General features: G+C 59.7%; 48 protein-coding genes and 1 pseudogene (1 of these 49 cut by a window edge). 23 read left to right on the forward strand and 26 right to left on the reverse strand.

Annotation, left to right across the window (positions count from 1 at the left end):
- The 4 genes from HDE75_RS26925 to HDE75_RS05685 all read right to left on the reverse strand — a co-directional run.
- On the reverse strand, positions 1 to 712 hold the 5' portion of the coding sequence (locus tag HDE75_RS26925; protein WP_183675834.1) for a hybrid sensor histidine kinase/response regulator. 428 nt of this gene lie to the left of the window's left edge; the window shows 712 of its 1,140 coding nt (coding positions 1–712); its start codon is at positions 710 to 712; its stop codon lies off the left edge, out of view.
- Between the two features lie 153 nt (positions 713 to 865).
- Positions 866 to 1,471 carry a chemotaxis protein CheB gene (locus tag HDE75_RS05675; RefSeq protein ID WP_183675833.1) on the reverse strand — a complete coding sequence of 202 codons (606 nt, stop codon included), beginning with the start codon at positions 1,469 to 1,471 and terminating at the stop codon, positions 866 to 868.
- A gap of 4 nt (positions 1,472 to 1,475) precedes the next feature.
- Complete coding sequence (locus HDE75_RS05680; RefSeq protein WP_183675832.1) at positions 1,476 to 2,297, reverse strand: CheR family methyltransferase; 822 nt, start codon at positions 2,295 to 2,297, stop codon at positions 1,476 to 1,478.
- A gap of 109 nt (positions 2,298 to 2,406) precedes the next feature.
- Complete coding sequence (locus HDE75_RS05685; protein ID WP_183675831.1) at positions 2,407 to 3,393, reverse strand: aldo/keto reductase; 987 nt, start codon at positions 3,391 to 3,393, stop codon at positions 2,407 to 2,409.
- A gap of 84 nt (positions 3,394 to 3,477) precedes the next feature.
- Between HDE75_RS05685 and HDE75_RS05690 the strand changes: the two genes are divergently transcribed.
- Together HDE75_RS05690 and HDE75_RS05695 are read left to right on the forward strand one after the other, a co-directional pair.
- Positions 3,478 to 4,362, forward strand: a complete 885-nt coding sequence (locus HDE75_RS05690) for a LysR family transcriptional regulator (protein WP_183675830.1) — start codon at positions 3,478 to 3,480, stop codon at positions 4,360 to 4,362.
- Positions 4,363 to 4,423: 61 nt separating this feature from the next.
- Positions 4,424 to 4,930 (forward strand): GAF domain-containing protein, encoded by a 507-nt coding sequence (locus HDE75_RS05695; RefSeq protein WP_311735072.1) that lies wholly within the window; start codon positions 4,424 to 4,426, stop codon positions 4,928 to 4,930.
- A gap of 4 nt (positions 4,931 to 4,934) precedes the next feature.
- Here the strand turns inward: HDE75_RS05695 and HDE75_RS05700 are convergent, their stop codons facing one another.
- Positions 4,935 to 5,531 carry an O-methyltransferase gene (locus tag HDE75_RS05700; RefSeq protein ID WP_183675829.1) on the reverse strand — a complete coding sequence of 199 codons (597 nt, stop codon included), beginning with the start codon at positions 5,529 to 5,531 and terminating at the stop codon, positions 4,935 to 4,937.
- Positions 5,532 to 5,569: 38 nt separating this feature from the next.
- Entirely contained in the window at positions 5,570 to 6,448 is an 879-nt protein-coding gene (locus tag HDE75_RS05705) for a DMT family transporter (protein WP_183675828.1), read from the reverse strand.
- Positions 6,449 to 6,539: 91 nt separating this feature from the next.
- On the opposite strand from HDE75_RS05705, the gene HDE75_RS05710 reads away from it, so the two are divergent.
- On the forward strand, positions 6,540 to 7,358 hold the full coding sequence (locus HDE75_RS05710; RefSeq protein ID WP_183675827.1) for an AraC family transcriptional regulator: 819 nt from the start codon (positions 6,540 to 6,542) through the stop codon (positions 7,356 to 7,358).
- A 55-nt stretch (positions 7,359 to 7,413) separates the two neighbouring features.
- Entirely contained in the window at positions 7,414 to 9,864 is a 2,451-nt protein-coding gene (locus tag HDE75_RS05715; protein WP_183675826.1) for an SEL1-like repeat protein, read from the forward strand.
- A 1-nt stretch (position 9,865) separates the two neighbouring features.
- On the opposite strand, the gene HDE75_RS05720 is transcribed toward HDE75_RS05715, so the two are convergent.
- The 3 genes from HDE75_RS05720 to HDE75_RS05730 form a co-directional block, all read right to left on the reverse strand.
- On the reverse strand, positions 9,866 to 10,516 hold the full coding sequence (locus tag HDE75_RS05720; RefSeq protein ID WP_183675825.1) for an FABP family protein: 651 nt from the start codon (positions 10,514 to 10,516) through the stop codon (positions 9,866 to 9,868).
- A gap of 84 nt (positions 10,517 to 10,600) precedes the next feature.
- Positions 10,601 to 11,404 carry a type I methionyl aminopeptidase gene (map, locus tag HDE75_RS05725; protein ID WP_183675824.1) on the reverse strand — a complete coding sequence of 268 codons (804 nt, stop codon included), beginning with the start codon at positions 11,402 to 11,404 and terminating at the stop codon, positions 10,601 to 10,603.
- A 17-nt stretch (positions 11,405 to 11,421) separates the two neighbouring features.
- The gene (locus tag HDE75_RS05730) at positions 11,422 to 12,027 is read right to left on the reverse strand and encodes a TetR/AcrR family transcriptional regulator (protein WP_183675823.1); all 606 of its coding nucleotides are present in this window, start codon (positions 12,025 to 12,027) and stop codon (positions 11,422 to 11,424) included.
- A gap of 91 nt (positions 12,028 to 12,118) precedes the next feature.
- On the opposite strand from HDE75_RS05730, the gene HDE75_RS05735 reads away from it, so the two are divergent.
- Positions 12,119 to 13,666 (forward strand): AMP nucleosidase, encoded by a 1,548-nt coding sequence (locus HDE75_RS05735; RefSeq protein WP_183675822.1) that lies wholly within the window; start codon positions 12,119 to 12,121, stop codon positions 13,664 to 13,666.
- Positions 13,667 to 13,716: 50 nt separating this feature from the next.
- On the opposite strand, the pseudogene HDE75_RS05740 reads toward HDE75_RS05735, so the two are convergent.
- Positions 13,717 to 14,689: pseudogene (locus tag HDE75_RS05740) on the reverse strand (IS1595 family transposase).
- A 508-nt stretch (positions 14,690 to 15,197) separates the two neighbouring features.
- Between HDE75_RS05740 and HDE75_RS05745 the strand changes: the two are divergent.
- Positions 15,198 to 17,696: a TonB-dependent receptor gene (locus tag HDE75_RS05745; protein ID WP_183675821.1), complete on the forward strand. Its 2,499-nt coding sequence runs from the start codon at positions 15,198 to 15,200 to the stop codon at positions 17,694 to 17,696.
- A gap of 116 nt (positions 17,697 to 17,812) precedes the next feature.
- Here the strand turns inward: HDE75_RS05745 and HDE75_RS05750 are convergent, their stop codons facing one another.
- Both HDE75_RS05750 and HDE75_RS05755 read right to left on the reverse strand, forming a co-directional pair.
- Complete coding sequence (locus tag HDE75_RS05750) at positions 17,813 to 18,667, reverse strand: MBL fold metallo-hydrolase (protein ID WP_183675820.1); 855 nt, start codon at positions 18,665 to 18,667, stop codon at positions 17,813 to 17,815.
- Positions 18,668 to 18,778: 111 nt separating this feature from the next.
- Positions 18,779 to 19,324 (reverse strand): sugar ABC transporter, encoded by a 546-nt coding sequence (locus HDE75_RS05755; protein ID WP_183675819.1) that lies wholly within the window; start codon positions 19,322 to 19,324, stop codon positions 18,779 to 18,781.
- A gap of 161 nt (positions 19,325 to 19,485) precedes the next feature.
- On the opposite strand from HDE75_RS05755, the gene HDE75_RS05760 reads away from it, so the two are divergent.
- A complete protein-coding gene (locus HDE75_RS05760) occupies positions 19,486 to 20,376 on the forward strand; it encodes a LysR substrate-binding domain-containing protein (protein WP_183675818.1) in 891 nt (296 codons plus the stop codon).
- A 7-nt stretch (positions 20,377 to 20,383) separates the two neighbouring features.
- Here HDE75_RS05760 and HDE75_RS05765 read toward each other — a convergent pair whose 3' ends face one another.
- Both HDE75_RS05765 and HDE75_RS05770 read right to left on the reverse strand, forming a co-directional pair.
- A complete protein-coding gene (locus HDE75_RS05765; RefSeq protein WP_183675817.1) occupies positions 20,384 to 20,854 on the reverse strand; it encodes a cyanophycin metabolism-associated DUF1854 family protein in 471 nt (156 codons plus the stop codon).
- Between the two features lie 2 nt (positions 20,855 to 20,856).
- Positions 20,857 to 23,139: a cyanophycin metabolism-associated ABC transporter gene (locus HDE75_RS05770; protein ID WP_183675816.1), complete on the reverse strand. Its 2,283-nt coding sequence runs from the start codon at positions 23,137 to 23,139 to the stop codon at positions 20,857 to 20,859.
- A 465-nt stretch (positions 23,140 to 23,604) separates the two neighbouring features.
- Between HDE75_RS05770 and HDE75_RS05775 the strand changes: the two genes are divergently transcribed.
- From HDE75_RS05775 to HDE75_RS05790, 4 genes are all read left to right on the forward strand, one after another.
- Positions 23,605 to 25,782, forward strand: coding sequence for a cyanophycin synthetase (locus HDE75_RS05775; RefSeq protein ID WP_183675815.1), 2,178 nt, complete (start codon positions 23,605 to 23,607; stop codon positions 25,780 to 25,782).
- A gap of 71 nt (positions 25,783 to 25,853) precedes the next feature.
- The gene (gene cphA / locus HDE75_RS05780; RefSeq protein WP_183675814.1) at positions 25,854 to 28,424 is read left to right on the forward strand and encodes a cyanophycin synthetase; all 2,571 of its coding nucleotides are present in this window, start codon (positions 25,854 to 25,856) and stop codon (positions 28,422 to 28,424) included.
- A gap of 154 nt (positions 28,425 to 28,578) precedes the next feature.
- Positions 28,579 to 28,857 carry a hypothetical protein gene (locus tag HDE75_RS05785; protein ID WP_183675813.1) on the forward strand — a complete coding sequence of 93 codons (279 nt, stop codon included), beginning with the start codon at positions 28,579 to 28,581 and terminating at the stop codon, positions 28,855 to 28,857.
- A 58-nt stretch (positions 28,858 to 28,915) separates the two neighbouring features.
- Positions 28,916 to 30,238 carry an aspartate aminotransferase family protein gene (locus HDE75_RS05790; protein ID WP_183675812.1) on the forward strand — a complete coding sequence of 441 codons (1,323 nt, stop codon included), beginning with the start codon at positions 28,916 to 28,918 and terminating at the stop codon, positions 30,236 to 30,238.
- Between the two features lie 10 nt (positions 30,239 to 30,248).
- On the opposite strand, the gene HDE75_RS05795 is transcribed toward HDE75_RS05790, so the two are convergent.
- The 5 genes from HDE75_RS05795 to HDE75_RS05815 all read right to left on the reverse strand — a co-directional run bounded on the left by HDE75_RS05795 (position 30,249) and on the right by HDE75_RS05815 (position 35,901).
- A complete protein-coding gene (locus HDE75_RS05795) occupies positions 30,249 to 30,512 on the reverse strand; it encodes a PAAR domain-containing protein (RefSeq protein WP_183675811.1) in 264 nt (87 codons plus the stop codon).
- A 21-nt stretch (positions 30,513 to 30,533) separates the two neighbouring features.
- A complete protein-coding gene (locus tag HDE75_RS05800) occupies positions 30,534 to 31,418 on the reverse strand; it encodes a hypothetical protein (RefSeq protein ID WP_183675810.1) in 885 nt (294 codons plus the stop codon).
- A 486-nt stretch (positions 31,419 to 31,904) separates the two neighbouring features.
- Positions 31,905 to 32,216 carry a hypothetical protein gene (locus HDE75_RS05805; RefSeq protein WP_183675809.1) on the reverse strand — a complete coding sequence of 104 codons (312 nt, stop codon included), beginning with the start codon at positions 32,214 to 32,216 and terminating at the stop codon, positions 31,905 to 31,907.
- A gap of 21 nt (positions 32,217 to 32,237) precedes the next feature.
- On the reverse strand, positions 32,238 to 34,151 hold the full coding sequence (locus HDE75_RS05810; protein ID WP_183675808.1) for a T6SS effector phospholipase Tle3 domain-containing protein: 1,914 nt from the start codon (positions 34,149 to 34,151) through the stop codon (positions 32,238 to 32,240).
- 16 nt (positions 34,152 to 34,167) lie between these two features.
- Positions 34,168 to 35,901: a DUF2345 domain-containing protein gene (locus HDE75_RS05815; RefSeq protein WP_311735073.1), complete on the reverse strand. Its 1,734-nt coding sequence runs from the start codon at positions 35,899 to 35,901 to the stop codon at positions 34,168 to 34,170.
- Positions 35,902 to 35,961: 60 nt separating this feature from the next.
- On the opposite strand from HDE75_RS05815, the gene HDE75_RS05820 reads away from it, so the two are divergent.
- The 3 genes from HDE75_RS05820 to HDE75_RS05830 all read left to right on the forward strand — a co-directional run bounded on the left by HDE75_RS05820 (position 35,962) and on the right by HDE75_RS05830 (position 40,443).
- Positions 35,962 to 38,400 (forward strand): serine/threonine-protein kinase, encoded by a 2,439-nt coding sequence (locus tag HDE75_RS05820; RefSeq protein ID WP_183675807.1) that lies wholly within the window; start codon positions 35,962 to 35,964, stop codon positions 38,398 to 38,400.
- Entirely contained in the window at positions 38,397 to 38,954 is a 558-nt protein-coding gene (locus HDE75_RS05825; protein WP_183675806.1) for a hypothetical protein, read from the forward strand. Before HDE75_RS05820 ends, HDE75_RS05825 begins: the two co-directional genes overlap by 4 nt.
- A 472-nt stretch (positions 38,955 to 39,426) precedes the next feature.
- Positions 39,427 to 40,443, forward strand: coding sequence for a glycoside hydrolase family protein (locus HDE75_RS05830; RefSeq protein ID WP_183675805.1), 1,017 nt, complete (start codon positions 39,427 to 39,429; stop codon positions 40,441 to 40,443).
- A 49-nt stretch (positions 40,444 to 40,492) separates the two neighbouring features.
- Here the strand turns inward: HDE75_RS05830 and HDE75_RS05835 are convergent, their stop codons facing one another.
- Both HDE75_RS05835 and HDE75_RS05840 read right to left on the reverse strand, forming a co-directional pair.
- Positions 40,493 to 41,026: a superoxide dismutase family protein gene (locus HDE75_RS05835; protein WP_183675804.1), complete on the reverse strand. Its 534-nt coding sequence runs from the start codon at positions 41,024 to 41,026 to the stop codon at positions 40,493 to 40,495.
- 93 nt (positions 41,027 to 41,119) lie between these two features.
- Positions 41,120 to 42,040, reverse strand: a complete 921-nt coding sequence (locus HDE75_RS05840; protein WP_311735074.1) for a LysR family transcriptional regulator — start codon at positions 42,038 to 42,040, stop codon at positions 41,120 to 41,122.
- 98 nt (positions 42,041 to 42,138) lie between these two features.
- Here HDE75_RS05840 and HDE75_RS05845 point away from each other — a divergent pair, with 98 nt between their 5' ends.
- On the forward strand, positions 42,139 to 42,981 hold the full coding sequence (locus HDE75_RS05845) for an SDR family oxidoreductase (protein WP_183675803.1): 843 nt from the start codon (positions 42,139 to 42,141) through the stop codon (positions 42,979 to 42,981).
- Positions 42,982 to 42,995: 14 nt separating this feature from the next.
- On the opposite strand, the gene HDE75_RS05850 is transcribed toward HDE75_RS05845, so the two are convergent.
- Positions 42,996 to 43,346: a CzcE family metal-binding protein gene (locus tag HDE75_RS05850; protein WP_183675802.1), complete on the reverse strand. Its 351-nt coding sequence runs from the start codon at positions 43,344 to 43,346 to the stop codon at positions 42,996 to 42,998.
- 233 nt (positions 43,347 to 43,579) lie between these two features.
- Between HDE75_RS05850 and HDE75_RS05855 the strand changes: the two genes are divergently transcribed.
- The 3 genes from HDE75_RS05855 (at position 43,580) to HDE75_RS05865 (ending at position 45,579) form a co-directional block, all read left to right on the forward strand.
- Entirely contained in the window at positions 43,580 to 44,650 is a 1,071-nt protein-coding gene (locus tag HDE75_RS05855; RefSeq protein WP_183675801.1) for a catalase family peroxidase, read from the forward strand.
- On the forward strand, positions 44,647 to 45,195 hold the full coding sequence (locus HDE75_RS05860; protein WP_183675800.1) for a cytochrome b: 549 nt from the start codon (positions 44,647 to 44,649) through the stop codon (positions 45,193 to 45,195). Before HDE75_RS05855 ends, HDE75_RS05860 begins: the two co-directional genes overlap by 4 nt.
- 126 nt (positions 45,196 to 45,321) lie before the next feature.
- Entirely contained in the window at positions 45,322 to 45,579 is a 258-nt protein-coding gene (locus HDE75_RS05865) for a hypothetical protein (protein WP_183675799.1), read from the forward strand.
- A 66-nt stretch (positions 45,580 to 45,645) separates the two neighbouring features.
- On the opposite strand, the gene HDE75_RS05870 is transcribed toward HDE75_RS05865, so the two are convergent.
- From HDE75_RS05870 to HDE75_RS05880, 3 genes are all read right to left on the reverse strand, one after another.
- On the reverse strand, positions 45,646 to 48,096 hold the full coding sequence (locus tag HDE75_RS05870) for a TonB-dependent receptor (RefSeq protein WP_183675798.1): 2,451 nt from the start codon (positions 48,094 to 48,096) through the stop codon (positions 45,646 to 45,648).
- Between the two features lie 67 nt (positions 48,097 to 48,163).
- On the reverse strand, positions 48,164 to 49,144 hold the full coding sequence (locus HDE75_RS05875; RefSeq protein WP_183675797.1) for a FecR domain-containing protein: 981 nt from the start codon (positions 49,142 to 49,144) through the stop codon (positions 48,164 to 48,166).
- A gap of 16 nt (positions 49,145 to 49,160) precedes the next feature.
- Positions 49,161 to 49,664 (reverse strand): sigma-70 family RNA polymerase sigma factor, encoded by a 504-nt coding sequence (locus tag HDE75_RS05880; RefSeq protein ID WP_183675796.1) that lies wholly within the window; start codon positions 49,662 to 49,664, stop codon positions 49,161 to 49,163.
- A gap of 333 nt (positions 49,665 to 49,997) precedes the next feature.
- Here HDE75_RS05880 and HDE75_RS05885 point away from each other — a divergent pair, with 333 nt between their 5' ends.
- From HDE75_RS05885 to HDE75_RS05895, 3 genes are all read left to right on the forward strand, one after another.
- Positions 49,998 to 51,158, forward strand: a complete 1,161-nt coding sequence (locus HDE75_RS05885) for a Fic family protein (RefSeq protein WP_183675795.1) — start codon at positions 49,998 to 50,000, stop codon at positions 51,156 to 51,158.
- Between the two features lie 194 nt (positions 51,159 to 51,352).
- Positions 51,353 to 54,025: a DNA mismatch repair protein MutS gene (gene mutS, locus HDE75_RS05890; RefSeq protein WP_183675794.1), complete on the forward strand. Its 2,673-nt coding sequence runs from the start codon at positions 51,353 to 51,355 to the stop codon at positions 54,023 to 54,025.
- On the forward strand, positions 54,022 to 55,044 hold the full coding sequence (locus HDE75_RS05895; protein ID WP_260173708.1) for a hypothetical protein: 1,023 nt from the start codon (positions 54,022 to 54,024) through the stop codon (positions 55,042 to 55,044). Before mutS ends, HDE75_RS05895 begins: the two co-directional genes overlap by 4 nt.
- Positions 55,045 to 55,149: 105 nt before the next feature.
- On the opposite strand, the gene HDE75_RS05900 is transcribed toward HDE75_RS05895, so the two are convergent.
- A complete protein-coding gene (locus HDE75_RS05900; protein ID WP_183675793.1) occupies positions 55,150 to 55,698 on the reverse strand; it encodes an FKBP-type peptidyl-prolyl cis-trans isomerase in 549 nt (182 codons plus the stop codon).
- A gap of 93 nt (positions 55,699 to 55,791) precedes the next feature.
- On the opposite strand from HDE75_RS05900, the gene HDE75_RS05905 reads away from it, so the two are divergent.
- Both HDE75_RS05905 and HDE75_RS27030 read left to right on the forward strand, forming a co-directional pair.
- Entirely contained in the window at positions 55,792 to 56,913 is a 1,122-nt protein-coding gene (locus tag HDE75_RS05905) for a cupin domain-containing protein (protein ID WP_183675792.1), read from the forward strand.
- 354 nt (positions 56,914 to 57,267) lie between these two features.
- Complete coding sequence (locus HDE75_RS27030) at positions 57,268 to 57,519, forward strand: hypothetical protein (protein ID WP_409254902.1); 252 nt, start codon at positions 57,268 to 57,270, stop codon at positions 57,517 to 57,519.
- Positions 57,520 to 57,671: the final 152 nt, after the last annotated feature.

Here is a 57,671-nt window from a genome sequence, read left to right on the forward strand (position 1 = left end):
CGCTGCGGCCAGGCGTATCGAATTCATCGACGATGGCTTGCGCCAGCGCCAGGTAATCGTGGGTAGCGCTGCGCAACTCCATCGTGCCCGAGCGTATCCTGGCCAGGTCCAACAACTGGTCGACCATGCGTCCCATGCGCCTGGCGCTGCTCTCGATGCGCTGCGCCGTGACGATCACCTTGGGATGGTCGCTCATCATCGGCAACACCATGGCGCCATTCATCACCACCGACAAGGGCGTGCGCAGGTCGTGTCCCAGCACGGCCGTGAACAATTCATTGAGGTGCAAGGCATGCTTGAGTTCGTCGAGCTGGGCAGACAACGCCCGTTTCTGCTGGTACAGCTGGACCAGTACCTGCACCTTGCTTTGCAGCGCCTTGACGTCGATCGGCTTGAACAGGAAATCAACAGCGCCCGCTTCATAACCACGGAAACTGTAGGACGGTTCGCGCGTGGCTGTGAGGAAAATCAGGGGAATGGTGCGCGTGCGCTCGCTGCCACGTATCAACTCGGCCAGTTCAAAACCATCCATTTGCGGCATTTGCACGTCGATCAGCGCCAGCGCGACGTCGTGGGTCAGCAACATTTCCAGGGCCTCGGCGCCGGAGGCAGCTTTCAGGATAACAATGCCTGGCTGCGCGAGCACGGCTTCAGCAGCGATCAGGTTTTGCGCAACGTCATCAACGACGAGGATATGGATAGGTGCGGTCACGGCTCAGTCTTCGGTATCGCAGAGGTTGCCCGGCTCGGGCTGCGATCGTCCATGTTAGGTTAACTATAAAAATTTTAACTTTATATCACTGTTGCACGGATATCTTACACGTACTGGGCTTTTGCCATCCGGACAGCCGTGCGGCCGCAGCCGTCAGTCACCGAGCAGGGCCAGGCTGGCAGCCATCTGCCGCAAGTCCAGCACGCGGTCGGCGCCGGCCCGCTGCAAGGCGGCGGCAGGCATGCTGCTGGCCACCGCATCGGCAGGATCTTGCACCCAGGCACTGCCGCCCAGATTGCGCACGCGCACCAGGCCCGCCGCCCCATCGGCCGACGCGCCCGTGAGGATAATGGCCAGCATGTCGTGGTGATAGGCGTAGGCGGCTGATTCGAGCAGCACATCAATGGACGGGCGCGAAAAATTCACCGCCTCATCGAGCGACAGCGAAAAGTGCAATTCAGGCTCAATCTGCAAATGATAATCGGGACCTGCAAAATACACGGTGCCGCCAAGCACTTCTTCCTTGTCCTGCGCCTCCTGCAAGGGCAACAGACAATGTTCCGCATACAGTTGCGGCAAGCGGCTGGAGCGGCCAGGCGCCAGATGCAGCACCACTACCACGGCCGCCCGGCAACTGGCTGGCAAAGCACGCAGCAAGACACCCAACGCTTCGACACCGCCAGCCGAAGCGCCGATGGCGATCAGGCGCAAACCCCTGGGGGGCGCGGCGATCGTGGTGGAAGGTAAGGTGGCGGGCATAGCATCATGCCCGCTGAAAGATTTTTTCAGCGGGCGCCAGTTCGCGGAAGCTGGCCGCATGGCGGCTGAAATGCAGGCTTTCCTTCATGCCCAGGCCCAGGAAGCCCCGGTTGACCAGCGCTTCATGGAACAAGCCCAGCGCGCGGTCTTGCAAGTCCTTGTTAAAGTAAATCATGACATTGCGGCAGGAAACCATATGCACCTCGGAAAAGACGCTATCCGTTGCCAGGCTGTGGTCGGCAAACACAAACTGACGCCGCAAACGCCGGTCGAAAATGGCGCCCTTGTAGGCAGCGGTGTAATAGTCCGACAAGGAACGCTTGCCGCCCGCTTGCCGGTAATTCTCGCTGAACTGGGCGATGCGGTCGATGGCGTAAATACCGGCCTCGGCAGCGGCAAGCGCTTCGACATTAATATCGGTCGCGTAAATCATGCTGCGCTCCAGCAAGCCCTCTTCTTCCAGCAAAATCGCCAGCGACCAGACTTCTTCGCCGCTGCTGCAACCGGCCACCCACAGCTTGATCGAAGGATAGGTATGCAGCACCGGCACCACCTTTTCGCGCAGCATGCGGAAATAGGCGGGATCGCGGAACATTTCACTGACCTGTACCGTAAAAAACTGCAGCATCTGCGCGAACACGGCCGGTTCGTGCAAGATGCGGTCCTGCAATTGCGACACCGTGGCGCAGCCAAAGCGTTCCATCGCCTGGCGCATGCGCCGGCGCAGCGACGCCACCGAATAATCGCGGAAATCATGCTGATAACGCAGCAAGATTCCCTCCAGCAACAGTTTCAGCTCTATATCGAAAACATCATCGTCTTGCAATTGAAAGCACACTCCCAGATCTGCTTCCGGCAGCACGCCGGGCGAGCTTCGATGCTAGCAGAAACATACCTTTAGTTTTGTACGCTAGCGTACGGAGGCAGTTACTTTTTCAGACATCCACGCCCTTCATGCCCTCGTCCGTATAGCGCGCACCCGCCGCGATGCCTGGCGGAAAGGCGGCACCGATCAGCGCCAGCTCGGCTGTGCTGAGCGTCACTTGCAGGGCGCCCAGGTTATCTTGCAGGTAGGCAATGCGCTTGGTGCCAGGGATGGCGATGATATTCTCGCCTTGCGCCAGCAGCCAGGCTAGCGCCAGCTGCGCCGGCGTGCAATGCTTGCTGATGGCCAGTTGCCGCAGCATCTCGACGATGGCCAGGTTGTATTGCAGGTTGTCAGGCGCAAAGCGGGGATTCATCTGGCGGAAATCGCCCTCATCGAGACTGGCCGTGGCGCCGATGGCGCCCGTCAGGAAACCGCGCCCCAGCGGACTGTAAGCCACAAAACTGGCGCCCACCTGGCGGCAGGCGTCCAGCACGCCCTGTTCCGGCTCGCGCGACCACAGCGAATACTCGCTTTGCACGGCCGCCACCGGGTGGATGGTGGCGGCGCGCAGCAAGGTGGTGGCGCTGACTTCGCACAGGCCAACGGCGCGAATTTTGCCTTCCTGCACCAGTTGCGCCAATGCCCCCATCGATTCTTCCAGCGGCGTCTCCAGGTTCAGGCGGTGCAAATAATACAGGTCGATGGTTTCCACACCAAGGCGCACCAACGATGCCTCGCATGCCTGGCGAATATACGCGGGGGAATTGTCGATACGGCGCGCATAGGCGCCCGGCTCGCGCGCCAGGCCGCACTTGGTGGCGACCAGCGCTTGCTGGCGCCGGCCGCGCAAGAAGCGCCCCAGCAATTGTTCGTTATGTCCGAAGCCATAGGCGTCGGCAGTGTCGAACAGGGTCACGCCGGCGTCCAGCGCCGCTTCCAAAGTCGCGAGCGATTGCGCCTCGTCGGTGGCGCCGTAAAACTCGGACATGCCCATGCAGCCCAGGCCCAGCGCCGAACTGCGCAGACCGCTATTACCGATAATGCGTTGTTGCATATGATGCTCCGTAACAGGTAAAAGCCGCAGTGTAGGCAGCACCGTCCCTGCACGGAATGACTGTTTTCGTGATACCTTTCCGGTATGAGGACACTGGATACCCATGCACTAACCCTGTTCTGCGCCGTCGCCCGCTGCCTGAACTTCCGCCAGGCGGCGGAGCAACTGCACATGACGCAGCCGCCGCTGTCGCGCGCCATCAAGGCCCTGGAAGACCGGCTGGGCACGCGATTGTTCGAACGCGACACGCAAGGCGTGGCCTTGACCGAGGCGGGACGCACTTTATTGCCACAGGCACTGCATATTTTGCAATTACTGGAGCAGGCTGAACAATCGTTGCAGCGCGACACGGCCCCCGTGCGCTTGCGCCTGGGCTTGACCAGTTCGGTCGAAGCGGGCTTGTTCCGGCCCCTGCTGGCTGCCTTGAGCCCATCATTGCAAGCAATCAGCCTGGAATTGACGGCCGCGCCGTCGCCGCGCCTGATTGCCAGCGTGCGCAAGGGCCAGCTTGATGCAGCCCTGATCGCCCTGCCCAGCGCCACATTTGAATTGACCGTGTTGCCGCTGGCCAGCGATCCCATGATGCTGGCCATGCCGGCTGGCCATGTTTTGGCGCGCAAGCGCAAGGTGGCGCTGGCCGACATCGTCCACGAACCTGTGTACTGGTTTGAACGCTCGCGCCAGCCTGCGTTTTTTGATCACTGCCAGCAAGTGTTCCAGCGCCATGGTTTTGCGCCCGCTTTCATACGCGAGCCGCTGGACCACCATGTCTTGCTCAGTGAAGTGGCTGCCGGCAAGGGCATGGCGCTGCTGCCCGATTCTTTCCGCGCCTTGCGCCTGGATGGTCTGGTGTACCGGCAACTGGTGCAGGGAGACGAATTGGCAACCAAGCTGGGCCTGGCCTGGTCTACCGACAGCAGCCACCCTGCTATGCCACTGCTGCGTCAACTGGCGCCGCAGCATCTCTAGCGTGCAGAGCGACGCCAGACGCGCTACCATACTGCCTTCCTATTTCCACTTGGCCAACACCATGACGTTTACCATCAGCGACGCCGCTTACGGCACCGACACTCCCGCCGCCAAAGAAGCCATGTATGCAGATTTGCGTTCGCAGCTGCAAGGCTTGCTCGCCGGCGAAAGCGATTTCATCGCCAATACCGCCAACTTCAGCTCGCTGGTATTCAACACCATGCCAGGCTTGAACTGGGCCGGTTTTTATTTCCTGAAAGGCGATGAGCTGGTTCTGGGACCATTCCAGGGTAAGCCAGCTTGCATCCGCATCAAGAAAGGCCGCGGCGTGTGTGGCACGACCGTGGTGGAAGGCAAATCCATCGTGGTGCAAGACGTGCACGCGTTTCCAGGCCACATCGCCTGCGACGTCAATTCGCGCTCGGAACTGGTAGTACCCGTGTTTTCCAATGGTGAAATCATCGGCGTGTTCGACCTGGACAGCCCATTGACCAGCCGTTTCGACGATGTCGATGCAGCAGGCGTGGAATCGCTGGTCAACGTGCTGGAAGCAGCTATCGTCGCTTAAGCAGTCAGCTAGCCTTGACGGCAATAAACTCTCCCTTGCCCACCGGCACCAGGCAACTGGTGTAGCGGGCATCCTGGCGTATGCCGTCGAGGAAATCCGCCATCTCCGCGTAATGCGAGGTGGCGTTATCGACCACCAGCACACCGCCCGGCGCCAGCGCCCGGTCCAGCTGCGGCCACCAGGCGCCGTACTGGCTACGGGCCGAATCGAGAAAGATAAAATCGTAGGCGCCATCCTGGCTGTCTTGCAACACCTGGCCCGCGTCCGCCAGTAACTGGCCTATCACACCCTGCAAGTGCGCCCGCGCAAAATTGGCTTGCGCCATGTCAAACTTGTCTTGCGCCTTTTCCACGGTCACCACCGAGCCTTGCAGCGTTTGCACTGCGCGCGCCAGCCACAAGGTGGAATACCCATTCGAGGTGCCGATTTCCAGGATGCGCCGGGCGCTGCGCGCCTGTACCAGCACGGCCAGCAACTCGCCCGTATCGCGCGTGATATTGAGCATGCGCGATCCCCGCTCCGTATGCACCGCATCGTTGGCGATGCCGAATGCTTCCAGTTCGCCGAGCAGGGTTTCCACCGTATCTTTTATTGTCGTCATGCTGTCTCCTTTAATTCGCCAGCATAGCAAACTCCAGCTCAGGCTGCGCGGCGCAAAGGACGTTTCAAGGACTGCACCATCAGCACGCCCAGCAGGGTCACGCTACCGCCGATCACATCATAGCTATGCAAGGTTTCGCCGAGAAAGAGCAAGGCGATCAGGACGGTAAATACGGGCAGCAGATTCATCAAGGTGGTGGCGCGGCTGGGCCCCAGCTTGCCCAGGCCATGCATCCACAGCCAGGGCGCAATCACGGACGCGGGGATGCCGGCAAACAGCACCAGCGGCAAGCCGGCGCTGGTCACAGGCGGCGCGGAATGGCTCAGGTAATAGAGGAACAGCACGGGCACGGCGCACCAGACCTGGACCAGCAGGGAATGCCAGTTATTGAGGGCGATTTTCCAGCGCTTCATCAGCACGCCATACGCGGCGTACGACAGGCAGCCGAGCAGCATCAAGCCATCGCCCACACCCATGCCATGCCGGAGCAGCGCGGCAGGGTCGCCATGGCTGAGCAGATATCCCAGGCCCAGCAGCGACACCAGGCTGCCGAAGACGCCACCCACGGTGGCCGTCTCGCCCAGCAGCAAGACAGACAAAATCACCGCCAGCAGCGGCATTAATGAAGCCAGAATCCCCATATTGGTGGCCGTGGTGGTTTGCGCGGCCGTGTAGGCCAGGCACTGGTACATCACCATGCCCAGCATGCCCAGCACAAACAGCTTGCCCACATGGGGAGTGATCGCGGCACGCTGCCGCCACGCGGAGCGGCCGAACACCAGCGCCAGCAGCACGCCAGCGAGCAGCCAGCGGAAAAACGAGATGGCGGCCGGATCGATGACGCCCACGGCCAGCTTGCTGACGATGGTGTTGATGGCCCAGATCAGCACGGCGATCACGGGTAATAAATAGTGCATGCGGATTCCTTTAGACGAGTAGCGATTGTCGCATGGTCTGATTTGATGGATATAATGCGTATCAGACAAACGATTCTTCTATCTGGACAATATGGCGACCAATCAGCACTTTCCGGAAGTTTCCGACGTCCTGCCCTATCCCGTGTACTTCCGGCTCAGCGATTATCAAGCCCACCAGCAATTCGAGTACCAGACCCATCCCTGGGGCCAGCTGACGTATTGCTCGACGGGTGTGATGGAAATCATGGTGGACGGCCAGCGCTATCTGGCGCCGCCCCAATATGCCGTGTGGATACCGCCGGAAACCTTGCACGACGGCTATATCCGCCAGGACGTGACCTTTCATTCGGCCTACATCGACGCCAGCCTGTGTCCGCTCTTGCCTGCGAAACCGTGCGCACTGGTGCTCAGTCCCTTGCTCAAGGCCATCCTGGCTGACTTTGCAGAACGGAAAGTGACCACGCCAGTTTCAACCGCCGACCAGCGCCTGGCGCAAGTCGTCATCGACCAGTTGCAACTGGCGCCCTGCAGCCGCAATTATTTGCCCGGCAGCGATGATCCGATCACCAAGGCCCTGCTCGATGGCTTGCAGGCCGATCCTGGCAGTAATCGCTCACTGGCAGACTGGGCGGCGCAATTGCATGTCACGGAGCGCACCCTGGCCCGCCGTTGCCAGCGCGAACTGGGCATGTCCTTCGGCGAATGGCGCCAGCGCCAGCGCTTCCTGGCTGCCCTGCCTCTGCTGGAGCGGGGCGACACGGTGCAAGCGATCGCACTGGAACTGGGCTATAGCACGGCGTCGGCCTTTATCGCCATGTTTCGCCGGCAAAGCGGCGACACGCCAGACCAGTTCCGCCGTAATTTACGCTGCAAACAGAACAGCATCGAGGTAACTTCATCTGCTGTTTAGACCTGCTTCAATGCTAAAATCAAAACATCTTTCTCGTAAGCAAAAGGATGACTGCATGAACCCCACGACCGACTCGGCCAGCGACAGCAGCCTGGACCTGCCGGACCCGTCTGCCCCAGCATCCGGGGCGGAACCAGTCATGCTCGACAAGGCTGAAAGACCCACTGTGCTGGGCAAGCTGCGCACCCTGGTGCAGGAAAAAACGCGGTTCGAACCAAAAGACATCACCCCGCTGGCCGAAGACGACGCGCTGCAGGATTTTTCACTGCAAGCCAATTTCGTGCTCGAAGCGCGTTTCGAGAACCGCGTCATCAATGGTTATTTCAAGCCATCAGCGGGCGACCAGCACTGCGATGCGCATGAGGTGGGAGCACTCGCTATCGCGCAAGGCAAGGAAAGGCTGCGCCTGGCCGCTGCCAAGCTGGAAACGGCCCTGCAGCAAAGCGACCATGCTTACGATACGGTCAAGGAAGGCGCGTATCTGCTGCACGCCGTGAAATACTGGCACCTCGATGACTGCGCTCCCTGCCACGGCAAGGGGCGCATACGCTGCAGCACTTGCCATGGATCCAAGCAGGAAACCTGCTGGAAATGCCACGGCGGTCGTACCGTCAGTTGCGACGCCTATGGCTGCTACGGCAGCGGCAAGGTGTCGTGCAGATATTGCAGCGGCAGCGGAACCGTTTCCGAGCAAGTCACCGATTATGTGACGGTGCAAGTGCCCACTACCACCTACGAGAACGGCAACTCGCACACCACTTACCATACCGAGACGCGCACGCAATACCGCACGGTATCGCGCAATTGCAGCCATTGCAGTTTCGGCAAAGTCACGTGCAACAGCTGCCACGGCGCCGGCAATGTCAATTGCAACACTTGCCTGGCCAGCGGCAGCATCAGTTGCCGCACCTGCAGCGGCCTGGGCGACTTGCGCTGCAACCCTTGCGAAGGCTCGGGCCAGCAAGGCGATGCTTCTTGGGCCGACATCCACGTAGTTCCCGATTACAGCGTCAGCCTGCCCAAGCAGGCGCCCGAGGATGCGCGCCGCATCCGCGACAAGGAGAGCGTGCACTCACTGGCGACCATCGCCAGCAGCCTGCAACTGGCGAAAGTGAGCATTTACGATGCCGACCACCCGCAGGAAGTCGACGCCCTGTATGCGGGCAAGCTGCGCATCGTGCGCCTCGATGCCGCGTGCAATGAAGAAAAGCATCACCTGGTGGCCTACGGCACAGACTTGCGCTGGCTGACCATGGACGACATCGTGGAAAAACTGCTGCGCGGCGACCTCAAGGCGCTCAGCGATGCCTTGGCCGGCAGCGCCGACGATGGCCTGTTTTCAGCCCAGGTGCAAGGTCTGCTCAGACCACTGCGCGACGTGGCCGCGTCCGAACTGAATGCGGACGTGATCGAATCGATACTGCGCGGCGAAACCGACCACGCCCACGTGGACGTGGTCTCGCCCGATTACGCGCAGATGGTGCGCACCTGTGTGCTCGGTGCGCTGCGCCAGGTCTATACGCGGCTGGCCAAGCAATTCTGGTGGAAGAGCGCGCTGGCGGCGCTGGCCATCACCCTCGCTACCTGGTTTGTCGCCGGGCGCGGCACGGCCGCTTTTGCCGGCCTGGTGACGGTGGCAGTTGGTTATCTGCTGTTCAACCGCAAAGTCAAATCGGTGCTGCAAGAGGCGCTGGGCGGCGAGAGCCAGGCCGAACGGGCCATGCAGATCGCCGGCAAGGGCCGCCGCAACCAGCTGGCGCAAGTGCTGATCCTGGCGCCCGCCACGGCTGCCGTGCTGGCGGCCAGCATGGGCTTGCCCACAAGAGTGCGCGCACCGGTACCGCCGCCACAGCCTGCCATCGCCTCAGCCTCTGTCGAACCGCATCCGCCCACCATCGCGCTGCAGGACGCCAGCATGCCGAAAGCCGTCAAGCTGTATGAAAACGGCGACAAGGTGAAGGCGCTGGCCATGCTGGAAACCCTGGTCAAGGATGGTGAAGTCGAGGCGTATGGCCTGTATGGCTGGATGCAGCTGATGGGCGAAGGACAGCGCCAGCAGGGCAATGTCAGCGAGCAGCAGCGCAAGGCGCGCCAGGTCACGGCCAAGCCGTGGATCACCAAGGCGCTGCCAAAGAACGACAGCTATGCGCTGACGGCCAAGGGCGTGATGATGGCGGAAGGCTGGCAAGAGCCGCGCAATATGCCGCGCGCGCTCGACTACCTGAAACAGGCGGCGCAAAAGGGCAATATCAACGCCATGCATATGCTGGGCCTGTACCACGTGCGCGGTTACCAGACGCCCGTCAACAACAAGGAAGCCCGTAAATGGTTCACCATGGCGGCCGACAAGGGCAGCGCTGGCGATATCTACAACCTGGGCTTGATGGACTGGGAAGGCGCCGGATTGAAACGCCCCGACCGGACCAGCGCCATGCAGCGCTGGAAGATTGCGGCGGGGATGGGTGAAGAACGCGCCATCAAGGCGGTGGCGCAGGGAAAACCGTAGGCTATTGAGCGCTGGCCGCCAATGCCTGCAAAGCCATGGGATTGGGCGTCGGCTCGCCTATCTTTTTCAGCAGGTTGCGGTCCGTATGGTGGAACGGTTCATCCTTGCCGCGGATCAGCATCACCGTGTCTTCATCGTAGCCCCAGGTTCCATCCGGATGGATATCGACCTTGATGCGGTATTCGACGGTGGTGAAAGCGTGTTCGAGGAAGGGGTTCGAGCAAATGCCGAAGGCTGTCGTATCGCGCCTGGCGACCAGTTCAAAACTGGTGGCGTCCGCCGTGGTGGTGCCCGACGCCATGGCGATCTGGCCGCGCGGGATGGCCAGGGTCTGGATCACCGCGCCGGTAGCCGGCTCCCACAGCCAGTAGCCGACTTGTTCATGATAAGTCTTGACCTGATCTGGCTTGGTGATGTGGATGTAGTAGCGCAGGCCGTAAAACAGTTGCGGGCCGTTGGTCACAGGGTCGATCGGCTGCAACTCGATGCGCTCGACGAAGGCCTGCTTGCGCGGGCCGTCTGCTTTCGGCTTGACGTCCAGACCGCGCGTGCCAGCCCAGATGCCGGCCATGCCGGTCAAGGGGCCCAGGTTATTCAGGGTGTGGACGTCGGCCGACGGTTCGGTGTAGATATCTTCAGGAAAATCGCTCATGCAGTGGCTTTACAGTGGTCTTCAAAAGTGGAGCAAAAGTGCTGCCTGCTATTGTAAGACTTGGGCTGCCACCGGCAAAGCCTGTCAGACCAGCGGATCGGGCAAGGCCGTCAGGGTGAAGATTTCAAAACCCGTTTCCGTCACCGCCAGCGAGTGTTCAAACTGCGCCGACAAGGAACGGTCTTTGGTCACCGTGGTCCATTTGTCGGGCAAGACCTTGACCTGGTAGCTACCCACGTTGAGCATCGGTTCAATCGTGAAAATCATGCCGGGTTCGAGCACGATGCCCGTGCCGGCGCGGCCGTAGTGCAGCACTTGCGGCGTGTCGTGGAATACCTTGCCCACGCCATGGCCGCAAAAATCGCGCACCGATGAAAAACCCTGCGCCTTGGCGACCGCTTCGATCACGGCGCCCACGTCGCCCAGGGTGGCTCCCGGACGCACGGTGTTGATACCGGCCATCATCGCTTCATACGCCGTCTTGACCAGGCGGTTGGCCAGGATCGACACTTCACCGACCTTGAAGGTGCGGCTGGTGTCGCCATGCCATTCATTGAATTTCGGCGTAACGTCGATGTTGAGGATATCGCCGGCTTTCAAAATCTTGGTCTCGGACGGAATGCCGTGCGTGACCACGTGGTTGACCGAAATGCAGCTGGCGTGCTTGTAGCCGTGGTAGTCGATGGTGGCGGGAATGGCGCCGGCGGCGCGCATGAATTCTTCGCACATGGCGTCAAGCTTGGCCGTCGAAATGCCGGGTTTCACGAATGGCGTGATGTAGTCGAGCGTGTCGGCGGCGATGCGGCCGGCCGCGCGCATGCCGGCGAAGCCCTCTTCGTCGTGCAGGGGAATTTTCTTGCCGTGTTCAAGCTGGGTGGAATAACGCATGGAGTAATCGTTCTTTATCAGTGTGGAGTATGGGTGGTTTGGGCGGCCCAGCCGCGCACGGCATCGTGCGAGGCGCGCAGCATGGCGTCGACGCTGGCCGGTATCGGCCGTTCCTGGGTCAGATAAGGTTTGACGACGGCCACCGGGGCGTCGATCAGCACGAACTTGAGCAGCATGTGATCGATATCGAGTTCGCTGGCGCCGGGCAGCGCTTCGGCGCAGCGCGCAAAGCAGGCGTCGAGCGCCGCCTGCTCTTCTTCCAGCGCGGCCTGCAATTCTTCACTGAGCGCGCCGTTGAAATCCGGGCTGTCCGCGCATTGCAGCAGGAAGCGCGCATACACGGGCTTGCGGCGGCACCAGTCCAGCATGCCATGCACGCCGGCCCAGGTATCGCCATTCGCCCACAGGCTGGCCACTTCCTCGCGGAAGTCGCTTTTTACACGCAGCCAGGCACGCGCCAAAATAGCGTTGCGCGAATCGAAGCGGTGATACACGGAACCGATGGGGGCGCCCGCCTTTACGGCGATCGCCGCCATCGAGACGGCGCCCACGCCGCATTGCGCCGCGACAGCGATGGCGCTATCGATGAAATTGTTTTCGTTGAATTTAGCTAATCTGACCATGCCAAATAGAATACCGATTCTATTTGAATCCGTCAAGCGCTCCGAGATGGACCAACAATAGCGCCAACACGAGCGGCCTTGCTGCCTTACAATGATATGCACGAAACATCAAAGGAGAAATCGCTTGCTTACGCCCCCTTTCATTGCCTCCACCCGTTTTGATGATCCACGCCTGGCGCTGGAACAAGTGCAAGCCATTTACCGCAGCAGCATCGAACACTTGCGCGACGCGCTGCAACGCTTCGTGGCCGGCGAAGACATGCATGAGCGCGTGCGCGCCTGCTACCCCTTCGTGCGCATCCAGACCGACACGGTGGTGCGCGCCGACTCGCCCCTGGCCTATGGTTTTGTGGCCGGTCCCGGCGTGTTTGAAACCACCCTGACCCGTCCCGACCTGTTTGATGATTACTACCTCGACCAATTCACGCTGCTGCTGAAAAACCATAATGGCGGCCAGCGCGTGCATCTGGAAGTGGGCGTCAGCGCGCAGCCCATCCCCGTGCATTTCTCGTTTGCCGAGCATGACCATATCGAAGGCAATATGGACGCCAGCCGCCGCCTGGCCATGCGCGACCTGTTCGACCTGCCTGACCTGTCGGCCATGGACGACGGCATCGCCAACGGCACGCATGAACCGGCGCATGGCGAAGCGCAGCCGCTGGCCCTGTTCACGGGCCCGCGCGTCGATTATTCGCTGCAGCGCCTGCGCCATTACAGCGGCACCTCGCCGCAGCACTTCCAGAACTTCGTCCTGTTTACCAATTACCAGTTCTATATCGACGAATTCATCCGCCTGGGCCACGCCATGATGGCGCACGCACCCGACGCCGATGCGCCATCGGACGACGACGGCTACATCGCCTTCATCGAACCGGGCAACGTGGTCACGCGCCGCGCCGGGCAGCCGGCCGAAAGCGACGACTTACTGGGCGCCGCCCCGCCGCGCTTGCCGCAAATGCCCGCCTATCACTTGCTGCGCGCCGACGGCAGCGGCATCACCATGGTCAATATTGGCGTGGGTCCGGCCAACGCCAAGACCATCACCGACCATATCGCTGTGCTGCGCCCGCACGCCTGGCTGATGCTGGGCCACTGCGCCGGCCTGCGCACCACGCAAAGCCTGGGCGACTACGTGCTGGCGCACGCCTATGTGCGCGAAGACCATGTGCTCGACGAAGACTTGCCGCTGTGGGTGCCGATCCCGCCGCTGGCGGAAATCCAGCAGGCGCTGCAAACGGCGGTGGCCGAAGTGACGCAGTTGACGGGGCTGGATTTGAAACACATCATGCGCACGGGAACAGTCGCCAGCACCGATAACCGCAACTGGGAATTGCTGCCGCAGCGCACGCCAGAACGCCGCTTCAGCCAGAGCCGCGCGATTGCGCTGGACATGGAAAGCGCGACGATTGCCGCCAACGGCTTCCGTTTCCGCGTCCCTTACGGCACCCTGCTGTGCGTCAGCGACAAGCCGCTGCACGGCGAAATCAAGCTGCCCGGCATGGCCAACCATTTCTATCGCGAACGGGTAGACCAGCATTTGCGCATCGGCATCCGCGCCGTGGAACTGCTGCGCCGCCAGGGCGTGGACCGGCTGCACAGCCGGAAATTACGGAGTTTTGCGGAAGTGGCCTTCCAGTAACGCAGCTTGTAGCACCAACCCCAGCCGCCCTTGTCGGGCGGTTTTTTTGGCTATGTCACCATCAGGTGTGGGAAATCTCCCAGTGTTGCCTTCAATAAGGTTTCAGCGGACAGGATGCGCCTGGCGTCGAGTATCCAGCGCCACCCCAGGTAACTCGGCAGGTAACGCGTCGGTCGCTACGCCATGAAAGATGCTCAGCCATCCCCGCAAGCGGCTGTGATACGCATTCACGTTTTGCACATGGGCCGCGCCGCGCACACGGAAGCCTGCATGCAAGTTGACGGCTTGATGGCTGATACCCGTCTCCCGGGCAAACGCGGCGTAGGCCGCATGGCCATCGGTCACCAGCAGGATGTCGCGGTCGATTACGCGCGGCAAGCAGTACAGCAGATGCTTCTTGGTCAGTTGGCCCTTGCCCGTCACGAAATCGATGGTTTGCCCCGTGCGGTCGCGGGCTACCAGGATACACACCTGCTCGCTGGAAATGCCCCGTTGACGGGCATGCCCACCACGTCGGCGGGCTGGGCGCAGCAAATGCCGCGCACCTTTCTCCGATTCCAGTAGATACATTTCATCGGCTTCGACAATGCCGTGCAAGCAGCGCGGACGATCAGTTTTCGCCAGCGCAAGAAAACGGTGGCGCCAGCGAAAACTGGTATTACGGTGGATACCCAGTTGCTGGGCAGCCTTGCGTACCGAATCCGAGTTCAGCAAGCAATTAGCGTAATCGAGCCACAAGGATTTGTGATGCAGATGAGCCAAGGGCGTACCCGTCAGCGCGTTGAAGGTCTTGCCGCACAATACGCAACGATAACGCTGCAAATCGTTGGCGTGGCCGTGCCGGTGAAAATGCCGCGATTGACATGCCGGGCAGCACAGCCGCGCCTGGGCCGTGCGTTCGATCAATGCGATAGAGACCTGCCCGCACGGCATGCCGCGCAACAATTCCATGCATTCCAGGCGTTGACGTCGAGAAAGCTTGGCGAACTGTGCGATTAATGTCTGCCATTGCGCGTGTTGCATCGTAGGCCTCTCTGTTTAAGTGGTCTGATTGGTCAGACCGCAGCCTTGCAAGAAGATTCCCCTACTTATTGGGGACAGAGCCGTTCTTTTGCCTACCGCATTTACACAGCACGCCAACACTCCGGAATCCGCACACTCAATATAAAACACTGTTACTAAAAAACAACAGCAATGAAAAATTGCCATTGTGGAAATGTGAACTTTCTACGCACATTTTTCCAAATGGCAAATTTAATTTATTTAACAATTAGAGTGAGCTCGCATTTACATTTTTTACAAAATAATTCCCTCCCTTCTCCACTCTTTATTCGTCCTTGAAAGTTAATAAAAAAAGATTCTTTCTTGACAGTTGTAAGCCAAAAATGGTCTGATGAATTGCAAATTTAATGTATCAAATCATTAAATATTGTAATTTTGAAAAATATTAATTATTAAGAACAATTTTCACGGAAATCAAAATTTCCAACTTGGAGAATGCAGAGTGATTGAGAAAAAATTAAACAAGTCTATGCGACTGATGTTTACGGGCGCCCTGATGATGAGTGCAGGTTTTCTGCACCAGACAGCATTGGCCCAGGATGCCAAGGCTGACGACGAAAAGGTGCATCGCGTTGTCGTGACCGGTTCCGCCATCAAACGCGTGGATGCTGAAACAGCTGCCCCGGTTGAGATCTACACGAAGAAAGACATTGAGCGCACGGGCGCCACCAGCGTCGCCGAACTGGTACGCAACCTGGCATCCATCGATATCAATGACCAGGGCGAACTGAGCGCCAGCTCGCCATCGGGCTCGGGCACCACCAACATCAAGATGCGCGGCCTTAGCGAACGCAACGTGCTGATTCTGCTGAACGGCCGCCGCCTGCCCACCAATGCGCTGGCCGACGGTTCAGGCGCGGGAGCTGCGGTCGACGTCAACGCGATCCCGCTGGGCGCGCTGGAACGTATTGAGATCCTGAAGGATGGCGGCTCGGCCATTTACGGCGCCGACGCCGTTGCCGGCGTGATGAACTTCATCACCAAGAAAAACTACCAGGGCCTGGAAGCGAAGACCAGCTACGGCCAAAGCTCGCGCTCCGACGCCAAGGAAAAAACCGCTAATCTGGTATATGGCTATGGCGACTACGACGAACAGGGCTTCAACGTGCTGGCCACGGTCGACATCTTCAAGCGCGACCCGATCTACCGCAAGGATCGCGAACTGACGCGCTCAGCCGACTTCCGACGCTTTGGCGGACCGGACGGCCGCAGTGGCTACCATCCGAGCGGCAATATTTCTGGTGGTGGCACCCTAGTGCCTTGCCCACCTGAAGACCAGGCTGGTCCCACCTGCCGTTTCGACGTCAACAAGACTCTGCTGACCTCGACCAATGGCGCCGACCGCACCAGCGGCATGCTGATCGGCAGCCTGAAGGTCAGCGACAGCATCCGCGCCTTTGCCGAGTTCACCTACTCGGAAAGCAAGGATGATTTCGAATCGCAACCAGCACCGGGTAACTTCCTGGTCAACGGCAAGACCGTTGCTGGCCGCTTCATGCAAATGGGTCCGCGTAAAACCGAGCGCAAGGGCACACTGAGCCAGTTTTCGACCGGCCTGGAAGGCACGACGCGCGGCATCGACTGGGACGTCGCCATCGGCAAAGGTGTCAGCAAAGCCACCAACCGCGATTCGAACTATGCACACTACGATCTGTTCAACGAGGCGATTGAGAATGGCTCCATCAACCCAACCCGTACCGACAACCCGCAAGCGGCCGTCGACAAGATCCGCCTGACACCGACGCGCGCCGGCAAATCGGAACTGACCTTCTTCAATGCCAAGGCTTCGGCGCCCATCATGGACCTGGCTGGCGGTTCGCTGGCGTATGCCGTCGGCGTCTCGTACAACAAGGAAACGCTGAGCGACCAGCCTGACCAGGACCAGATCGATGGCCTGGTCTTCGGCAGCATCCAGCAGGCTGCGGTCAAGGCCGACCGCAATTCCAAAGGCATCTTCGGCGAACTGTCGATTCCTTTCCTGAAAGGCGTGGAAGCCCAGGTGGCCTTGCGTTATGACGATATTTCCAATGTGGGTAGTAAAACCAGCCCGAAAGTGGCGCTGCGCTACCAGCCGCTGAATAACCTGATGTTCCGCGGTTCCTACGCCGGCAGCTTCCTGGCGCCATCATTGAAACAAATGTATGGCGGCGTCGATGCAGGTGCCTACACGACCAACGATGCGGAAATTTGCAATGCATTCCCCACCATTTCGGGCAATTGCACCAACTTCTCCTACTACCAGGTATCCGGCTCCAACAAGGACTTGAAACCAGAAACGGGCAAGACCTACAACCTGGGCGTGGTCTTCTCACCAGTCAACTCACTGACATTGAGCGTCGACTTCTTCAAGATCAACAAGAAGAACGAGATCGGCACCCTGACGGAACTGAAGGCCATCGAACTGGGCAACGTCGATATCAAGAACGGCGATGCCCGCATCCTGCTAAACAACCAGAACCTGGCCACCACCGACGTGCGCGGCTTCGACACGGACCTGCGCTATACCTCGCCGCAAACGATGTTCGGCAAGTTCACGTTCCGCAACGCGTCCACGATCTACACGCGCATGGACACGCAGGATACGGAAAGCGATCCTGTGCAAAGCACGCTGAAGACGTTCATGAATCCGAAGTACCGCAACACCTTCACGGCCAGCCTGGAGCAAGGCAATGCGTCCGGATCGCTGATCATCCGCACCACGGGCGACATGATCGATTCGGACCGTCGCCGCGACGAAATCCCGAACGGCACCCGCACAATTGGTTCGCATACCGAAGTAGACCTGACTGGCCAGTATATCGCGATGAAAAACCTGACCCTGACGGCCGGCGTCAAGAACCTGTTCGACAAAATGCCACCATTTAGCATCATGGGTGCAGGCAACCAGTACGGCACGCTGGGCTTTGCCCAGCTGTACAACGTGCGCGGCCGTTACCTCTACATCGGCGCAGGCTACAAGTTCCTTTGATGAAGGTGTGATACGGGCAAGCTGACACGGTTTGCCCGTATCTTGCACGCTGTGTCTTCAGGCCGCACGAAGCGATTCATGCGGCTTTTCTTTGGGTGATACCGCAACTCGGGGACTCATCCCTGCATCTCGTAATGCAAGCCATAGCTCCCGCTGCTACGCGTGATGCGCGCAAAGCCCAGCTCGCCCAAGTGCATGCCGGCGATCAGCAGTTTTTCCGAGGACACCATATCGAGCAGCCGTGAGCGGGTGGTGGCCGCCATGGCGGGATCCTGGTCAAACGCAATCGATACATCTGGCCGTTCAATCTGGATGTACGGAAAATGCACGATATCGCCCCAGACCAGCAAGCTTTGCGCTTGCGATTCGAGCAGATATCCCGTATGCCCTTCCGTGTGTCCCGCCAGCGGAATCGCGTGTATGCCAGGAAGCACTTCACCATCCCGAAAAGGTCGCAGCTGCTGGCGATAGCCGTCGAAAACGCGGCGCGCCATGGCGAAGTTGCCCTTGGCGCGCTCACTGGCACGGCTCAGATTGCCGTCATCGTCCCAGAATGCCACTTCCCGCTGATGGACCACCAGCTCCGCATTGGGGAAGCTCATCTGCCCAGCTGCATCGACCAGGCCGCCCACATGATCGGGGTGGGCATGGGTCAGCAGGATGGTGTCGATTTCCGAGGGTTCTATGCTGGCAAGCAGTAAATTGTCGCGCAGGCGGCCACCCCATTGCTTGACGCCTCCCGCCCCGCCATCGATCAGTATGGTGCGGTGCGCGCCGCGCACCATGCCGCGCACGATATAGCAATTGATATGCACGGCGTCAGGCGCCTGTCCTGCGGCGCCTTGCATGCTGGCAGCGTCGGACGGGGCGATATTGGACAGGAAATCCAGGCTGGCGGACAGGTAGCCGTCGCTGATCGCGGTGATCGTAAAGTCGCCGGCCATCTGGCTTGGAAAGGGAGAGATGGACATATTCTTTTCTTTAAAAAACGCTTCCGTTAAGCGCATCGACGGCGTGAATAGCCGGACCAGCTTTTCAGCCGAAGGCATGTGCTCAGCAGAAATATATAAAGCATGGCGAACTTAGCGCACTTGGGCGGCCTGGGTGACAGCGGAACTTTTCAGCTGTTCCGTCATCGGTGCATAGAAGAAGATGCCTTCTGGTAAAGACCCGGCTAGCGACGCCTGTTGCCGGGGCAAGCTTGCCAGCCAACGATGTTCAGGGAATTTTTCAAGTGCCACGGCGTGCATGGCCAGGGGACTCAGTCCCAGCGCCAGCAAAGGTTCCGGACCAGTGGCGCACAGCACCAGCAATTCGTCTGCCTTCACCGCGGGCGCCAGGCCGATATCGCTGTACAGGTTGCGGTGCCAGTCCGTGATGTGTTGCTGCCATCTGGCAAAGTTGCCTCCGCCTTTCTGGCGGTATTGCTCTCCCGTCAGGATATCGAGGCCATCCATGGTGTGGATGGCTAGATACGTGGGGCAACCATCGCTGAGCGCCTGGAAGCGCTGCGAGGTATGAAAGCCGCTCACGGAGATCAGAGCGGGCAGTTTTTCGAGACTATAAAAGTCACTCCATAGCGCTACGCTGTCGGGATCGGCATAGCTGCATTCGACGGTGTAGATCATCACATTATCCTTTGCAAGAGACGAGCATCGTGCTGCAACTCGCATGCACTTATTGCAGAAAGGTAATGATAAGATGGGATTCCCGCAGTAGATAGCGATATAAAATCAATCTTCCATGATATTTACTCAAGCTGCCATTATCCCCCAATCTGGAGCATCCCATGCGCCGTAAGCTTCCCAGCAATGCTGCGCTAATGGCTTTCGAGGCCGCGGCGCGCCACGGCAGCTTCGCCCGGGCAGCCGAAGAGTTGTCGCTGACCGAAGGGGCCATCAGCCGCCAGATAGGCCGCCTGGAAGAGTTTCTGGGCGTTGCGCTATTCCAGCGCATAGGCAACCGGGTGCGGCTGGCGGCTAGCGGCGCGCGCTATGCGGTGCAAGTGCGCGACATTCTGGACCGGCTGGAACGGGATAGCCTGTACTTGATGGGCCAGCCCATCGACGGCGCGAGTATCGAGATCGCCGCGCTGCCAACCTTCGCCACCCGCTGGCTGATTCCACGGTTGAAACGCTTCAAGGAGCGGCATCCGCACATTACCGTGCATATCGCTGAACGCATGGAGCCGTTTGTGCTGGCCGGCAGCGGTGTCGACGCGGCGATTCATTTTGAGCATCCGGCGTGGGCCGGCATGCATAGCCATCACTTGCTGGAAGAGATACTGGTGCCCGTCTGCAGCCCCGCGCTGCTCGAGACCAGCGCTGACACGACACTGGCTGCCTTGCCGCTGCTGCACCGGCGCCAGAATCCGGACGCCTGGCAAAGCTATGCCCTGGCGGCCGGCATCGTGCTGGCCAACCCGGCGGTGGGGCCCCGCTATGATCTGCATGGCATGTTGATTGAAGCGGCGCTGGCGGGCATGGGCGTGGCCCTGGTGCCGCGCCTGTATATCGAGGAGGAAATCCGGCAAGGCCGTTTGGTAGCGCCCTGGCCGGATGGTCATACTATCAGCAAGAAATTTTGCCTGGTGCTGCCCGAGCCGATGGACTTGACTGCATCGCCACTACAAGCATTTGCGCTATGGCTGCTTGAGGAAGCGCAGCCTGCTATGCCCTGAATACCGCTTACAGGAAGCGGTCGAGGATCTTGCGCGTGGTCTTGTCGATGTCGAACATGTCGCGTATCAAAAAGTGGATGCCGTGGTTATCGGCGATCAGCAGTGACGTGGCGCCGATGCGGCGGATGTCTTCTTCGCCTTTCAACACGAACTGGGTCGGACCGCGGTCCGTTTCCACGTACCAGGTGCACGGCGTGGCGTAGCTGCTGACGCTGACCACGCGCGAAATCTCGGGCATGAATTCACGCCCTTCCAGTTCTTCCTTCACCAGCGTGCGGGCCGGTTCCGGCAGGCTGTCGACATGGTCTATCCACGCCACTTCCTTGCCGTCGCCCTGGACCAGCGAAATACCTTCGTTGGGCGACTGGATCGGGAAGGCGCGCACGGGCGCCACGCCGTGATAGAGCTGGCCGTCTTCAGCCGTCATCACCAGCTTGCCGAAATTGTCACGCGTCAATGTAAATGTGGTGCTGGCCATGCTTATTCCTTGTCTTCCAGTGCGAGTTCGGCGTTGCGCGCCTGCGCTTCGTAGAGGCGGAAATAGGCGCCCTCTTTCGCCATCAATTCATCATGGCTACCCACTTCGACCACCTGGCCACGATCCAGCACCACCAGACGGTCGGCCCGGTGCAAGGTGGACAGCCTGTGCGCAATCGCGATCGTGGTGCGGCCCTGCACCAGGTTGTCCAGCGCCTTCTGGATCTCTTTCTCGGTTTCCGAGTCCACCGACGATGTGGCTTCATCCATGATCAGGATGCGCGGATCGATCAGCAGTGCGCGGGCAATCGAGATGCGCTGGCGTTCGCCGCCAGACAAGCCCTGCCCCCGTTCACCGACCATCGAATCGTAGCCTTGCGGCAGGCGCAGGATGAATTCATGGGCATGCGCGGCGCGCGCGGCGGCGATGATTTCCTGGCGCGTGGCGTGTGGTTTACCGTAGGCGATATTTTCTGCGATGGTGCCGAAGAACAGGAAGGGTTCCTGCAGCACCAGGCCGATATTGCGGCGGTAGTCGGCCACCGCGAACGAGCGGATGTCGACGCCGTCGAGCAGGATCGCGCCTTCCGAAGCGTCATAGAAACGGCAGATCAGGTTGACCAGCGTGCTCTTGCCCGAACCGCTGTGGCCCACCAGGCCAATCATTTCACCAGCCCTGATGTTCAACGTAATGCCACGGTTGACAGCACGGTTGCCATAACGGAAACCAACTTCGCGCAAGTCGATACGACCTTCGACCTTGTCCAGTTTGACCGGGTTGGCCGGTTCCGGCACGCTCGACACGTGGTCGAGAATGTCGAAGATGCGCTTGGCCGCCGAGGCGGACTTTTGCGTCACGGAGACGATGCGGCTCATGGAATCGAGGCGGCCATAAAAACGCGTGCTGTAGGCGATGAAGGCGGTCAGCACGCCGACGGTGATTTCGCCGCGCGACAATTGCCAGATGCCGAAGCACCAGATCACCAACAAGCCCATCTCGGTCAGGAACGATACGGTAGGCGAGAACAGCGACCAGACTTTATTGAGCTTGTCGTTGACGGCCAGGTTATGCGCATTGGCGTCGCGGAAGCGGGCCGCTTCGCGCTTTTCCTGGGCAAACGCTTTCACCACGCGAATGCCGGGAATGGTATCGGCCAGCACGTTGGTCACTTCGCTCCAGACGCGGTCGATCTTTTCAAAGCCGGTGCGCAGGCGGTCGCGCACCAGGTGGATCATCCAGGCAATAAAAGGCAGCGGCGCCAGGGTCATGATGGCCAGCCATGGGTTCATCGACCACAGGATGGCGCCCGTCATGATAATCATCAACACGTCGGATGCGAAATCGAGCAAATGCAGCGACAGGAACACGCAGATGCGGTCACTGCCACTGCCGATACGCGACATCAGGTCGCCCGTGCGCTTGCCGCCAAAAAATTCCAGCGACAGCTTCATCAAATGTTCATAGGTGGCCGAACGCAAGTCGGCGCCCATGCGTTCGGAGACGATCGCCAGGATATAGGTTTTCCACCAGCCCAGCAGCCAGGCCAGCAGGGCTGAACCCAGCAGGCCGCACATATAGTAGACCACCAGCCACGGGTCGATATGCTTGCCGTTCTGATATGGAATCAGCACATTGTCCATCAGTGGCGCCGTCAGGTAGGGCGGGATCATGTGGGCGCCGGTACTGAGCAGCATCAACAGGAAACCCAGCGCCAGCTGGCCACGGTAGGGATGGGCGAAGCGCCACAGGCGCAGCAGGGTCCAGGTCGATGGCGGGGTGTGCAGCACCTTGGCGCAGATCGGGCATTCTTCCTGCTCCGGCTCCAAAGGCGCTTTGCAGCTCGGGCACACTTCCTGCTCGGCTTCCACCACGGGCTGCCCCGTCAGATGGCTGTCGAGACGCTCGACAAACTGTTCCAGCACGCGGATGGCATGCAGGTTCTGGCCAAGGGTAAAGCGCCAGGAAGCCAGGCGGCCATGGTCGTCGAGCAATTCCAGGTGGCCGACACCGGCGTGGTCATGGTGCGTCAGGCGCAAGCCCGGACGGTAAGACCAGCTTTTCCACTCGCTTTCGCCAGGAGCAAGCGCTAACAGACGCTTCTCGGTAACAACTATTAAACCTTTTGTGAAACGTAATCGTGCATCGAGGTCAACCTCAACGCTAGTTAAAACGTTCTCCCCTGGAGAAAGATTTTTTTCCACCTCCGTCAGCCACGTTTCTGACAGCGTTGTCGGTAAGAAGTTGGCAGGAATGGTTGTTGCAGGAACACTCAGTTCAGTTGTCATCGTAAAGCATACTCCGGCTCAAGGCCTGGCCCTCAGGGGCGGGATTTTGGGGGATGGGGCTTCGCACCATCCATGTTTGTATTTTGGTATTGCGCGGTGGCGGCTGGCGGAATGCCAGGGCAGTTCCTGTATTGTATCGAATGGATGCGTGCCGATCAGAAATTGAATAGGCAAAGACGCAAGAAATAATCAGACACCGCTGTGCTTTTGCAAGTATACAACAGCTCGCTGTTGCGTAAATGCTGGTTATTCTGGCAAAAACACTAACTTTATAACAATCATGACAATAAAAAATAGCAACTAGAGTCAGAATACAATAAGCAAACGCGACAAAAGGCCGCCAAAAGTGGCACACTGCGCATACCCGGGATAAAGAACACAGCACGAGCCTGAAAAGTCTCTGTAAGCCACCCTATAAAGTATCTGGCGCCCAGACGCCTGGCTTGTTATCAAGAAACCACTTACATGATCAAGAAGAAGAACATCGATTTCCTCCGCATTACCCATTTGCGCGGCCCCAACATCTGGACTTACCGCCCGGTGATTGAAGCCTGGGTCGACATCGGCGAACTGGAAGACTATCCCTCCAATACCCTGCCCGGCCTGTATGAGCGGCTGATCGCCTGGCTGCCAGGCTTGATCGAGCACCGCTGCGGCGTGGGTGAACGGGGCGGCTTCCTCGAGCGTCTGCGCGATGGCACCTGGGCCGGCCACGTGCTGGAACATGTGGTGCTGGAATTGCAAAACCTGGCCGGCATGCGCACCGGCTTCGGCCAGACGCGCTCGACCAGCCAGCGCGGCGTCTACAAAATGGCGTTCCGCACGCGCGAAGAGCAAGTGGGACGCGCTACCCTGGACACTGCCCGCAGCCTGCTGCTGGCCGCCATCAACGATGAAGCCTTCAACCTGGAAGCGGCCCTGGTGCCGCTGCGCGACATGGTGGACTCGCGCTGCCTGGGCCCGAGCACGGCTTCCATCGTCGACGCCGCCACCGAGCGCCGCATCCCATCCTTGCGCCTGAGCGACGGCAACCTGGTGCAACTGGGCCATGGCGCCGCACAGCGCCGCATCTGGACGGCCGAAACGGACCGTACCAGCGCGATCGCCGAAGGCATCGCCAGCGACAAGGACCTGACCAAATCCCTGCTCAAATCGTGCGGCGTGCGCGTGCCCGATGGCAGCCTGGTGCGCAGCGCCGAAGCCGCCTGGGAAGAAGCGCAGGACATCGGCCTTCCCGTGGTATTGAAGCCGTATGACGGCAACCATGGCCGTGGCGTCTCGCTGAACCTGATGACGGAAAGCGACGTGAAAGCCGCCTACGAACTGGCCGCGCGCAAGGGCGACAGCTCGGCCGTGCTGGTGGAAAGCTTCATCACCGGCGACGAACACCGCTTGCTGGTGGTCGGTAACAAATTGGTCGCGGCAGCCAAGGGCGAATCCCTGTGGATCGAAGGCGACGGCGTCTCGACGATTCTGGACCTGGTCAATACGCAGATCAATACCGATCCGCGCCGTGGCGAAGGCGAAGACTTCCCGCTGGGCGTGGTGAAACCGCATGAATCGGGCGAAGTCATCCTGGAGCTGGAACGCCAGGGCATGACCGCACTGTCCGTGCCGCAAGCGGGCCAGAAAGTGCTGATCCAGCCGAACGGCAACGTCGCCATCGACGTCACCGACGAGGTGCACCCATCGGTCGTGCATGCAGCCCTGCTGGCAGCACGCGTGGTTGGCCTGGACATCGCCGGCATCGACCTGGTGACCACCGATATCACGCGTCCACTCGAAGAGCAGCGCGGCGCCATCATCGAAGTCAATGCCAGCCCGGGCCTGCTGGCCCACATCAAGCCTGGCGTGGGCAAACCGCGCCCGGTAGGCACGGCCATCGTCGACCACCTGTTTACCGATGAAGAGACGGGCCGCATTCCGCTGGTCGGCGTGACGGGCACGCAAGGCGCCAGCCTGATCGTGCGCCTGCTGGCCAAGCTGCTCAGCCTGTCGGGCAAGCACACGGGCGCCGTCTGCAGCGAAGGCATGTTCCTCGATCAGCGCCGCGTCACCAGCAGCGATTGCGTGAACTGGGACGCAGGCCAGCGCCTGCTGATCAACCGCAGCGTGCAGGCAGCCGTATTTGAAAGCAATCCGCGCATGATCCTGGCCGAAGGCCTGGCTTATGACCGCTGCCAAGTGGGCGTGGTGACGGACATGGGCAGCCTCGATAGCGTCAAGGATTTCGATGTACTGGACGCCGACGCCCTGTACAAGGTGGTGCGCAGCCAGGTCGACGTGGTATTGTCGACCGGCGTGGCCGTCCTGAACGCCAACGACGCGCAAGTACTGGAACTGGCTGACCTGTGCGATGGCACGGTGACCCTGTACGCCCAGGATGGCAGCCTGCCTGCCATCACCGAACAGCTGGCGGCTGGCCGCCGTGCGGCCTTCGTGCGCGAGCATCACATCGTGCTGGCAGAAGGCGGCATCGAAACCGTGTTGCTGTGCCTGGATTTGCTGAAACCGGCCACCGCCGGCCATGTCGACAGCGTGCTGGCGGCCGTGGCGGCAGCCTGGGCGCTGGACCTGTCGGCGGACCTGATCTGCGCCGGCCTGCGCACTTTCGACGCAGCGCCTGGCAGCACCGGTAACTAAACTGAGCCCAGTTTTAAAATAGCCCGGCTGCGGCCGGGCCCCAAGAACATAACAGGATTAACGGTTTAACTATGGAAGTATCTCGCGTACGGGCCTTGCGTGGCCCTAACCTCTGGAGCCACGACACTGCCGTGGAAGCCATTGTGTCCTGCACCACGCAGGAACTCGACATCGCCCAATTGCCTGGATTCGAGGCGCGCCTGCGCAACCTCTTCCCGCAACTGAGCCCGCTGCAACCGCTGGGTAACTACAATGCCGCGCCGATGGCGCAGGTGCTGGAACTGGCGGCGCTGGGCCTGCAGGCGCAAGCCGGCTGCCCCGTCACCTTCAGCCGCACCACGCCTACCCTGGAAACGGGCATCTTCCAGGTGGTGGTCGAATATTCGGAAGAAGACGTCGGCCGCCTGGCGTTGGAACTGGCGCAGCAGCTGTGCCGCGCCGCGCTGGACGATGCACCGTTCGACTTGCCTGGCGCCCTGCAGCAACTGCAGGACCTGGACGAAGACGTGCGCCTCGGCCCATCGACGGGCGCCATCGTCAACGCCGCTATCGCCCGCAACATCCCGTTCCGCCGCCTGACCGAAGGCAGCCTGGTCACTTTTGGCTGGGGCAGCAAGCAGCGCAAGATCCAGGCCGCCGAAATGGACGGCACCAGCGCGATTGCCGAAGCGATCGCACAAGACAAGGAACTGACCAAGAAACTGCTCGATTCGGCCGGCGTGCCGGTCCCGCAAGGCCGCGTGGTGATCGACGCGGACGACGCCTGGGCGGCAGCTTGCGAAATCGGCTTGCCGGTGGTCGTCAAACCAAAGGATGGCAACCAGGGCAAGGGCGTGACGGTCAACGTCACCACGCGCGAACAACTGACGGCCGGCTTCATCGCGGCGCAGGAATTCCGCGACGATATCCTGGTCGAACGCTATTTGCCAGGCCACGATTTCCGTTTGCTGGTGATCGGCAACAAGATGGTGGCGGCAGCGCGCCGCGACCCGCCGCAAGTGGTGGGCGACGGCCAGCACACGGTGCGCCAGCTGGTCGATCAAGTCAATCTGGATCCGCGCCGCGGCAGCGGCCACGCCACCTCGCTGACGAAAATCCGTTTCGACGACATCGCCCTGGCCAGCCTGGCCAAGCAGGGTTATGTGGCCGACTCGATTCCACCGGTGGGCCAGCGCGTCATCCTGCGCAACAACGCCAACCTGTCGACGGGCGGCTCGGCCACCGACGTCACCATCGACGTGCACCCGGAAGTCGCGGCGCGCGCCGTGGCGGCTGCGCACATGGTGGGCCTGGACATTTGCGGCGTGGACGTGGTTGCCGACAGCGTCTTGAAACCGCTGGAAGAACAGAATGGCGGCATCGTTGAAGTGAACGCCGCACCAGGTTTGCGCATGCATCTGGCGCCATCGTTCGGCCGCCCACGCCCGGTCGGCGAAGCGATCATCGCCGCCATGTTTGAAGAAGGCGACGATGGCCGTATTCCCGTGGTTGCCGTCACGGGCACCAATGGCAAGACCACCACCGTGCGCCTGATCGCCCATTTGCTGACGGCTTCCGGCCTGCGCACGGGCATGACGAATACGGATGGCGTCTACATCGAAGGCCGCCAGATCGACAGCGGCGACTGCAGCGGCCCGCGCAGCGCACGCAATGTGCTGCTGCACCCTGACGTCGATGCGGCCGTGTTCGAGACGGCGCGCGGCGGCATGCTGCGCGAAGGCCTGGCCTTCGACCGCTGCCAGGTGGCCGTCGTCACCAATATCGGCGCTGGCGACCATCTGGGCCTGAACTACATCACCACCGTGGAAGACTTGGCGGTGTTGAAGCGCGTGATCGTGCAAAACGTCTCCGACAGCGGCGTGGCCGTGCTGAACGCCACCGATCCGGCAGTCGCCCGCATGGCAAAAAACTGCAACGGCACGGTGACCTTCTTCGCCGCCGACAAGACGCATCCCGTGATGGCGGCCCACCGCGCCCAAGGCAACCGCGTGGTGTACGTGGAAGACGGCAAGCTGGTGGCCGCCGAAGGCAAGCAGCGCCATGAAATCCCGCTCTCGCAAGTACCTATCACCCGCAATGGCGCGATCGGCTTCCAGGTTGAAAACGTGATGGCCTCGCTGGGCGCTGCCTGGGCCGTGGGCCTGGATTGGGAAGCGATCGCCAAGGGCTTGAAAACCTTCGCCAACGAGAACGACAATGCGCCCGGCCGCTTTAATGTGTTCGATTACAAAGGCGCCACGCTGATCGCCGACTACGGCCATAACCCGGACGCCATCCTGGCGCTGGTGCAGGCGGTGGAAAGCATGCCGGCCAAGCGCCGCTCGGTGGTGATCAGCGGCGCCGGCGACCGCCGCGACGAAGACATCCGCCAGCAGACGGAAATCCTCGGCGCCGCCTTCGACGACGTGCTGCTGTACCAGGACCAATGCCAGCGCGGCCGCGCCGACGGCGAAGTGGTGGCACTGCTGCGCCAGGGCTTGAACGGCGCCAAGCGCACCAGCCATATCGATGAAATCAACGGCGAATTCGTCGCCATCGACAAGGCCCTGGCGCGCCTGAGCGAAGGCGATTTGTGCCTGATCCTGATCGACCAGGTGGAAGAAGCGCTGGCGCATATCGCCCAGCGCGTGGCGCAAGCGTAAGCGCCGCCCTCTTCCTACATGACGGCGCCCTTGCGGCGCCGTTTTTTTATGCTCGGCGCACTCGATGCACGGTACAAAAAGCTTGTCAAAGTTGATTTGACTCAATATCGAGCGGCAGCTGCCACCTAAGCTGATGACTAGCTAGGAGGTGCCCATGGGCAATATTTCTACCACCGATAACGCCTTACTCTTTTCTCCCGATATCCCAGCGCGGCTGGACATGCGCACGGCCGCGCTGGTGGAGCATGCGCTGGCCTTGCAGGAAATGGCGGGTACGGGCGCCGCCGCCCTGTTCCTGCATTGCCACGACGTGGCGCTGGCGACCGCCTTGCGCGTACTGGGCACCGGACCGCGCCGACAAAATGCCGGTCCCCATTTGTTTACCCGCCTGCGGCCCAGGACCGGCAGCAGCCGTGATGCGCTACGCTATTGATGCAACACTCCATGTTGTAAGTGACTGTACCGCCCTCCAAACTCACCGAAAGCAGCCCATGAGCCATGTCTTCCACCGTAGCCTGAGCAGCAACTACCCGATCGCCACCGCTGGCGATGGGCCCTACCTGATCGCCGCCGATGGCAAGCGCTACCTGGACGCCTGCGGCGGCGCAGCCGTCTCTTGCCTCGGCCATTCTGATGCGGCCGTGATCGCTGCCGTGCAGCGGCAAGTGGGTCGCATGGCGTATGCGCACAGCTCCTTTTTTACCACGCAGCCGATGGAAGAGCTGGCCGACTTTTTAGTGGCCCGGGCGCCGGCCGGCATCGACAGCGTGTATTTCGTCTCGGGCGGCTCGGAAGCGGTGGAAAGCGCCCTGAAAATGGCGCGCCAGTATTTCGTCGAACGGGGCCAGCCGCAGCGGCGCCACCTGATCGCGCGCCGCCAGAGCTATCACGGCAATACCCTGGGCGCGCTGGCCACGGGCGGCAACGCCTGGCGCCGCCAGCAGTTCGAGCCCTTGCTGATTGGCGTGACGCATGTTTCGCCCTGCTACGCCTGGCGCGACCAGCAAGTCCATGAAACGGATGGCGATTACGTGGCACGGCTGGGCCAGGAACTGGAAGACAATATCGTCGCACTGGGGCCAGAAAACGTCATGGCCTTCATCGCCGAACCCGTGGTCGGCGCGACTTCTGGCGCCCTGCCCGCCGTGACCGGCTACTTCAAGCATATGCGCGCGATATGCCAGCGCCACGGCATTTTGTTCATTCTCGATGAAGTCATGTGCGGCATGGGCCGTACGGGTAGCCTGTTTGCCTGCGAACAAGAAGGCATCACGGCTGACCTGATCTGCATCGCCAAGGGCCTGGGCGCCGGCTACCAGCCGATCGGCGCCGTAATGGTATCGAAAGACATCCGCGACACCATCCGTGCCGGCACCGGTTTCTTCCAGCACGGCCATACCTACATCGGCCACGCCACCGCCTGCGCCGCCGCGCTGGCGGTGCAGCAGCAAATCGAAGAGCGCGATTTACTGGCCAATGTACGGGCCATGGGCGACTTGTTGCAACAGCGTTTGCGTCAACGCTTCAACGGCCATCCGCACGTGGGCGATATCCGGGGCCGGGGCCTGTTTCTGGGAGTGGAACTGGTACGCGAGCGCGGCAGCAAGCAGCCCTTCGACCCTGCGCTGCGCCTGCACGCCCGCATCAAGGCACAAGCCATGCAAGCCGGACTGATGTGCTACCCCATGGGCGGCACCATCGACGGCTTGCACGGCGACCATGTGCTGCTGGCGCCACCCTACATCATCAACACCGGCCATGTCGATGAAATCGTCGACAAGTTGGCTATGGCGATTGACACCAGCCTGGCGTAAATCTTACTCTTCAGCCGCGCCCGCTTGTTCCCACCGTGGAAATCAGGCTGGCGCCGCAACTGGTCTTGTGGCCGTCAAACGCCACCGGCACGCCATCGATCAGCACCTTGGGGTCCCCCTCGGCGATCACGCAGCGGTCATGGCCGCGTATCGGGCACGTGCAAGCATCGCCCTTGCGCGCCACGGCCAGACCCAGCACCGTCGTCTTGGGCGCCGCCCCCGTCACCTTGCCGCCATGGCTGGTGGGATCATTTAGCCGTATCACGCCGCGCATGCTCTTCCCCCTTGATGACTCTCATTGCGAAAACCCCTGAACGTATTCGCGTGCATCGTGGCGCAAGCCCCACCATGGCAGATAGGCATAGTTGCCGCTGCGTGCGCGGAACCACGGTTTGCCAGTCTGTATCGGTCGTGGGATAGCAGGTGGCGCCACCACCAGCGCTACGGGAGCGGCCAGATCGCTGGTGCCGGCCACCAATACCGGTTTGCCAAAGTGATGTGCGTAGGCGATGCCCAGCGCCACATTGGTCAAGGCCGTGCCGGCGCCCGTCTCGCCCAAAAGAGCTGGCATATTGAAGCTTTGCTTGAGGAAATCGAATTCCGGCAATTGCATGGTCAGCGTTTGCGCCAGCGGGCCGATACGGTCCGAGACATCCTTGCTGGTATTGCCCGCATCGTGGATCACATAGCCGATATCAGTCTCTTGCCGGTTGATCTTGCCGGCCGCCTCGCCAATGGCCGCCGTCCACGCCTGCACAGAACGGGAAGGCTGACCCTGCTTCGATTCAAACGCACCCACGTTTTTCGTGCCGGGGTAGCCCAGCCAGGCCAGCGGCGCCCGCTCCGTTTTATAGTCAGGCCCTGCCAATACCAGCAGCACCAGGTTTTCATTGATCTGCCTATCCTTGGGCCGACTAGGCGCATCCCAATTCATGGCCCAGACGGTTTCTTTCGGATGCTTTTGCAAATAGTCGAGGGCGGCGGACAGTGAAGTAAAACCGGCGTTGGGGCCGCCCATGGTGACGCGGACATCGGGGAGTGTGGAGCGGGTCCAGAGGGTGGGGAAACTGAGGTTGCCTATGCTAAATGTACTACGGACATAATCCTGTAAAAAAGCGCCTGACTCCACCGGATCAAGCTTGCCTTCTGGCAGCGCATATTCGATATGGATACCGGCCAACTCTCGCCAACGCGACCGGTTTTCAGCCGAGTGAACATTATAAAAATATTCAGGGTCGGAGTAATAAGGACCATGGAACAAGTTCACCATTTCACGAATGTATTTTCGATAATAGCCACGAAATGTTTCAGAACCCTCATTTCCAGCGACGACAGGGGAGATCGCCTGTAATTTCAAATATTTTCCAGGTTTTTCCTTGACCATATCGTCGTCTGGATTTGGCTGCACCATGCCCAAAGTCCACAACAACTGCCATTGGGTAGGATAGTCTCGACGTTGCAAAGGATTCAGCCATTGCACGGCTACCACTTGCGCCATATAAGGCCGCGGGGCCGTTTCAGGCAATGTAACGATAGCATTCGAAGGCTTAGTCGCCGATACGCGTAAGCGCGCGCAAGCAGCTAAAAAAGTTAAAGCCAAAAATGAAATCAATGCATATAGGAAAAGGGTTTTCGGCATACCAGATTCTCCATTATCAAGATAGATTTATCTGTGAGCTAATTCGCCCGATGTAGGCGTAGCACTCCGCGGCGGGTTTTGACGCTGATCGACGATTGAATCGGGCATACAAGCCGGGCAATCCGAACGCCCTACCCATTCTGATATCGAGACTTCATCAAGCGTGGCTTTAGCAAAATACTCTTCAAAGATCTTTGCAGAATTAGTCTCATCCAACCACTTCAACAACCGCCAATCCGCTGCCACCCTTAACTTGCGCAGCGCTTCCGGCTTGATCCGGCACTCGCCAACCGGCACGTCATAGGCCAGCGCCCGCTCGGCGTGCATGGGGTTGGTCATGATGGTGGAATGGTCGGTGGCTTAGCTGCCCACCTGCTCGGCCATCCTTTCCTTGATCCTTGTGCTGCGCCATTGCAGGAAAGCCGCGTCGGGCCTGGCGTTAGGCATTTCCTGCTGCACCCTTTGTCCGGCTGGATTTTTACCTTCTCGCTGCGCCAGGCCGCGTATTTCTGCCCGCTGTTCAAACTTCAGGCGCGCTTCGTCTGCCGCCGTGCCCTTGGCGCTATCCATGCCCCTGGCTTCAAGCTTGCCTTGCTGGCCTTGCAAGCCACCCAACGGGATTTCATGGTCGGCAAAACGATCATCATCCGGCGAGCGCTGCTTGCCTGCGTCGCGCGATTCGCCGACCGGGTCATAGCCTTGATCGAATTCCTCGCTTTTTTGGCCAAAGCGCAAGGACTGGGGCGTAAATGGAGGCTCCAGATCGGGGGCACTCAATTCGATCTGCCACCCTTTATCGGGCGAACCGTTGGTCGGTTGCTGGGCCAGGCCCAGGCCGACGATCGTCAACGGCGCCGAGGCGATAGTCAGCACGACGGCAAGCCAGCTCTCGCTGGCGGCGATACCTTGCTTGATGGAATAGCTCGCATACTTTTGCGCCGGAAACCAGAAACCATCACCACCAGGCTTGGGCTTGCGCCAGTGGTCTTTCCAATAATGGTAATGACCTTGCTTGCCGACCTCAAAACCTTGCGCAAACACGCGCTGTACAAACACGCCGGCCGCATTGGTCGAGACCAGTTCGCCGCCATTCTTGCTGCCAGGCGCAAGCGAGCCGGACAAGCCGCGCCAGCCCATGCCCTGGATGGCAATCGAGGACACCACCAGATCATGTGGATTGCAATACACGGTCACCCGGCCATACGAAGATTTTTTACCTCCCCGCTCAGCCCCGGCGATGCCATATTTTTCACGGTCTGCCGCAGCGGCAAAACCGTGCGCGGCATTGGCCATGCAGCGGTCGATGCGCTGGTCCGTCTGCAGCTCGCCCAGGCTGGCACGCTTGCGGATAATGTCAAAGAAATTCTTCAAGGTATCGATGCGCGCCTGCAAGGTCAGCCTGCCGGTGCTGCCGTCTGTGCCGCGCAGGTTGCTCCCTACCCAGTTTTCGGCGCCATTGCTTTCCAGCAAGCTGTACGGCGAATTACAGATGACATAGTTATCCGCCACGCACGCCATAGACTGCACCGGTGGCAGGCGCGCGCCGAGAAAGGCGGCAGCCATCGCCACCATCGTGCCCTGGCTGTGGCAAACAATGGTCACGGGCACATCGGCCTGTTGCTGGCGTATGGCTTCGACCAGCTTGGCTAGCCGATAGGCGGCCAGCACGAAATAAGGACGCGGTGGGCAACTGAACACTTCCCGCTCCCCGAAAGGATTCATGTGCTGGATCTTGTACCACAGGAAAAGACCATCGCTGAGGCCATCTTTCCACAGGTCGGCCAAGGCGCTGCAACCATTGGCAAACGGACCGCCGCCCCAGTAATCCTGTTCATTCAGATAGATTCCCTTGCCATATTTTTGCAATTCCTCGCCGCAAGCCTTGTAGCCCCAGCGAAAGCGGATCACAGGTGAAAAAGTACCGGCCTCCTGGATCAAAGTATCGGCCGACATTTCCGGGTTGATGAAGCCGTCAGCCGTGATTTCGGCGCCATAGTTCACCGGGGTCAATTCCCCACCTTCCGGGTCGGCGTGGACCATGTGCTTGCACTCGCGCTTGAGACGCGTGTTCAAGCCCGCGCACAAACCCTGCTCGCTCTGCTGATACCACTCGCCATCGGAATTGACGCCATGTACAAAAATGATGATGCCGGGCAAGGGCAATTGCTGCAGCATGTCGTAATCACCATGGTTCGGCAGCACCGAATAACAGGATTGGGCATACATATCGACCTGCGGGTCATCGCACAGCGGTGGACGTGGATCAAAGGTCATGGCGATACGCCCCTGCTCAGTAACGGCGCACGAAAAAAAAGGTCTTCAGTTTTTGCAAATGGTCGCTCAGCACCTTTGGTCCGCGCCCATCGCCGCCACTTGTACCCGTCAAGGGACTATCGCCCTCGCGTTCGATATGCGCCTGCGCACCTTCCACGGGCAAGCCATCGGTGGGACGCAACAAGCGCGGAGTGCGGCCCAGATCGCCTTCGCTGAAAACCGGTAGTTCCCCCTTCATGCTGCCCGGACCATTCCAGTGATGACCATCGGTCTTGACCGTCAGCGCGCCCGGCCCGCCCAGTTCCACCGCGCCACCCGACAATTTCAGATACGCGCCGCCGGCCGTCATGAAAGTGATCTCATCTTGCGCCACGCCCAGCAAGCGCGTGCCGGCCGTCAATTTCATTTCCTTGGCGGCATCGGCTTGCAGCGCATCATGCTGGCTTTGCAGCAAGAACTTGCCGAAATGGGCCACTTGTACGATACCGTCCTTGTGGGCAAACAAGGAAATACCTTTGCCTGCATTCACATTGCAGCGCTGCGCCGCAGTCAGTTGCAGATGCTGCTGGGCGACCAGGTCAATATTCGCGCCCGCGTGAGTGGCGATGGTCTTGGGCGTGCTCAGCGCCACACCGTCCGGCGCTGTGATGCTGATGGTGGCTTTATCTGCAGCAACGTCGGCGCTCAATGTTTGGCTGCCTGCAGGGTCCAGCGCCAGCGCTTGATGCTGGGCGGCAAACTCTCCCAGCGAACTGAATAATTCCAGGCACTCCTTCATCAAGCTCAGATGTTCAGCGCTGTCGGGTTGCTTGCCCTGCGCATCGATTCTTTTCCAGGCCGAAATCAACAGCGAACGGGCCGTGCGCAAGCTGCCGCTGGCGTCGCTGCGCAATTCAAAACCATCGCCGCGCTGCTGGCCCGCACCGTCACTGCGCGGCTCGACCAGATAACCGAGGTTCAGCTGCGTGACCGCCTGGTCGCTGGCCAGCTGGGCGCTGATCTGCGATGGCGTATCGTCAAAGCACAGCTGGTTGCCGCGTGCGCCCTTTATTTCGCGGCTGCGCATTCCAGCAAGATAACGGTTGCCGGGCAAGCCGCCACGCTGGCTCAGGCCTGGCGGCATGCCCACGGCGTTGTACAGCTGACCGATGATGATGGGCTGATCAGGATCGCCACCGAGAAAATCGACCAGCACTTCCGTGCCGATGCGCGGCAGGGTCAAAGTGCCGCACTGCTGATTGGAACCTGGACCATTGCCGGTCCAGCTGAAGGCCACGCGTACCCAGGCCGAATCGCGTTCCGTGTCGGATGCGCCGGAACCGTTGGCATGCGCATGGTCCTGCACCCGCGTGGCGCCAAAACGCAGCTTGACCCTGCCCAGCGCATCGCAATGTACCTCTTCGCCGGCCGGCCCCACCACCAGCGCGCTTTGCAGGCGCACAACCGGCAGGTCGCTGCGCACATCGTAGCCCGGCACGATCTCGATGCCGCGCCGCACACAGGTAAAACGGCTGCGGTAGCGCAAGGCCGAGGCGGCTTCAATCACGCCCGGCGGCGCCAAGCCATGATCCACAGGCCAGCCGCTCTGGGAAAACAGACGCTCTATCCTCGCGTCGAGGCCTTTCGGCAAGTTGTTGCTGGCCAAAACGCTGACCGCCGTAAGGACGAAGCAACGCTCGGCCGCAGGATGGCTATCGATCTCGGCATGCCCTTCCAGGCTGAACCATTGGCCCGCACAAAAGTCGCGCACGCATGCCTCGGGCGACCGGCACATGCTGGTACGGCCCCATCCGCATTATTGAGGAAGGCGATGAGACAGAAATTGCGTTTGGACAAAATGGCAGGGATGGCCCGGCAAGCAACACCGAAAAACCTTCCAGCCTGGCATTTTGTTCATTCCTTGCCAATATTAATTGACTTATGCGAAACAATCGTTTTAAATCAGTATGTTACTTATAATCAATCATCTTGCGCATTCGAACACATTCGATGCTTGGTGCACAGGTTGATGCACTCTCAGCCAAGGTATATGGAATTGCTCGATCCCCTGCGTCAGCCCGCGTTGCAAGACGGCAATATCAGCGAGCACTATGAAGTGCGCCGCTTGCTGGGCGAAGGAGGTTTCGGCCATGTATTCGAAGCCTGGGACGCCAAGCTGTGCCGTAGCGTGGCGCTGAAGCGCCTGAAACCGCAAGCCGATGTCGTCCATCCTGAAAAACTGATCAATGAGGCGCGCCTGGCTGCGTCGCTGCGCCATGCCGCCTTCGTGCGCATCTTTTCCATCGAGGGACAAGGCACGGGCCAATCCATCGTCATGGAACTGGTTGAAGGCCAGACGCTGGGGCAATTCATGCATAGCGGCGGCGCCACCACGGAAGCGGCGCTCGATATCGCCTACCAGATCGCCGACGCCATGGACGAGGCGCACGCCATGGACCTGGTGCATGGCGATCTGAAACCATCGAATCTGATGCTGGAAGCGAACGGCAAGGTGCGCATCCTCGACTTCGGCCTGGCCCGCCACATGGACCCGCAAGCCACGCAAACGACCACCCTGTGCGACTTGCAGGGCACCATCGCCTACATGGCGCCCGAGCGCCTGATGGGCCGCCTGCCCGACACGCGCGGCGACGTCTACGCACTGGGCGCCATGCTGTACGAAATGCTGGCCGGCCAGCGCCACTTCGCCCACCTGAACGGCCTGGCCCTGGCCGCCGCCCACATGCAGGCGACAGAACCGTGGCCCGACCTGCCCGACACCGTTCCGCCCGCCATCAACGCCCTGGTGCGCGCCATGACCGCCTACGAGCCAGCCGACCGCCCGCGCACCATGCGCGATGTGCGCGAGGCGATAGCGGCACAACGCGCATCGGTGACGCTCACAAACGCGCAAGTGACCGAAGTCAAACCTGTCAAAGCGCCTGCGTCAATTGCCATCCGTCTGCAAGTTCCCATCAAGCGCGCCCTGCTAGCAGCTGGCGCCCTCGTCGTGCTGATGCTATGTGTTTGGCAAGGACCTAAGCTAGCGGAGTCCATGCGTAGTCATCAGGCTGCTGCACGGTTTTCCGAAATAGCCGCGATGACGGCCGGCATGGATGCCTTGCGGGTATTCGACCTTGACACCAGCCAGAAGCTACCGCTTGAGCAATTCACGGCCGTGCTACAACATAACCCTACCAACGCAGCGGCGGCCGCCGGCCTGTCACTGGCATCGAGCCTGCGCTATATCGGCGAGGGCCGTGACGACACTTGGCTGCAACGGGCCGATGTCAGCGCAAAACAAGCGCTGGCGGCTGATGACCAATTGGCGCTTGCCCACGTAGCGCAAAGCTGGGCTTACGAATTCCAAGGCAAGAAAGAGGAAGCATTGCGAGAAGCAACCATTGCACTCAATCTGGAACCGAACAATTTTCTGGGCATGTATGGCAAAGCACGGCTATACGTTATCGACCACAAGTTTGATCTGGCAAAGAACATACTTGATCAGGCCATAGCCGCCTATCCACACGAGCACGTATTTGTTTCTCTGCTTGGATACATGTATTACAAGAAAGATGATTACGTCAGAGCAGAGCAAGCGTTCCGCAAAAGCATAAGCATGAGCCCTCAATCTCCAATAACTTATGCGTATTTAAATGCAGCGCTGCTACGACAAAATCGCAGTGACGAAGCACTGCAGGTATTGCAACAGGGACTGCAAATCAGTCCTCATTGGGAACTGTACACTAACCTAGGTACATCCCTGTTTGCCAAAGGTAACTATCTGGGCGCAGTCCAAGCATTTGAAAATGCCGTCTCCGAAAAAAAAGGCGGTCCCGGTATCTATTTGCTATGGGCTAACTTAGCCGACGCGCAACGCTGGATACCTAGCCAGACACAGGCATCAAAAGAATCGTATCACCGAGCTATTGCCTTACTACAGCCATTACTTGATCGTATGCCCAACGATACCACTATCAATTCACGCATGGCGCTCTACCAGGCTTATACGGAAGAGAAACAACATGCATTGATCAGAGTAAAACATGCTCTCAGCTTGGGGCCTGAAGTGGCAGACGTTCAATTTCGTGCTGCCCTCACGTATGAACTGATAGGCCAGCGCGCTGAAGCACTTGACGCGTTATTTAAGGCAAGCAAACTCGGCTACCCCATCAATCTGATCGAGTCTGCACCTGATCTTTTGAACATGCGGCGCGACAGTCGCTACCAACAATTTCTCATCAACCTGGAAAGAGACAGTAAAAAATGACGCCTGTAAGCCCTTGGATGAAGTTATCCGTACATTTTGATGTAGATCAAATTACCAACCAGCTCGACTACAGCTTTACCTCCTGCGATGGCACGGCCGATCCTCGTCACGGCCCCTATATGGGTGGCGTACACTTCCAGAAAGGCCAGCATGTTTATCTTGATGTTACTTGCTGTGGCTCGAAGGAAAGCGGGTTCACCTCATTCCAGATCGTCGATTGTTGCATCATCACCGTGCCGCAACTGACACAAATCGGGCCGAAAGTACCAACCATTTACTCTCCACCATCGCCATTTTTACAAGCCGTAGGAGCAACCTATCATTTGCCGCTGGATTTCGAAATCCAGCAGCTGTTGGGCGAACCGGAACTGCCTGCCCTGCGCCATATTCGCCAGGAATGGAAACACAACCTGGACGTGGGATATGCAAACGGCCGCTGGGAACTTTCCTTCGTCATTACCGTACGTATCATGCGTGGTGAGGACGTTCAACCAGAACTGCGAGTCTTCTCCTTCGATCCGGAAAGCTCGGTCGGCGGTAGCAGTAGCTGGTAATCTGCGCCCGCATCCACGCGTCGTGCGCCGATTCCACCTCTGGCTGCAATGAATGGAAGTCCCAGTTCACTTGGAATGCGACGAAAAGCCAGGTAACAACCTACCTGCAAGTTCGGTAGGTGCATCGTCTGGCAAGCGTAGCGTGCCCGATACACGGCGATGAGGCTAGCATCGCACGCGTCGTCACAACCCTAAAACATATAGCCGCACCAACAATTATCGGTGCGGCTTTTTTCTTGGCTATTCCTACGCAACCACAGCAAGACCATATGGGTTTTGTTGCTGCTTGGCTACGTGTCTCTCTGTACCCAGATCCCGATGCGCGCTTCCCAAAAAATAAATTTCCCCCCACGCGTGTGCGGCGCTTTTCTTTCTCTATAATATATTGCGCCATGGAAACATTTGCATTTATTGCTTTTGTTTCTTAAGTACATAATATTTCACCAACCACATCTTGCGAGATCGCCATCATATGAGCACCTTCTTCGAACTGGAAAACCAGCGCCGCAGGCAATGGTTGAAATTGCTTGCTGCCTCCGCCGCTGCAGGCGGACTGAGCGCTTGTGGCGGGGGTGGCACAAGTACCCCTGCTGCGCTCGCCGGCAACGCCCCGGTCAACGTTCCCGCGCCGCCTGTCACTCCTGCAACACCGGTAACGCCCGTCAACCCGGCGCCGCAGCCAACCCCTACCCTGGCGGCGCCGAAAAGCGCCAAGCGCGGCATCGCCTATGACTTGTCGGACCCGGCCGATTTTTCGGCGCTGTTGCCTGGCGTGAGCTGGTGGTATAACTGGGGTAGCCGTCCCAATAGCGCGGTGCCGAGCGATTACGCCACGCGCTACAACATGGATTATTATCCGATGCTGTGGAATGGCAACTTCAACGATGCCGACACCGTGGCTTATCTGAAGGCCACCCCTGGCATCAAATACTTGCTGCTGCTGAACGAACCGAACCTGACGGACCAGGCCAATTTGACGCCGCAACAAGCTGCCGCCCTGTGGCCCCGCTACGAAGCAATAGCCGCCAGTACCGGCGTCAAGCTGGTCGGACCTGCCATCACTTGGGGCACCATGCCGGGCTTCAGCGATCCGGTGGTCTGGCTGGACGCCTTTTACGCCGCCTACCAGTCCGCCAATAACGGCCGCAATCCGCAGATCGACTACCTGGCGTTTCACTGGTATGACTATGGCCTGGGCGGCCAGCTCGATCGCCTGCTGAAATATGGCAAGCCGTTCTGGGTCACGGAAATGGCCAACTGGCATAGCCAGAATGACGGTGCTCAAATCGATACGGTGGAAAAACAGAAGGCGCAGATGGCCGAGATGGTGGCCCTGTGCGAAGGCCGTGCCGATGTGTTCCGCTACGCCTGGTTTATCGGCCGCATGAGTCCCGATCCGCATTTCACCAGCTTGTTGGGCGCCAGCGGCCAGTTGACGGCGCTGGGGCAATATTATCTCTCCTTGCCTTTTAATACTGCCAAGCAATAAGTTCAACAACAAGCCCGCGCCGCTTTCCAGGGCGCGGGCCTGCCTCCATTTACTTCTGCAAGCTCACCACGCCACAGGCCAGGCGCGCGCCCGAATTGCCGGTCGGCTGCGTCTGCAAATCATCGGCGACCGCATGCAAAATCACGCTATGGCCAGCCAGTGCATTCGGCGCAGCCGGGTCCAGGGTCAGTTGGCTCAGTGGAATATCGATGATGAAATCCACATTGCCATTGGCGTCTGCAGTCACGTTGCCAAAGTCGCCCACATGGTGGTGCATGGCGTGCGGGCCGCCATGTTCTTCCTTGGTCGGATTGAAATGGCCACCGGCGCTGCTGCCATCGGCCGAGCTGCAATCGCCATGTTCGTGCACGTGGAAACCGTGCAAGCCCGGCGGTACGCCTTGCGCATGCAGCGACACGCTCAAATGGTCGGCCTGCTGCACCACCGTCAGCAGACCAGTGGCGGTATTGCCCGCCGTCGGCTTGAGTTGCGCCTGGGCAGTCGGCAAGTTGGCGGGCGTTGTGGCGCAGGCGCTCAGTGCGAATGCGCTCAAGCACATCATGGCATGGGGGAGAAATTTCATCGTGGATCCTTGAAAGTCGGTTGAAGTAGGCCGCGGCACGGTTATGGACCAGAACAGTCGCTGGCGTATAACCGTATATGCCGGCAACACCGATCAAGGTTCAATCGCAGCAGCCTCAATTTGCAGGCGCTTCCACTGTTTGACGTAATCGATAAAGGCCCGGAACGCCGCCGAAGGCAAGCGCATGCGCGGGTAATACAAGGCTTCCCCATCGAAGGGTGGCGTCCACTCCGCCAGCACTTGCAGCAAGGTACCGTTGTCCAGCATGGGCTGGGCTTCGCGCTGTTCCACGCAAGCGAGACCCACACCAGCGGCGGCGGCCTTGGCGGCGAGCAAAGTACTGCCCAGCAGCAAGCGTCCCTTGACATCGATTTCCGGCAAGTTAGGGTTGGCGGAAAACTCCCAGCGCATGATGCTGCCGCTGGGCATGCGCGCGCGTATGCATTCGTGCTGCAGCAAGTCTCCCGGCGTGGCAGGCGTACCGTTCGCCGCAAGGTAGGCTGGCGACGCCACGATGATCAATGCTTCCGGTATGCCCAGCGGCAAGGCCACCATGTCTTGCGGCGCGATGGTGACCAGGCGCAAGCCTGCATCAAAGCCCTGGGCGATGATGTCGACCAGCCGCCCTTCCGTCACCAGATCGACACGCACGTCGGGATACTCGCGCATGAAGCCGACCACGATGGGCAGCAAACGGTCAGCGCCCCAGCTGGACGCATTGATACGCACCAGGCCGCTGGGCCGGTCGCGCAAGGCATGCACGCCATCGATCGCCTGCGTGATTTCGCTCAAGGCTGGCCGCACCCGGACGAGGAAGGCGGCGCCCGCTTCCGTCAAGGAAACGCTACGTGTGTTGCGCAGGAATAAACGGATACCCAGATGGCTTTCCAGATTGGCCACGATATGGCTGACCGACGAGGGCGACATACCCATCTCGCGCGCTGCGCCCCGGAAACTGCCATGCGTGGCCACCGCCTGCGCGACTTTCAATGCGCGCAATCCCAAATCTTCCACTGTACGGTTTCCTTCATCAGTCTGTTCAGTACTGGCTAGCTTACATCATCAATCATTAAGCCGTACATTAGCAGCATCGAATCCAAGGAGAATTGAGTATGACCACTGTGAAAACCATTTTGATTACCGGCGCCTCGTCCGGTTTCGGTGAGGCGGCAAGCCATTATTTCGCCAAGGCAGGCTGGAATGTCATCGCCACCATGCGCACGCCGGAACAGGCGCCAGCCGGCCTGGCAGACGCCGGCCAGGTATTCGTGACCCGTCTGGACGTGCAGGACAGCGACAGCATCGCCGCGGCGATTGCCGCTGGCATCGCCCGCTTCGGCAAGATCGACGTGGTGGTGAACAATGCAGGCTACGGCCTGTTCGGTGTGTTCGAAAGCTTGACGCGCGACGCCATACAAAAGCAGTTCGATACTAATCTGTTTGGCGTCATGGATGTCACGCGGGCCATCCTGCCGCACTTCCGCAGCCAGCGCGCGGGCACCATCATCAACGTCAGCTCGGGCGCCGGCGCCATCGGCTTCCCGATGGCGTCACTCTATTGCGCATCGAAGTTTGCGCTGGAAGGCTATTCCGAATCGCTGTCGCACGAACTGGCCTCGCTGGGCATCAAGGTCAAGATCGTCGAACCGGGCGGCGCGATGCAAACCAGCTTCATGGCCAGGGTCGGCACGGAAAGCGCCGGCACCGCCGCCATCGCAGACTACACGCCCTTCCTGGAACACGTAGGCGCACTGTACGCAGGCCTGGGCGCGGCAGCGGATGCCGATGCGGTGGACACGGTGGTGGCATCGATCTACCAGGCGGCGACCGATGGCACCAAGCAACTGCGCTACACGCCGACCCGCGATATCGCCGCCCTGCTCGATGCGCGCCGCAGCTCGTCGGAACAAGAATATCGTGCTTTAACTACCGGCTTGTTCTCGCTGCCAGCGTAAGACTGAAACTGCCATCAACCCCGGTACAGGGGATTGCTGGCAACGTAGACGCGAACGGGCACGGCCGTGAAGTCAGCCGGGGCGATCTTCGACAGGTCGAAGCGGACCTCTTCGGGAAAGGTGTCGAAATGCCAGGTGAACATTTTGCCACCGGCCTTGAATTGCACGGTTTCGCCATTGCTGACGCTGACAAAGGTGGTGTCTGCCGTGATATTGATCACGCGGTCGGCGGCGCCCGTGGTCACTGACGTACCGTAATCGGCGGCGGCGCCGGCCCAGCCTGCCGCCTGGGCGCCAGAGATTTGAGTGGCGGCGGCAAAGCCGGTAATTGCCAGAACGATAGCGGCGCGTTTCAAATTCAACATGATCCTGCTCCTGATGGTTGGTTGGTTGGTGTATCGATATCCTTGTCGAGATCCTTGTCTCGATGGAAGCCAGTGTAAGGAGCGCCCGCTGACCTGGGCATGACAGGACCATTACAAAAAAATGACAGGCCAGGCCTCGTCACCCGGATGACGAAACTGTCATTTCTTCGTCATTTCCGCGTCATTTTTCACTGCCTACAATAGGACTTCCATCCCATTGCAGGAAACTCCCCATGTCCATCCCACCCACAGGCAGCAAGCCGCTGGGACGCTTGCTGCCGCTCGCCGCCATCGCCGCCACGGGCGCGGCCCTGGTGGCAGCGTATGCCTACGCAGCCGGCTGGCTGAGTCCAGAGCGTCTCACCCCCGCCAGCATCATCGCCAGCTTTCATGCCGACTTCGGTCAACATCCTGGCTTTCGGCGCAATCATGCGAAAGGCATGTGCGTCGCCGGTTACTTTGAAGGCAATGGACTGGCTACGCCCTATTCCAGCGCGGCTGTCTTTGAGCAAGTGCGCACACCCGTGGTCGGCCGCTTCGCCGTTCCCGGTGGCAATCCTGCCGTGGCGGACACGGCTGGCCCCGTGCGCAGCCTGGCGCTGCAATTCACGCAAGCCAACGGCGAACAGTGGCGCACCGGCATGAACAGCACACCGGTATTCGTGGTCAATACCCCGCAAGGCTTTTATGAAAACCTGCAGGCGTCGCGACCCGTACCCGGCACGGGCAAACCGGACCCGGCACGCCTGCAAGCCTTTTTTGCGGCCCATCCCGAGTCAAACGCCTTCCGTCTATGGGTGAAGGGCCACCCGCCATCATCCTCATTTGCCAATACCCGTTTCTACAGCATCAACGCGTTTGAACTGGTCGATGGCCAGGGCGTACACCATCTTGCACGCTGGTCGGTATTGCCTGAGGCAAACGCCGCCCCGCTGGCGCCGGCAGCGGCCAGCAATCCGAACGCCCTGCAGGATGCATTGGCCGAACGCCTGCGCGCCGGGCCACTGCGCTGGCATCTGCAATTGCAACTGGCCAAGTCTGGCGACCCCGGCAACGACGCGACCATCGCCTGGCCGGACGACCGCCAGGTGATCGACGCCGGCGTGCTGACCCTGGAAAGTACCGTCGCCCAGGATGACGGCCCCTGCCGCGACATCAATTTTGACCCGACCGTGCTGCCGCGCGGCATACAGGTGTCGAACGACCCGCTGCTGGCAGCCCGCTCGGGCGCCTACGCCCGTTCCTATAATCTGCGCACGCGCGAACAGGCGGCGCTGCACACCGCACCAGGAGCATCACGATGACTGCACCGCGCTTTTCCCTGGCCTTGCGCCTGTTGCACTGGACCATGGCGCCCTTGCTGCTGGCCATGCTGCTGATCGGCACCGGCATGGTGGCCACCGTTTCGCACTGGCATTTGACTTTGCTCAATTTGCACAAACCGCTGGGTCTTGCCTTGCTGGTGCTGGCCGTGCTGCGCCTGCTGCTGCGCCTGTTCAGCCCCGTGCCCGCGCTACCATCGAGTTTGCCGCCAGCCTTGCGCCTGGCAGCGCATGGATCACACTGGCTGCTGTACGGTTGCATGCTGGCCATGCCGCTGATCGGCTGGGCCATGCTGTCGGCTGGCAACTTCCCGCTGCCCTTGCTGGCTGGAACCACGTTGCCGCCGTTGCTACCGCCCAATGTCGCCCACTACGCACTGCTGCGTTCGCTACATACCGTGCTGGGAGAACTGTTCTTCGTGCTGGTGCTGGGCCATATCATCGCCGGCCTGGCCCATGCGCTACTGCTGCGCGATGGCGTGTTCGACGCCATCAGCCTGCGCCGCCGGCGCCAGCCGGACCACTGAACAGCGCACTTATCAAGAGTAAAACCTTTAATTTACATTAATTTGCCTTAATGATAATCTCTTAATGGCTAGAAACCATTAAGTGCTTTATCTAATCAATATGATTCGTCATGAAAGGCAGCGCGTATGAAAATTTTCTCAGGTTGGCATTGTTTATTGATAGGTATTTCCACGCTGGCGCTGGCCGGCTGCTCCACCCCCGAACCCAATGTATCAACCGAAGGCGCGCCAAAAATTGCGGCCGTCAAGTGCAAACGCACTTCCGACGCTACGCTCGGCACCCTGATCAAGAAAGATTGCACTTCCCCGTCGGATGCAACGACTGTGAACAAAGAGGAATTCCTCAACGCGCTCCAGACACCAGGGTCGATGGGTAACCGCTAACAACAGCAGGCACACGCTGCCACACAGGTACCCGAGGGATGTCGAATCCCTCACCTGCCCGCAGGATTACAAATCGAACTGGGCCGACAGCAGCGCGGTCCGTGGTGCAGCGGCGGTACTGACCGTCAGCAATGTGCTGCTGGACAGCCAATAGCTCTTGTTCAATACGTTCTCTACGCTGACGCGCAAGACCACCGGCGTGCGCAGGATGGTGGTGCGGTAGCGTGCGCCGATGTCATAGCGCTGCCAGGATGGCATCTCCAGCGTATTGGCCACGTCATATGGTGTGGCCGCCGTGTAGATCGCGCGTGCGTTCAGACTCAGGCCATTGATTCCCGGCACGTCCCAGTCGGCGCCAAGGTTGAGCGTGTGTTTCGGCACGCCAATCGCGTCATTGCCCTGGTTCACGCCACCGGCCGCGCGCTGCAGCTTGGCGTCATAAAAGGTGGCGCTGGCCATCAGGCGCAGATCGCGCACGGCCTCGCCAACCACCGACAGTTCCAGGCCACGGTTACGCTGCTTGCCGTCCATGCTATAGATATTGCTGATCGGGTCGGTAATCGCATTCGGACGGTCGATCTGGAACAGCGATACACCGCTGATGACCTTATAGCGATCCATTTTCAGTCCGATTTCATACTGTTTAGACTTGAATGGCGCAAACACTTCACCCACATTAGCCGTGCCCAGCGGCGCCGTCGAACCGCGCGTCAGGCCGGAAGTAAAATTGCCGTACAAGGACACATCATCCCAGGGGCGCACCACGATGCCAGCGATGGGCGACACCGCGCTTTCGCCATACGAAGTAGTCACCGCGCCCGCCGCGTTGAAGTTCTGGGCTTGCACTTTCTGCTGGCGCAGGCCGGCCGTCAGCAAGACGCGCTTGTCGGCAAAGGATAGCGTATCGGTCAGGGACATGCTGGTCAGCTGGGTCGCCGAATTCTTGCTCGGTGAGAGACGATTGCCGTTGAGCTGGTAGACCGGCTGTGGCGCGTAAATATTCGAATCGACCGCCGTGCCGGCCGGCGCTGGCAGATAAAAACTGCCTGCTTCCTGCTCCAGGCGCGAAGCGGAAAAGCTGAGCATGTGTGCCAGGCCTTGCGTATTAAAGCGTGCACGGGCGCCAACTTCGCCGGTCTTGCTGCGCGACGCCGCGTCATACCAGGCGCTGCTGACTCTTATATTGCCCTTCTCGTCCATCGCATCCATCCCGCGCGCAGAAGGAAAATCCTGTTCGCTCGCGCCATAGTGGTAACCGGCAGCAGCGTACAGCATGACTTGCGGCGACAAGTCGTACTCCAGGCGCGAGGCAATCGTCGAGTCGCGGAGCTTCAGGCCGGCGCCTTCATAAATAGCGCGGTGGCCGGAAGGCGCGGCCGGCAAGCGGGTAATGCCAGGCCGAAAACCAATCTGCGCGCGGAAATTATCGGTACTCTCGCGTTGCGCGTAGGCATCCACCGACCAGCGCAAATTGGCTGCGCGGTAGTCGAGCGCCAGCGCGGCCATCCCAAATTGCTGCTGGCCATTGTCGATATTCGTGTCGCCGTTGCGGTACACCCCATTAAAACGCAGCCCCCAGGCATTATCGTCGCCAAAGCGGCGCCCCACGTCGAGCTGGCCGCCCAGCAGGGATTTGCTTTCGTAGGTGGTCGTCAAACGCGTGACCGGTTCATCCCTGGCGCGTTTGGTGACGATGTTGATATTGCCGCCTATGCTGCCGTTCGGGCTGATCCCGTACATCAGCGTGCCCGGGCCTTTCAGCACTTCCACGCGCTCCATGAAGGCGGTGGGCATGCGGTTCGACGAAGCCAGTCCATACAGGCCATTCAAGCCGACGTCGCCGCTGGTGACATTAAAACCGCGGATCTGAAAATCTTCACTGAAGCCGCCGGTCGAGGTCATGGTGCGCACCGATGCTTCGTTGACGACCACGTCCGCCAGGGTGCGCGCCTGCTGGTCTTCCAGTATCTGCGCCGTATAGTTGGTGGTGCTGAACGGGGTATCCATCACGTCGGCAAAGCCCAGCACGCCCAGGCCGCCGCTGCGCGCGATATGGCCACCGGCCAGCAGGTTCTCGCCACGAGCGCCGTTGATCAGCACGCGGCTGGCCGAGGCGCTTTCATCTTCACTCATGGCGACCACTTCCGGCAGCATGGTGCTTTGCGTGGCGACCGCCTTGCGCAGCGCATAAGCCCCGTCCGCCTGGGGCACGGCTTCCAGCCCTGTGCCTTGCAGCAAGACGACCAAGCCTTCCTGGGGTGTGTAATCGCCGCGCAAGCCCTGGCTGGTTTTGCCTGCGGTGAGCTTGCCATCGATGGCCAGCAAGATGCCGGTGCTGCCGGCAAAACGGTTCAGCGCGCTGTCCAGCGTGCCTGCGGCGATCTCGACATGTCGCCGCGTTTCCGGGTTTGCGCCCTGGGCAAGGGCCGTGGTGGATGCAGCGGCCAGCGACAGGCCCGCCAGCAGGACGGCCTGGGCGATATGACGGCGGCGGAATGGGAGCGGTTGTTGCAACATGAACAGTCTATCCTTTCAAATCAAGAGGGTGATATCTACATCCCGAATGAAAAGAAAAAAGATCTACTCATTGTTTACTTTTTTTCGCCTGCACCGTGACCCAGTAGCGGGTTGCGTAGCTGATGCGCACCGGCAAGGCTTGTTCCAGGGCAGCCAGTACCTTGTCGGTATCGCCCAGGGGATAGCGTCCCGACACCACTTCGTTAGCGACGGCAGGGTCGCAACGGATCACGCCTTTGCGGTAACGCCCAAGTTCCACCAGGAAATCCTGCAAGCGCATTTGTTCCGCTTCCAGCACGCCGTCTAGCCACGCAGGGTGATCGGACGGCAACTCGCGCACCGCTTCCACCGATGCCGCCGTAAAGCGCAGCTGGCTGCCGGCGGCCAGGCGCAGGGGCGCATCCGGAGTCAGGCGGGGGCGCACTTCAACGACTCCCTCGTAGACTTCCACCCTGGTATGTTCGCCGCCTTGATACACGGTGAAGCGGGTACCTAGCGCGCGCGCCGCGCCATGCCTGGTGACCACCACGAAATCGCGATGGCGCATGGCCGGCTCGTGCGCGGTGGTGACGAGAATTTCGCCTTGATGCAAATCAATCTGCCGCAAGCCGGCGTCAAAATGGACATCGAAGGCGGTAGCTGTATTCATGCTGATGCGGGTGCCATCTTCCAGTACCAGATCGCGGCGTTCGCCGGTGGTCGTGGCATATTGCGCGGTCATGGTTTGCCACGGCGAACTGCCACGCAAGGTATAGACCGCAGCGCCGCTGCCGCAGGCCAGCAGCAAGCCACGCAAGACCGTGCGGCGCTGATTGCGCCGGCTACTTTCGCGCAAGGTCAGCCCTGCCGTTTGTGCCGGTACGCTGCGCAAGCGCTGCTCGATTGTCGCTACCTGCAGCCAGGCACGCTCATGCTCGGGCGCGGCCTGGCGCCAGTTGCTCAGCGCAAGCTGCTCTTCCGGCGTTACTTCGCCTGACCACATGGTCACCAGCCACGCCAGGGCCTGTTGACGATGCTCGGCAGAGACCGTGTCGCTCGATGCTTCCAACGCTTAATCCATAACCTTAAACCATCACCGCAAAACAAGCCTGCGCGGCCTGGAACATATATTTGCGTACCGATCCCAGCGACGCACCCATGCGCTCGGCGATGGCTTGATAAGTCAGGCCATCGAATTGCGACAGCAAAAATGCCTCGCGTGCGCGCTGCGGCAAGCGATCGAGCGCCGCATCGAGCAAACATAAGGTTTGCAGCGCGATGGCGCGTTCCTCCGCCGACGGCATCTGGTCGGCAGAAAAATGCAGCAGCGCTTCCAGGTAGGCATATTCCAGGCGCCGCCGGCGCTGCAAGTCCACCACGAGATGTTTCGCAATCCGCGCCAGGTAGGCGCGCGACTGCTGCTCGTACTCGGGCAGCCGGCCAGTATCGATCACGCGCACATAGGTATCCTGCGCCACGTCGGCCGCATCGAAAGCATTACCCAGCTTGCCGCGCAGCCAGCCCACCAGCCAGCTATGGTTGTGGCGATACATAGTGCTGATGAAGTCAGGGGCGATGCTGTCAGCCATTACGATTCCTGGGGTTTAGCCACAAGGTCCTGGAGCGGGAGCTTGGCCAAATCTTGATTGAGAATAATTCTCATTATTATATCGAAGTAGGGTGGCATGTGCTACTGGCGCAGTCGATGCAGAGCCTATCTTTGCCATGAGCGAGCTGTGGCAGCTCAGATGCCAAGCGATGCGTTTTACAAGATGCTCTGCGATAATTTTACAGATACTTCATTGTTCATTTTCAGATAATGAATTATGACATCTTGCTCAACCGATTGATCTTAAATGGTTTTTTTTAGAAAATTCAAGATAGTTATTGACACTAGTACCAATAACTTCTAGATTTCCCCTATGGATAGTCCCAGGTTTGAACACTTCGAGCTCAAGCTATGCAACCCGACATTTGATTCACCGCTAGTCGATGTCATCAACGAACTTGAGCATCTTCGTCGCCTGCAATTGGGCGGGAGCACGCCTGCGGGCGTTTTCTTTCAGCTCAAACACATCTTCCACATGCTGGAAAGTCTGGGGTCTGCCCGCATCGAGGGCAATCACACTACGCTGGCCGATCTTGTCGACGCAACAGTACGAGGCGATGACGGGGCCGACAACAGTGACCAGATGCAAGAGATCAGCAACATCGAAAAAGCGATGCGGTATGTTGAAGAGGCCATCGAGCCTGGTGCGCCACTGACCGAAACGTTCATACGCGATTTGCACAAGATTGCCGTGAGCACCTTACAGCGTGAGGGCGACAGAACACCGGGAGCGTACCGGGAAGGACCGGTCACAATCGCCATGTCGGCACATCTGCCGCCTGAGGCACTTGCCGTGCCGCAGTACATGAAGGAGTTGACTGATTTTGTCAACACCGCCTCAGCGCCCAAGTACGACCTGATGAAAGTGGCCCTCACCCATCACCGGTTCGGCTGGATACATCCTTTCTCAAACGGAAACGGAAGGGTCGTCCGCCTGCTGACATACGCTCTACTCATCAAGTACGGCTTCAACGTCAAAGATGGACGCGTGCTCAACCCAACCGCAGTCTTTTGTAACAACCGGGAGCGCTACTACCAGATGCTTGGTAGCGCCGATAGTGGCACAACGCAGGGCATTGAAAACTGGTGTATTTATGTACTTGAAGGAGTATTGCTTGAGCTGCAAAAAGTAGATCGGCTGACACAATACGATTACATCGAGCAAAAAATCCTCATACCCGCACTCAATATTTCACGCGCGCGGCAGCTGATAACGCTTGCTGAATATCACGTACTGCTGGAAGTGGTTCGGCTGAAAAGTGCAAAGTCGGCAGACCTGAAAAAAGTCATGCCCAACTTGACTGACAACCAGCGCACCTATCAGATCAAACGACTGGTAGAACTGAAAATGCTGCAAGCAATCTACCCAGGCGCCAGACAGTACGCGATCTGCTTCACCAACAATTACCTGTTACGCGGCGTCATCAAGGCCCTGACCGAAGAAGGATTCGTCCCCAGCTCCATGGAAAAGTGACGACCATGACGCCTATGCTGGTTTGACACCTGCCCCCATCGGGCAAACAGCAATAAATCCACCATCTGATCGACTTTGTCGCCGCAAGTGGCAGTCCCAGGCAGCCGCTAATGGTAAAGTATGGCCTGCTGCGCAATAGCGCCATCGCACTACCGAATTCCACACAGAACAACGATCAAACTCAAAGACTTACAATGAATATGCAGTCAAATCAAGAACTTGCCAACATCCAGCGAAGCAAGCTCACGCCCATGATGCAGCAATATATGGCGATTAAGGACAACCACCCGACGATGCTGGTGTTTTACCGCATGGGGGATTTCTACGAGCTGTTTTTTGAAGATGCGGAAAAAGCCGCGCGCCTGCTGGGCATTACCTTGACGGCGCGCGGCGCGGCCAGTGGTAATCCGATCAAGATGTGCGGCGTGCCGTTTCATTCGCTCGACGGCTACCTGGCCAAGCTGGTCAAGCTGGGCGAGTCGGTGGCCATTTGCGAGCAGATCGGCGATCCGGCCACCAGCAAGGGGCCGGTCGAGCGCAAAGTCATGCGCGTAGTTACCCCCGGCACCTTGACGGACGCCGACTTGCTGCCAGAAAAGGCCGAGCGCCCGCTGCTGGCCTTGTGCAGCGTAACGCAGCGCAAGACCGTGACGACGGGACTGGCCTGGCTGTCGCTGGCCAGCGGCGCCTTGAAACTGATGGAATTCTCCGGCGACAGCGCCACCGTGGCCACCCGCTTGCAGCAAGAACTGGAACGCATCGTGCCCGCCGAGATCCTCAGCGGCGACCATGGCGGCCTGTTTGACGACTACACCGGCACGCATATCAACCGCGTGCCCGACTGGCATTTCGACGTGGTCAGCGGCCACAAGGCGCTGCTCGACCAGCTGGGCGTGGCGACCTTGACCGGCTTTGGCGCCGACGGCCTGGGCGCCGCGTTCGGTGCGGCCGGCGCGCTGCTGCGCTATGCGCAGTCCACGCAAGGGCGCGGCTTGCAGCATGTGCGTTCGCTGACGACGGAAAATGAAAGCGAATTCATCGGCCTCGATGCGGCCACCCGACGCAACCTGGAATTGACGGAAACCATACGCGGCCAGGAATCGCCGACCTTGTTCTCGCTGCTCGACCATTGCCGTACGGCCATGGGTTCGCGCATGTTGCGCCACTGGCTGCACCATGCACGGCGCGACCAGGCCGTGGCCCGCGCGCGCCACGAAGCGATCGCTGCGCTGGCGCAAAGCGAAGCGGCCGGTCCGCTGGCGGCCACCCTGACGCAAGTACCCGACATTGAACGCATCACCACGCGCATCGCGCTGCTGTCGGCCCGTCCGCGCGATCTGGCTGCCCTGCGCGATGGCTTGCTGCAATTGCCGGCGCTGCGCGAACAGGTCGTGCGCTGCCATGGCCAGGAGAGTGAAAACAGCTTGCTGCGCGCCATCCACACTTCCCTGGCGACGCCAGAAAGCTGCCTGGACTTGCTGGTGCGCGCCGTGGCGCAGGAACCGGCGGCGATGGTGCGCGATGGTGGCGTGTTTGCCCGCGGCTATGATGCCGAACTCGATGAATTGCGCTCGCTGTCGGAAAACGCGGGGCAGTTCCTGGTCGACCTGGAAACGCGCGAACGGGCCCGCACGGGCATCGCCAACCTGCGCGTGGAATACAACAAGGTGCATGGCTTCTATATTGAAGTCACGCACGGCCAGACCGACAAGGTGCCCGACGATTACCGCCGCCGCCAGACCTTGAAAAACGCCGAGCGCTACATCACGCCGGAATTGAAAGTGTTTGAAGACAAGGCCCTGTCGGCGCAAGACAAAGCCTTGGTGCGTGAAAAACTGCTGTACGACTTGCTGCTGGCCGAGCTGGCGCCGCATATCGGCACCCTGCAAACGATCGCCCAGGGCCTGGCCCAGCTCGATACCCTGAACGCGCTGACGGAACATGCGCAGCAGCATAACTGGGTCGCGCCGCAGCTGGTTGCCGAGCCGTGCATCAATATCGTCGAAGGCCGCCACCCGGTGGTGGAAAAGCAGATCGAACGCTTTATTGCCAACGATTGCCGCCTCGTCAACGAACGCCGCTTGCTGCTGATCACCGGTCCGAACATGGGCGGTAAATCGACCTTCATGCGCCAGGTAGCTTTGATCACCCTGCTGGCCTATGTGGGCAGTTACGTACCAGCAGCCAGCGCCACCATCGGCCCGATCGACCGCATCTTCACGCGTATCGGCGCGACTGATGACCTGGCGGGCGGACGCTCGACCTTCATGGTGGAAATGACGGAATCGGCCGCGATTCTGAACGGCGCTACCGAACACTCACTGGTGCTGATGGATGAAGTGGGCCGCGGCACCTCGACCTTCGACGGCCTGGCCCTGGCGTGGGCAATCGCGCGCCACCTGATCGACAGCAGCCGCAGCTTTACCCTGTTCGCCACACACTACTTTGAGCTGACGCAATTGCCGGACAGCCATCCGAGCGCCGCCAACGTGCATTTGTCGGCCGTCGAGCACAAGGACAGCATCGTCTTCCTGCACGCCGTGCAAGCGGGTCCTGCCTCGCAAAGCTATGGCTTGCAGGTGGCGCAACTGGCGGGCGTGCCGCAGCCGGTGATCAAGGCTGCGCGCAAGCATCTGGCGCGGCTGGAAGCGCAGGCGCTCGATGCTACGCCGCAACGCGACCTGTTCGCCGCGCCATCAAGCGATCCCTATGCGCAAGAGGAAGACGACACGCCGGCGCCAGTCGCCGCCCTCAATGAAGCGCAGCAAGCCTTGCTGGACGCCATCGCCGACCTCGATCCCGATGCGCTGACGCCGCGCGATGCGCTGGAACAGTTGTATCAGCTGAAACGGCTGGCCGCCGCATGATCATCAGATCCGGCAAGGCACACCTGGTAGCCAGTGCGCTGGCGGTGTGCCTGCTATGGCAGCCTACGCTGACAAAGGCAGAGGAACCCGGCTTCGACTTTGCCGTGCTGGGGCACTCATTCAAGGCGGGGCCGGACGATGCTCCTTTGAAACACGCGATCCAGGACAGCAACAACCTGCATCCCGCGTTTCTGGTGGCAACCGGCATCAAGGCGGCCAGCGAATCGTGCAGCGACAAGCTGTACAGCCAGCGCAAGGATTTGCTTGACGCGAGCAGCCAGCCGCTGGTCATTTCGCTATCGGCCAGCGACTGGGCCAACTGCCGCAATTCGCGCGGGCGCGCCAATGCCATCGAACGGCTGAACCGCTTGCGCGAAGTGTTCTTTGCCGACGACAGCAGTCTGGGCCAGCGTAAGCTGAGCTTGTCGCGATTGTCATCGACGGCGAAGTTCCGCAGTTATGCGGAAAATGCCCACTGGGAATATGGCGGCGTGCTGTTTGCCACCGTCAACCTGCCGGCCAACAACAACCATTTCCTGCCGGAAGCCGGCCGCAACAGCGAATTCGAAGACAGGCTGGTAGCCAACCGTTCCTGGCTGCAACGTTTATTTGCCATGGCCCAACGCAAGAAATTGGACGGCATCGTGCTGTTCTCGGACGGCGACGTACACATACTGGAAGAAGAGGAAAGTTCGCTACTGCCCAATTTCAGCAGCAAGCAAGATGGCTTCGCCAGCCCCCGCAAGCAAATCCGCCTGCTGGCCAAGAAGTTTGAAGGCAAGGTATTGCTGGTCGACACCCAGGCGGGCAGCAAAAAGACGGGCAAGAAAAACACCCAGGGACCAAAAATCAGCTGGAAAGACAACCTCGGCCACATCAGCATCGACAGCGACTGGGCCACCATCTTTGTCCAGCCAGGCAAGTCGCCGTTATTTGAGGTGCGTGAACGCGCCGGCAAACTGGCACCAAACCAGTCCGCATCAAGCCAACGAACGTCACGACGCCTGGCCAGACCGTAGCGAGCGGAAGGGAGAGGTGGCTAAGAAGCGCAACCGTACTCAAGTACGGTGAGCATCGCAGGCTACCTATACCGACGCGCAGCAGGTCTGGTCAGGCGTTACCACTTAGTGGATAGGGTGGGTGCGGAAGTGATCGCCTTCTTCACCTTCGTCGTCACCCTCATCACCATGGTCATGGCCATGCGCGCCATGCACGTGGCCGTGGGCGATTTCTTCTTCGGTGGCTTCGCGCACGTCAGCGACGGTCAGCGAAAAGCGCAGCGCGATACCTGCCAGTGGATGGTTACCATCCAGAACGACTTTGTCGTCGGCGATATCGGTCACGGTGAAGATCATCGCTTCTTCATCGGTCGAATCGCTTTCTGGCATGCCTTCGAACTGCATGCCCACTTCCAGCGGCTCAGGCAGGCGGTTGCGTGGCTCGACCTTGACCAGCGCTGGATCGTATTCACCGAAAGCATCGTCCGGTTCGATCTGGATCGTGTTGGAATAGCCAACTTCCTTGCCGTCGAGCTCTTCTTCGATCTTCGGCAGGGTGTTTTCATAATCACCGTGCAGATAGACCATAGGCTGACGGCCATCTTCGATCAGATTGTCTTGCGCGTCTGACAGTTTGTAGTTGACAGTCACGACCGTATTCTTGGCAATCTTCATTATGCTTCCTTTCATTGTATAAGCTGGCAAATTATACCTTTCCGCCGCTTGCGGCGAGCGCATTCCTGCATTTGCGGTTGTTATAATGGGCGCATGAAAACATTAACTCTCCTTGGCGATATCACGCCAGCGCAATTCCTGCGCGACTACTGGCATAAAAAACCCCTGCTGATCCGCCAGGCTGTGCCTGGCTTCAAGCCCCTGCTGGATTTCAAGGCCATGGCCGAACTGGCTAAGCTCGACCACGTCGAATCGCGCCTGGTCAGCCATGTCGATGGCCACTGGTCCATGCAGCAAGGGCCATTAACCAGCCTGCCCTCCCCAAAACAAAAGGAATGGACCTTGCTGGTGCAGGGCGCCAACCTGCATAACGCGCAAGCCGATGCACTGCTGCGCCAGTTCCGTTTCCTGCCGGACGCGCGCCTTGACGACCTGATGGTCAGCTTTGCTACCGATGGCGGCGGCGTGGGCCCGCATTTCGATTCCTACGATGTGTTCCTGCTGCAAGGTCAGGGCAAGCGCCACTGGCGCATCAGCGCGCAAAAGGACCTGAGCCTGGTCGATGGCCTGCCCTTGAAAATCCTCAGCAATTTCACGCCGGACGAAGAGTTCACTCTGGAACCGGGCGACATGCTGTATCTGCCGCCCCACTACGCGCACGATGGCGTGGCGATCGGCGACTGCCAGACCTATTCGATCGGTTTCCGCTCGCCTTCGTTCCAGGAGCTTGGTGAAGCGTTCCTGCAATTCATGGCCGACTCGATCGACTTGCCGGGCCGCTATGCAGATCCTGAATTGAAAGCCTCAAACAAGCCGGCAGAAATCCCGCGCGAGATGCTCAGCACCATCGCGGAAGAGCTGAACAAGGTGCGCTTCACGGAAGAAGATGTGACCATCTTCCTGGGGGAACACCTGTCTGAACCGAAGCACAATGTGTTTTTCACGCCGCTGGCCAAACCGCTGACAGTGGGACGCTTTACCGACGCCGCACACAAAAAAGGTGTCGTGTTGTCACGTAAGACCTTGATGCTGTATCGTGGCAAGAATGTCTTCATCAATGGCGAGTCGTTCGCCATCGGCCGTGCCGATAAAACGGCGCTGGAGACCTTGGCCAATGAACGCGCGCTCGCTGGCGCGGCCGTGGCGCAGGCTTCCGATGACGTGATGGACGCCTTGTACACCTGGTATCAGGACGGCTGGATCGAACTGGCCTGATAGCTGCGTTGCAGTAAAAGTGGTACTACCAGTAACACGTGTTTATGTCTCTGCGTTAGCGCAACAAAACATAATATTTTTATATCGTTTTGTGGCGCTTACGCAAAACACTTACACTTGCTTGCAATTTGCTTTGCTAATTATTGCGTTATCACAAAATAGTTGCGGATTTGCCTCTTGCTGCTATTGCGACGCACCAAAAATCGCTATAATATTCGGTTAGGAAGTTTCCGTTGTCTGGCAGGCACCACCTGGTACGAAAAGCCTTCGAAGACGACCTAACGAGCGATAATTACCGGTAATTATTCATCGCAACAATGTTGATTTATTTTTTGAAATAATTAAGGAAAACAAATGAAAAAATCCCTGCTGATCGCCTCCCTGATGGTTGTTGCTCTGGCCGCTTGCAGCAAAAAAGAAGAAGCTCCTGCACCAGCACCAGTAGTTGAAACCCCAGCACCAGCTCCAGCAGAAGCTGCTCCAGCTGCTCCAGCCGCTGACGCTGCTGCTGCTGCTTCGGACGCTGCTGCTGCTGCTTCGACCGCTGCTTCGGCTGCTTCGGACGCTGCTGCTGCTGCTTCGACCGCTGCATCGGCTGCTAAGTAATTTAGCACCCCGCATCAAAGAAAACCGGCCTGCGGGCCGGTTTTCTTATGCCCGCTACTTTTATGCTCTTTAACCAGAGCCACCAATAAATAGCGCAGGCAATAAAAAAGGCTGGCTTCCGCAAGGAGCCAGCCTTTTTTGATCAATAGCAG

It is taken from the genome of Janthinobacterium silvisoli, assembly GCF_014200725.1.
Taxonomy (GTDB): domain Bacteria; phylum Pseudomonadota; class Gammaproteobacteria; order Burkholderiales; family Burkholderiaceae_D; genus Janthinobacterium.

Coding starts and splice junctions, on each gene's coding strand:
- HDE75_RS05785 (WP_183675813.1), top strand. CDS start 28,579: ATGGGCAATATTTCTACCACCGATAACGCCTTACTCTTTTCTCCCGAT.
- HDE75_RS05770 (WP_183675816.1), bottom strand. CDS start 23,139: ATGACAACTGAACTGAGTGTTCCTGCAACAACCATTCCTGCCAACTTC.
- HDE75_RS05850 (WP_183675802.1), bottom strand. CDS start 43,346: ATGTTGAATTTGAAACGCGCCGCTATCGTTCTGGCAATTACCGGCTTT.
- HDE75_RS05885 (WP_183675795.1), top strand. CDS start 49,998: ATGGATAGTCCCAGGTTTGAACACTTCGAGCTCAAGCTATGCAACCCG.
- HDE75_RS05810 (WP_183675808.1), bottom strand. CDS start 34,151: ATGACCTTTGATCCACGTCCACCGCTGTGCGATGACCCGCAGGTCGAT.
- HDE75_RS05685 (WP_183675831.1), bottom strand. CDS start 3,393: ATGCAACAACGCATTATCGGTAATAGCGGTCTGCGCAGTTCGGCGCTG.
- HDE75_RS05755 (WP_183675819.1), bottom strand. CDS start 19,324: ATGATCTACACCGTCGAATGCAGCTATGCCGATCCCGACAGCGTAGCG.
- cphA (WP_183675814.1), top strand. CDS start 25,854: ATGGAAGTATCTCGCGTACGGGCCTTGCGTGGCCCTAACCTCTGGAGC.
- HDE75_RS05745 (WP_183675821.1), top strand. CDS start 15,198: ATGCGACTGATGTTTACGGGCGCCCTGATGATGAGTGCAGGTTTTCTG.
- HDE75_RS05765 (WP_183675817.1), bottom strand. CDS start 20,854: ATGGCCAGCACCACATTTACATTGACGCGTGACAATTTCGGCAAGCTG.
- map (WP_183675824.1), bottom strand. CDS start 11,404: ATGCGTTATTCCACCCAGCTTGAACACGGCAAGAAAATTCCCCTGCAC.
- HDE75_RS27030 (WP_409254902.1), top strand. CDS start 57,268: ATGAAAAAATCCCTGCTGATCGCCTCCCTGATGGTTGTTGCTCTGGCC.
- HDE75_RS05795 (WP_183675811.1), bottom strand. CDS start 30,512: ATGCGCGGCGTGATACGGCTAAATGATCCCACCAGCCATGGCGGCAAG.
- HDE75_RS05675 (WP_183675833.1), bottom strand. CDS start 1,471: ATGCCCGCCACCTTACCTTCCACCACGATCGCCGCGCCCCCCAGGGGT.
- HDE75_RS05820 (WP_183675807.1), top strand. CDS start 35,962: ATGAGACAGAAATTGCGTTTGGACAAAATGGCAGGGATGGCCCGGCAA.
- HDE75_RS05855 (WP_183675801.1), top strand. CDS start 43,580: ATGTCCATCCCACCCACAGGCAGCAAGCCGCTGGGACGCTTGCTGCCG.
- HDE75_RS05870 (WP_183675798.1), bottom strand. CDS start 48,096: ATGTTGCAACAACCGCTCCCATTCCGCCGCCGTCATATCGCCCAGGCC.
- HDE75_RS05695 (WP_311735072.1), top strand. CDS start 4,424: ATGACGTTTACCATCAGCGACGCCGCTTACGGCACCGACACTCCCGCC.
- HDE75_RS05790 (WP_183675812.1), top strand. CDS start 28,916: ATGAGCCATGTCTTCCACCGTAGCCTGAGCAGCAACTACCCGATCGCC.
- mutS (WP_183675794.1), top strand. CDS start 51,353: ATGAATATGCAGTCAAATCAAGAACTTGCCAACATCCAGCGAAGCAAG.
- HDE75_RS05835 (WP_183675804.1), bottom strand. CDS start 41,026: ATGAAATTTCTCCCCCATGCCATGATGTGCTTGAGCGCATTCGCACTG.
- HDE75_RS05895 (WP_260173708.1), top strand. CDS start 54,022: ATGATCATCAGATCCGGCAAGGCACACCTGGTAGCCAGTGCGCTGGCG.
- HDE75_RS05905 (WP_183675792.1), top strand. CDS start 55,792: ATGAAAACATTAACTCTCCTTGGCGATATCACGCCAGCGCAATTCCTG.
- HDE75_RS05730 (WP_183675823.1), bottom strand. CDS start 12,027: ATGGTCAGATTAGCTAAATTCAACGAAAACAATTTCATCGATAGCGCC.
- HDE75_RS05705 (WP_183675828.1), bottom strand. CDS start 6,448: ATGCACTATTTATTACCCGTGATCGCCGTGCTGATCTGGGCCATCAAC.
- HDE75_RS05845 (WP_183675803.1), top strand. CDS start 42,139: ATGACCACTGTGAAAACCATTTTGATTACCGGCGCCTCGTCCGGTTTC.
- HDE75_RS05825 (WP_183675806.1), top strand. CDS start 38,397: ATGACGCCTGTAAGCCCTTGGATGAAGTTATCCGTACATTTTGATGTA.
- HDE75_RS05775 (WP_183675815.1), top strand. CDS start 23,605: ATGATCAAGAAGAAGAACATCGATTTCCTCCGCATTACCCATTTGCGC.
- HDE75_RS05720 (WP_183675825.1), bottom strand. CDS start 10,516: ATGAGCGATTTTCCTGAAGATATCTACACCGAACCGTCGGCCGACGTC.
- HDE75_RS05735 (WP_183675822.1), top strand. CDS start 12,119: ATGATATGCACGAAACATCAAAGGAGAAATCGCTTGCTTACGCCCCCT.
- HDE75_RS05690 (WP_183675830.1), top strand. CDS start 3,478: ATGAGGACACTGGATACCCATGCACTAACCCTGTTCTGCGCCGTCGCC.
- HDE75_RS05830 (WP_183675805.1), top strand. CDS start 39,427: ATGAGCACCTTCTTCGAACTGGAAAACCAGCGCCGCAGGCAATGGTTG.
- HDE75_RS05880 (WP_183675796.1), bottom strand. CDS start 49,664: ATGGCTGACAGCATCGCCCCTGACTTCATCAGCACTATGTATCGCCAC.
- HDE75_RS05715 (WP_183675826.1), top strand. CDS start 7,414: ATGAACCCCACGACCGACTCGGCCAGCGACAGCAGCCTGGACCTGCCG.
- HDE75_RS05760 (WP_183675818.1), top strand. CDS start 19,486: ATGCGCCGTAAGCTTCCCAGCAATGCTGCGCTAATGGCTTTCGAGGCC.
- HDE75_RS05700 (WP_183675829.1), bottom strand. CDS start 5,531: ATGACGACAATAAAAGATACGGTGGAAACCCTGCTCGGCGAACTGGAA.
- HDE75_RS05865 (WP_183675799.1), top strand. CDS start 45,322: ATGAAAATTTTCTCAGGTTGGCATTGTTTATTGATAGGTATTTCCACG.
- HDE75_RS05805 (WP_183675809.1), bottom strand. CDS start 32,216: ATGACCAACCCCATGCACGCCGAGCGGGCGCTGGCCTATGACGTGCCG.
- HDE75_RS05750 (WP_183675820.1), bottom strand. CDS start 18,667: ATGTCCATCTCTCCCTTTCCAAGCCAGATGGCCGGCGACTTTACGATC.
- HDE75_RS05900 (WP_183675793.1), bottom strand. CDS start 55,698: ATGAAGATTGCCAAGAATACGGTCGTGACTGTCAACTACAAACTGTCA.
- HDE75_RS05710 (WP_183675827.1), top strand. CDS start 6,540: ATGGCGACCAATCAGCACTTTCCGGAAGTTTCCGACGTCCTGCCCTAT.
- HDE75_RS05860 (WP_183675800.1), top strand. CDS start 44,647: ATGACTGCACCGCGCTTTTCCCTGGCCTTGCGCCTGTTGCACTGGACC.